The organism is Thermanaeromonas sp. DSM 22490 (genome assembly GCF_056378755.1).
In genome coordinates this window covers 57,672-115,342 of sequence record NZ_JBJHHE010000001.1, presented here as the reverse complement: position 1 = coordinate 115,342, position 57,671 = coordinate 57,672, and the positions used below count along the sequence as shown (strand labels likewise).

General features: G+C 50.2%; 50 protein-coding genes and 1 pseudogene (2 of these 51 cut by a window edge). 4 read left to right on the top strand and 47 right to left on the bottom strand.

All coding sequences use genetic code 11. The features are described from left to right. Together sigK and AC1BI1_RS00540 are read right to left on the bottom strand one after the other, a co-directional pair. Positions 1-441, bottom strand: partial view of an RNA polymerase sporulation sigma factor SigK gene (gene sigK / locus AC1BI1_RS00545; RefSeq protein WP_476715309.1) — the 5' portion only. 225 nt of this gene lie to the left of the window's left edge; only the first 441 of its 666 coding nucleotides appear in the window; it begins with the start codon at positions 439-441; its stop codon lies beyond the left edge, outside the window. Positions 442-524: 83 nt separating this feature from the next. After that, the gene (locus tag AC1BI1_RS00540; RefSeq protein WP_476715308.1) at positions 525-1,280 is read right to left on the bottom strand and encodes a protoglobin domain-containing protein; all 756 of its coding nucleotides are present in this window, start codon (positions 1,278-1,280) and stop codon (positions 525-527) included. A gap of 203 nt (positions 1,281-1,483) precedes the next feature. On the opposite strand from AC1BI1_RS00540, the gene AC1BI1_RS00535 reads away from it, so the two are divergent. Continuing rightward, positions 1,484-2,314, top strand: a complete 831-nt coding sequence (locus AC1BI1_RS00535; RefSeq protein WP_476715307.1) for a patatin-like phospholipase family protein — start codon at positions 1,484-1,486, stop codon at positions 2,312-2,314. Here the strand turns inward: AC1BI1_RS00535 and AC1BI1_RS00530 are convergent. The 45 genes and pseudogenes from AC1BI1_RS00530 to AC1BI1_RS00310 all read right to left on the bottom strand — a co-directional run bounded on the left by AC1BI1_RS00530 (position 2,303) and on the right by AC1BI1_RS00310 (position 55,275). Further along, positions 2,303-5,431, bottom strand: coding sequence for an S-layer homology domain-containing protein (locus tag AC1BI1_RS00530; RefSeq protein ID WP_476715306.1), 3,129 nt, complete (start codon positions 5,429-5,431; stop codon positions 2,303-2,305). The genes AC1BI1_RS00535 and AC1BI1_RS00530 overlap by 12 nt on opposite strands. A 223-nt stretch (positions 5,432-5,654) precedes the next feature. Continuing rightward, entirely contained in the window at positions 5,655-7,286 is a 1,632-nt protein-coding gene (gene clcA / locus AC1BI1_RS00525) for a H(+)/Cl(-) exchange transporter ClcA (protein ID WP_476715305.1), read from the bottom strand. A gap of 180 nt (positions 7,287-7,466) precedes the next feature. After that, positions 7,467-8,402 (bottom strand): NAD-dependent epimerase/dehydratase family protein, encoded by a 936-nt coding sequence (locus tag AC1BI1_RS00520; protein WP_476715304.1) that lies wholly within the window; start codon positions 8,400-8,402, stop codon positions 7,467-7,469. A gap of 79 nt (positions 8,403-8,481) precedes the next feature. Beyond that, entirely contained in the window at positions 8,482-9,771 is a 1,290-nt protein-coding gene (oxlT, locus tag AC1BI1_RS00515; RefSeq protein ID WP_476715303.1) for an oxalate/formate MFS antiporter, read from the bottom strand. Between the two features lie 397 nt (positions 9,772-10,168). Further along, positions 10,169-11,113 (bottom strand): oxalate oxidoreductase subunit beta, encoded by a 945-nt coding sequence (locus tag AC1BI1_RS00510; RefSeq protein ID WP_476715302.1) that lies wholly within the window; start codon positions 11,111-11,113, stop codon positions 10,169-10,171. 24 nt (positions 11,114-11,137) lie between these two features. Next, the gene (locus AC1BI1_RS00505; protein WP_476715301.1) at positions 11,138-12,325 is read right to left on the bottom strand and encodes an oxalate oxidoreductase subunit alpha; all 1,188 of its coding nucleotides are present in this window, start codon (positions 12,323-12,325) and stop codon (positions 11,138-11,140) included. Positions 12,326-12,346: 21 nt separating this feature from the next. After that, positions 12,347-13,297 (bottom strand): oxalate oxidoreductase subunit delta, encoded by a 951-nt coding sequence (locus AC1BI1_RS00500; RefSeq protein WP_476715300.1) that lies wholly within the window; start codon positions 13,295-13,297, stop codon positions 12,347-12,349. 77 nt (positions 13,298-13,374) lie between these two features. Beyond that, positions 13,375-15,576 carry a CDC48 family AAA ATPase gene (locus AC1BI1_RS00495; protein ID WP_476715299.1) on the bottom strand — a complete coding sequence of 734 codons (2,202 nt, stop codon included), beginning with the start codon at positions 15,574-15,576 and terminating at the stop codon, positions 13,375-13,377. A gap of 350 nt (positions 15,577-15,926) precedes the next feature. Further along, positions 15,927-16,619, bottom strand: coding sequence for a GntR family transcriptional regulator (locus AC1BI1_RS00490; protein ID WP_476715298.1), 693 nt, complete (start codon positions 16,617-16,619; stop codon positions 15,927-15,929). A gap of 150 nt (positions 16,620-16,769) precedes the next feature. Next, positions 16,770-17,789 carry a selenide, water dikinase SelD gene (selD, locus tag AC1BI1_RS00485; protein ID WP_476715494.1) on the bottom strand — a complete coding sequence of 340 codons (1,020 nt, stop codon included), beginning with the start codon at positions 17,787-17,789 and terminating at the stop codon, positions 16,770-16,772. 112 nt (positions 17,790-17,901) lie between these two features. Further along, positions 17,902-18,771 carry a helix-turn-helix domain-containing protein gene (locus tag AC1BI1_RS00480; protein ID WP_476715297.1) on the bottom strand — a complete coding sequence of 290 codons (870 nt, stop codon included), beginning with the start codon at positions 18,769-18,771 and terminating at the stop codon, positions 17,902-17,904. Between the two features lie 22 nt (positions 18,772-18,793). After that, positions 18,794-20,197 (bottom strand): cobyrinate a,c-diamide synthase, encoded by a 1,404-nt coding sequence (locus AC1BI1_RS00475; RefSeq protein WP_476715296.1) that lies wholly within the window; start codon positions 20,195-20,197, stop codon positions 18,794-18,796. Positions 20,198-20,319: 122 nt separating this feature from the next. Continuing rightward, positions 20,320-21,381, bottom strand: a complete 1,062-nt coding sequence (locus tag AC1BI1_RS00470; protein WP_476715295.1) for a hypothetical protein — start codon at positions 21,379-21,381, stop codon at positions 20,320-20,322. A 65-nt stretch (positions 21,382-21,446) separates the two neighbouring features. After that, positions 21,447-22,586 (bottom strand): hypothetical protein, encoded by a 1,140-nt coding sequence (locus tag AC1BI1_RS00465; protein WP_476715294.1) that lies wholly within the window; start codon positions 22,584-22,586, stop codon positions 21,447-21,449. 1 nt (position 22,587) lies between these two features. After that, complete coding sequence (locus AC1BI1_RS00460; protein WP_476715293.1) at positions 22,588-22,842, bottom strand: TusE/DsrC/DsvC family sulfur relay protein; 255 nt, start codon at positions 22,840-22,842, stop codon at positions 22,588-22,590. Between the two features lie 100 nt (positions 22,843-22,942). After that, on the bottom strand, positions 22,943-23,260 hold the full coding sequence (locus tag AC1BI1_RS00455) for a TusE/DsrC/DsvC family sulfur relay protein (RefSeq protein ID WP_476715292.1): 318 nt from the start codon (positions 23,258-23,260) through the stop codon (positions 22,943-22,945). 74 nt (positions 23,261-23,334) lie between these two features. Beyond that, complete coding sequence (locus AC1BI1_RS00450; RefSeq protein WP_476715291.1) at positions 23,335-24,711, bottom strand: (Fe-S)-binding protein; 1,377 nt, start codon at positions 24,709-24,711, stop codon at positions 23,335-23,337. After that, positions 24,708-25,367 carry a respiratory nitrate reductase subunit gamma gene (locus tag AC1BI1_RS00445; RefSeq protein WP_476715290.1) on the bottom strand — a complete coding sequence of 220 codons (660 nt, stop codon included), beginning with the start codon at positions 25,365-25,367 and terminating at the stop codon, positions 24,708-24,710. Before AC1BI1_RS00445 ends, AC1BI1_RS00450 begins: the two co-directional genes overlap by 4 nt. Before the next feature lie 58 nt (positions 25,368-25,425). Then, positions 25,426-26,484 carry a dissimilatory-type sulfite reductase subunit beta gene (gene dsrB, locus AC1BI1_RS00440; RefSeq protein WP_476715289.1) on the bottom strand — a complete coding sequence of 353 codons (1,059 nt, stop codon included), beginning with the start codon at positions 26,482-26,484 and terminating at the stop codon, positions 25,426-25,428. Further along, positions 26,477-27,670 carry a dissimilatory-type sulfite reductase subunit alpha gene (gene dsrA, locus AC1BI1_RS00435; RefSeq protein ID WP_476715288.1) on the bottom strand — a complete coding sequence of 398 codons (1,194 nt, stop codon included), beginning with the start codon at positions 27,668-27,670 and terminating at the stop codon, positions 26,477-26,479. Before dsrA ends, dsrB begins: the two co-directional genes overlap by 8 nt. 95 nt (positions 27,671-27,765) lie before the next feature. Continuing rightward, positions 27,766-27,954, bottom strand: a complete 189-nt coding sequence (locus AC1BI1_RS00430) for a 4Fe-4S binding protein (RefSeq protein ID WP_476715287.1) — start codon at positions 27,952-27,954, stop codon at positions 27,766-27,768. Between the two features lie 216 nt (positions 27,955-28,170). Beyond that, positions 28,171-28,311 carry a hypothetical protein gene (locus AC1BI1_RS00425; RefSeq protein WP_476715286.1) on the bottom strand — a complete coding sequence of 47 codons (141 nt, stop codon included), beginning with the start codon at positions 28,309-28,311 and terminating at the stop codon, positions 28,171-28,173. A 16-nt stretch (positions 28,312-28,327) separates the two neighbouring features. After that, positions 28,328-29,791, bottom strand: coding sequence for a putative sulfate exporter family transporter (locus tag AC1BI1_RS00420; RefSeq protein WP_476715285.1), 1,464 nt, complete (start codon positions 29,789-29,791; stop codon positions 28,328-28,330). 459 nt (positions 29,792-30,250) lie between these two features. Next, positions 30,251-31,306 carry an endolytic transglycosylase MltG gene (gene mltG / locus AC1BI1_RS00415; RefSeq protein ID WP_476715284.1) on the bottom strand — a complete coding sequence of 352 codons (1,056 nt, stop codon included), beginning with the start codon at positions 31,304-31,306 and terminating at the stop codon, positions 30,251-30,253. 30 nt (positions 31,307-31,336) lie between these two features. Further along, positions 31,337-32,668 (bottom strand): VanW family protein, encoded by a 1,332-nt coding sequence (locus AC1BI1_RS00410; RefSeq protein WP_476715283.1) that lies wholly within the window; start codon positions 32,666-32,668, stop codon positions 31,337-31,339. Positions 32,669-32,768: 100 nt separating this feature from the next. After that, positions 32,769-33,029 (bottom strand): DUF1292 domain-containing protein, encoded by a 261-nt coding sequence (locus tag AC1BI1_RS00405; RefSeq protein WP_476715282.1) that lies wholly within the window; start codon positions 33,027-33,029, stop codon positions 32,769-32,771. Positions 33,030-33,060: 31 nt separating this feature from the next. After that, positions 33,061-33,486 (bottom strand): Holliday junction resolvase RuvX, encoded by a 426-nt coding sequence (gene ruvX, locus AC1BI1_RS00400; RefSeq protein ID WP_476715281.1) that lies wholly within the window; start codon positions 33,484-33,486, stop codon positions 33,061-33,063. A 3-nt stretch (positions 33,487-33,489) separates the two neighbouring features. Then, positions 33,490-34,437 carry an aldo/keto reductase gene (locus AC1BI1_RS00395; protein WP_476715493.1) on the bottom strand — a complete coding sequence of 316 codons (948 nt, stop codon included), beginning with the start codon at positions 34,435-34,437 and terminating at the stop codon, positions 33,490-33,492. A 67-nt stretch (positions 34,438-34,504) separates the two neighbouring features. Further along, positions 34,505-34,816 (bottom strand): hypothetical protein, encoded by a 312-nt coding sequence (locus AC1BI1_RS00390; RefSeq protein ID WP_476715280.1) that lies wholly within the window; start codon positions 34,814-34,816, stop codon positions 34,505-34,507. Between the two features lie 4 nt (positions 34,817-34,820). Further along, positions 34,821-35,066, bottom strand: coding sequence for an IreB family regulatory phosphoprotein (locus AC1BI1_RS00385; RefSeq protein WP_476715279.1), 246 nt, complete (start codon positions 35,064-35,066; stop codon positions 34,821-34,823). A 1-nt stretch (position 35,067) separates the two neighbouring features. Continuing rightward, on the bottom strand, positions 35,068-37,779 hold the full coding sequence (alaS, locus tag AC1BI1_RS00380) for an alanine--tRNA ligase (protein WP_476715278.1): 2,712 nt from the start codon (positions 37,777-37,779) through the stop codon (positions 35,068-35,070). Between the two features lie 171 nt (positions 37,780-37,950). Beyond that, entirely contained in the window at positions 37,951-38,970 is a 1,020-nt protein-coding gene (gene ltaE / locus AC1BI1_RS00375) for a low-specificity L-threonine aldolase (RefSeq protein WP_476715492.1), read from the bottom strand. Positions 38,971-39,224: 254 nt separating this feature from the next. After that, on the bottom strand, positions 39,225-42,269 hold the full coding sequence (locus tag AC1BI1_RS00370) for a molybdopterin-dependent oxidoreductase (RefSeq protein WP_476715277.1): 3,045 nt from the start codon (positions 42,267-42,269) through the stop codon (positions 39,225-39,227). Beyond that, the gene (gene nrfD, locus AC1BI1_RS00365) at positions 42,250-43,401 is read right to left on the bottom strand and encodes an NrfD/PsrC family molybdoenzyme membrane anchor subunit (protein WP_476715276.1); all 1,152 of its coding nucleotides are present in this window, start codon (positions 43,399-43,401) and stop codon (positions 42,250-42,252) included. The genes AC1BI1_RS00370 and nrfD overlap by 20 nt, the downstream gene beginning before the upstream one ends. An 18-nt stretch (positions 43,402-43,419) precedes the next feature. Next, positions 43,420-44,049: pseudogene (locus AC1BI1_RS00360) on the bottom strand (4Fe-4S dicluster domain-containing protein); the annotation flags it as partial. 187 nt (positions 44,050-44,236) lie between these two features. Next, positions 44,237-45,574 carry a sigma-54-dependent transcriptional regulator gene (locus AC1BI1_RS00355; protein ID WP_476715275.1) on the bottom strand — a complete coding sequence of 446 codons (1,338 nt, stop codon included), beginning with the start codon at positions 45,572-45,574 and terminating at the stop codon, positions 44,237-44,239. Between the two features lie 37 nt (positions 45,575-45,611). Beyond that, entirely contained in the window at positions 45,612-47,345 is a 1,734-nt protein-coding gene (locus AC1BI1_RS00350) for a sensor histidine kinase (RefSeq protein WP_476715274.1), read from the bottom strand. Between the two features lie 52 nt (positions 47,346-47,397). Then, the gene (locus tag AC1BI1_RS00345; RefSeq protein WP_476715273.1) at positions 47,398-48,408 is read right to left on the bottom strand and encodes an ABC transporter substrate-binding protein; all 1,011 of its coding nucleotides are present in this window, start codon (positions 48,406-48,408) and stop codon (positions 47,398-47,400) included. 18 nt (positions 48,409-48,426) lie between these two features. Next, positions 48,427-49,656 (bottom strand): M48 family metallopeptidase, encoded by a 1,230-nt coding sequence (locus tag AC1BI1_RS00340; protein ID WP_476715272.1) that lies wholly within the window; start codon positions 49,654-49,656, stop codon positions 48,427-48,429. Between the two features lie 98 nt (positions 49,657-49,754). Further along, positions 49,755-50,747, bottom strand: coding sequence for a sulfate reduction electron transfer complex DsrMKJOP subunit DsrM (gene dsrM, locus AC1BI1_RS00335; protein WP_476715271.1), 993 nt, complete (start codon positions 50,745-50,747; stop codon positions 49,755-49,757). Positions 50,748-50,769: 22 nt separating this feature from the next. Next, on the bottom strand, positions 50,770-51,927 hold the full coding sequence (gene dsrP / locus AC1BI1_RS00330) for a sulfate reduction electron transfer complex DsrMKJOP subunit DsrP (RefSeq protein WP_476715270.1): 1,158 nt from the start codon (positions 51,925-51,927) through the stop codon (positions 50,770-50,772). A 30-nt stretch (positions 51,928-51,957) separates the two neighbouring features. Next, positions 51,958-52,746 (bottom strand): sulfate reduction electron transfer complex DsrMKJOP subunit DsrO, encoded by a 789-nt coding sequence (gene dsrO / locus AC1BI1_RS00325; protein WP_476715269.1) that lies wholly within the window; start codon positions 52,744-52,746, stop codon positions 51,958-51,960. Continuing rightward, positions 52,746-53,147 (bottom strand): sulfate reduction electron transfer complex DsrMKJOP subunit DsrJ, encoded by a 402-nt coding sequence (gene dsrJ / locus AC1BI1_RS00320; RefSeq protein ID WP_476715268.1) that lies wholly within the window; start codon positions 53,145-53,147, stop codon positions 52,746-52,748. Before dsrJ ends, dsrO begins: the two co-directional genes overlap by 1 nt. Further along, positions 53,134-54,750, bottom strand: coding sequence for a sulfate reduction electron transfer complex DsrMKJOP subunit DsrK (gene dsrK / locus AC1BI1_RS00315; protein ID WP_476715267.1), 1,617 nt, complete (start codon positions 54,748-54,750; stop codon positions 53,134-53,136). Before dsrK ends, dsrJ begins: the two co-directional genes overlap by 14 nt. A 15-nt stretch (positions 54,751-54,765) precedes the next feature. Then, a complete protein-coding gene (locus AC1BI1_RS00310; protein WP_476715266.1) occupies positions 54,766-55,275 on the bottom strand; it encodes an RsbRD N-terminal domain-containing protein in 510 nt (169 codons plus the stop codon). A gap of 237 nt (positions 55,276-55,512) precedes the next feature. Between AC1BI1_RS00310 and AC1BI1_RS00305 the strand changes: the two genes are divergently transcribed. The 3 genes from AC1BI1_RS00305 to AC1BI1_RS00295 form a co-directional block, all read left to right on the top strand. Next, positions 55,513-56,496, top strand: coding sequence for a cytochrome c biogenesis ResB family protein (locus AC1BI1_RS00305; protein WP_476715265.1), 984 nt, complete (start codon positions 55,513-55,515; stop codon positions 56,494-56,496). 18 nt (positions 56,497-56,514) lie between these two features. Continuing rightward, positions 56,515-57,318, top strand: a complete 804-nt coding sequence (ccsB, locus tag AC1BI1_RS00300) for a c-type cytochrome biogenesis protein CcsB (RefSeq protein WP_476715264.1) — start codon at positions 56,515-56,517, stop codon at positions 57,316-57,318. Positions 57,319-57,565: 247 nt separating this feature from the next. Beyond that, a protein-coding gene (locus AC1BI1_RS00295; RefSeq protein ID WP_476715263.1) for a Uma2 family endonuclease crosses the window boundary here: on the top strand, positions 57,566-57,671 show its 5' end (the start). It continues 458 nt past the right edge of the window; only the first 106 of its 564 coding nucleotides appear in the window; the start codon lies at positions 57,566-57,568; its stop codon lies beyond the right edge, outside the window.

The window sequence follows — 57,671 nt, the reverse complement described above, 5'->3', positions numbered from 1 at the left end:
AAGGGAAATTTCGTTCCCTTCTCTATCTACGCCAATGGGATCATACAAGGAAACTTCTCCCCTTGTTTTCTTTAAGGCCCGCAGGTGCATCAGGATTTCATTTTCAATACAGCGGGCCGCATAAGTAGCCAGCTTGGTCCCTTTATCTGCATTAAAGGTATTGATAGCTTTGATTAAGCCGATGGTACCAATGGAAATTAAATCATCCACGTCTTCCCCTGTGCCTTCAAATTTCTTGGTAATGTGAGCAACCAAGCGCAAATTGTGCTCAATCAAAATATTCCTGGCTTCCTGGTCGCCGTCCTTCATGCGCTCCAGATAGTACTGTTCCTCCTCTTCACTTAAAGGTTGGGGGAAAGCATTATTAGAAAGGTAGGAAAGGAGCAGGGCAAGGCCTTTGAGGAAAGACAACGCCAGTAGCGCCATAATAGTAGGTTCCATTAGGCCATACCTCCCGTAACTGACGTCACCTTCTATGTATATGGAAATACAAGGCCGGTGGTGCCTGTCCTGAAGCCTCATATTCACTCAGACTGACGCATTTTTTCCAGTATATTGAAATTCTCCTTTACCTTTTGCGTAATATCCTGGGCCGACTTAGACGTCCGGGCTGCCAGTTCCCGTACGGCCTGGGCTACTACCGCAAAGGTGCGCCCGTGCTCCCCTGCTCTGGCCGCTTCAATAGAAGCGTTAAGGGAGAGAATTTTGGTTTGATCCGCTATATCGCTGATAATAGAGGCTACCGCAGCTATTTCTTCGTGGAAGCGGGTAAGCTTATTTAACTGGTCGATAATGTAACTTTCAATGGCTAGCTGCATATCAAAAATAATTCTCTTAGAAAAAGCTTCCAATAGGCGCCAACATAGTTCAATATTTTCTCCGTTATATTGCCAAATAATGCGTTGAATTTCCCTCCAGTAGAGGCGATAAGCTCCCAGATACCACTTGGGATAGAGGCCGATTTCCTGATGTTTTTTGCCAATGGCCAAGCGCCAAGCAATATAGTTATCATCCATTTTGTCGTCGGTAAGACTGAGGAAATATTCTTTTTGAGTTTTAGACAACTTTTCTACCGTACTGTATTTCTTGATTAAAGCATTAAGATAAGGATAGCCCAGCAGATAATCATAAAATTCCTTTACTACCCGGTCGGCTTCTTTGATAAAATTCTCCCGCTGGCTATGCATTAAATTTAAGTCTTCGGAAGTTATCTGCAAAAAACCCAGTTGTTCCTTATAGCTGTTCAATAATGCCCTGTCTACCAGCCCACTTGAAGTCAAAGCCCATCCTCCCCTTTATATTACTAAATGGAACATATTTCGCCTTAAGGCTTCATTTTCCTCTTTTTGAAAAATAAATCTGCCGGGAAAATTATCATCATACGTTATGGCAGAACGCAGAGGCTGCCGGGGGTACATCGCTACGGAGGAGTGCATATTATACTTCAGCAAGGAATTCTTTGGAGAAAAGGAAGGTCTTAAACATGCGCTTCGCTCTCGCTCTGGGAGGTGGGGGGCTTAAGGGGGCAGCCCACCTCGGCGTCTTACAGGTGCTGGTGGACAACGGCCTGCACCCTAACTTGGTCGTGGGCACCAGCGCTGGCGCTATCGCCGCTGCCCTCTACGGTAGTAGCATGCTATCTGCAGCCAGCTTGATCTTCCAGCTCCCTTCTCCAGCTCTACTCAAACAAAACTTTCGGCGCCTGGGAGGTCTACCTCTGGGAATATTGGATGGCAAGATGATAGAAAACATGTTAAGACGGCTCTGGGGAGAAAAACGCTTTAGTGACTTAAAAATACCTATAGCTGTAGTGGCCTGCGACCTCTATAGCGGCCATACTGTTATTTATTCGGCCCTCCAGCCTGCTCGGCCTCTACCGCCGGGTATAATAATGGGAGGTGACGTCCCTGTATGGCAGGCTGTGCGGGCCAGCATCTCTCTTCCCGGCCTTTTCACTCCTTTTCCCATAGGAACCCACTTACTGGTGGATGGGGGCATTACAGCCAATGTCCCAGCAGACATTGCCCGGGTCCTAGGAGCTTCCATAGTAATTGCTGTAGAACTGGGCACCAGCGCTCCCCCGCCCTCCTTTGACCATGCCGGAGATGTTCTTTTGCAAAGCTTGGATATTGCGAGCAGGCGTTTAACCACCATCACTTCAACCCTTTACGCCGATCTTGTTTTATCTCCCCTGAAGGACCTATCGCCTTCCCCCAGTTTTTGGGAGGTAGGACGCCTAAAGGAACTGGTCACCGCAGGAGCCGAAACAACTACCCGCGCTCTGCCTAAAATTAAGCAAGTACTAGGGTTCTAATTGTATTAAGTGCAGAAAACGCTGGATAAGCACCGCGGCTTCAGCCCTGGTAAGGTAGTCTCCTGGCCGCAAAGTGCCGTCTGGATAACCGCGCATCAAACCTTCCTTTACAGCCCAAAGGACGCCTCTGCGCGCCCAGGGGGAGACTGAGCTGCTATCTTTGTACCTTGAGAGCAGAAGTTCACCTTCGCCCTGGGCGCTGGCTTTATTTTCTTCAATCCCCGCCACACCCGCTGCCCGCGATAAAATTACAGCTGTTTCTTCGCGGCTCACCGGCCTTTCCGGTCGAAAAGTACCGTCTGTATAACCCACCATAATCCCCGCCCCTGCTAAGTGGGCTACAGGGATAGCGTACCAGGCACTAAAGGGCACATCTATCCAATTTATGGGCGAAGCTTTAGGAACAGTTATTATGCTATCCACCAGAGCTGCTAGCTCCGCACGAGTTAGAGACTTGTCCGGATAAAATTTCCCCTGACCGTCCCCATATAGTAAGCCTTTAACAGCTAAATTAATTACGGCTGACCAGGCCCAATGCTCTGGTGGTACATCCGAGAATTCCACCACGCCCTCTCCCCTATTTTCGTCACCGTAATAGTCCTGCCTTTTTCTGTTTTCGCCTCCTGATGCATCTCCAGAGTTATCCGGGTTCCTCCCTTCGTCCTCCCCCGCTACAGTCTCCGTATTCTCCGGGTTTCGACTTCCGGTATTGTTATGACCCCGGTCAGGGACGCCACCATTCCCCTCCTCGCCCCCTACTTCGGGAATACCCTGGGCTGGGTTAAAAACAATAGCTGCTTGAGCCTGGCTTTCCCAACCTGCTCTATCGCGAAAACGCACCGTTATTCGGCGCAGGCCGGGCGGCCCCGGTAACAGCTCCCAACTCTTGGTCCTCCGGTAAGGCTCCCATTCTCCCGGTGGCCCGCCTTCGTTAAGCACCATTACTTCCGTTACACCATTGGCATCTTCAGCCGAAAGCGTTAGCTCTACCGTTAAACTAGAGGTTTCCGGAGCACCGCCGTTGATATGCACCTGCGGGTCGGTTGGAGGATGGCGATCCAAAACTATATAGCCTTCACTTTGGCCTTCATTGCCCTTGCCGTCTACTGCTACTACCAATAAGCGGTAAGGCCCGTCAGGTACAGTACGCGTTTCCCAGGTTATGTCGCTTGACCCAGACCACTCATCCCCCCACCAGATTTCTTCTGCTATCACTTCGTTCTCTCTTCCATAAATTGCCAGGATTACCCTGTCGAGCAATTCCTCTTCCGTCAGGGAAATTCCCAGCGGTAAAGGTTCAGGGGTCCGCCATATGTCACCCGCAAGGGTCAAACTTATGCTGGGAGGCACATTGTCTTCCCCATGGGCATAAGGGGCCCAGGGGACAAAGTTAAGGTCCCCGCGAATAACATCTCCATGCCCTTGGACATTCAAACTCTCATGGTAAGGTCCGCGGCTACTCCCCCAGTAGTTATCAGGAGCAGTCAGGGCTTTCCCTATCGGTGCCTGCAGAGCTATGACGTTACCGTAAATATCGTTCTTGATAAATGTTAGCTGCGCTTCGGCAATTGATAGTAGATCAACACCGGTGTTATTCCGAGTTATCAGGTTATTGTTTATATCCGCCTCAATTGTATCTGCCAGGAGCAGGCCGGTTTCGTTGTCCTTCCATGTGGAATAGTCCAAGAGTATCCCCGTGCTATTGCTAATGTAGGCTCCAAGTTTATTCCGGCTAAAGGTAGCATGGGTAACAGTTACTCCAGCACTGCTGCTAATAGAGGCTCCTGTCTGATTTTCGCTAAAGGTTGTTTGCGTAACATTTATCCCGGTACTCCCCATGATCAGAGAGCCTATTGACCAGCCTTGAATCAGGTTGTCCTTAAAAGTTAACTCCTGGCTAGACTGGATTAGCAACCCCGTATTTCCACTTAAAGAATGCGGATCTGCCCTTAATTCATTGCCTACTATGTAACCTCTTACAGCGCCTTTTATGGCAAGACCCACCCCGCGCCCAGTGACAACATTGTTAAGAGCGGTAACATTGCTGTCCAATACTTCTAGGCCATTCAAAAAACCATATATTTCATTTCCCTCTACGCTAGTTTTTCCCCCGGAAATCCTCATACCTAAAGTTCCAGGCCCTGCTAGCTGATTACCTGTAATTTCTGCCTCAGAAGGAGATATAATCATTACGGCTGGGCTATAGCTATTTTCCGAATACCCTTCTTGGGTTATAATTTCATTCCTTGCCAGCCAAATGTTAGCCCCCTCTAAGCTAAGGGCACATCCGGTACCACGATGAAAATAACTGTCCGCCACCATCACCGTGCCTGCTGCCCGTATACGAACCAGGTCCTTGCCACTTCCCCATGCTTCAAAGCTACTGCCACTCACTTTTACTTCCGTACTTCCTGCTTCCACCCATAGTGCCGGACCCGCCAACGAATTAGCCTTCTCGCCGAACTTACAGCCGTTCATTTCAAACCTGGTAACCGGATTGTTCCACTTAAGACCGCTAAAATAAATAGCCCCTTTAGAACTCCTTATAAAAGTTACACCCGTAAACACCGCCGAAAAGTCACTAACTGAGTATTCTACCAGCACCCCATATTCATTGCCCAGGGCTTGACCGCAAGACCATTCCAGCCGGCCATTGCGCCTAAGATATATAGATTTTCCGCCGTATATTTCCATATTCTCCAGCTTAAGCTCTAAGGAAGGTCCCCCATTTCCCGGAACCTCTATACAACTCTTTTGTGTATCGCTGGTTTTTAAGACACCGTTTTTAAGTACAAGCTGATAAACCCTTTCACCTACACTAATGGTACTTTGCCCCCAGGGCGAAGTAATAACGGCTCCGTTTAAATCAAGGGTCACTCCATTCACTCGCCAATTTAAGCTGCAGTTAAAACTTGCCCCACCTGTAACCACTCGTATCACATCACCCATTTGAGCTCCGTCCAGAGCTGCCTGCAGATCGTTGAAATACAAGCCCTGGCTTTCGTTGTAGACTGCATAGGTTACTGCGCCTACTGCTTCAGCACCAGACTTTCCCCATAACAAAAAGGCAACCCAGCAGAGTAAAAAGAGCATTACACCCAAGTTACGTCTTAACACCCTTTTCCTCACTCCAATGTTAAAACTTCCCTTGGGTTTTATTCGCGATTTTTCCCTATTTTTCCTGCCCAGGAACATTTTTCGACAGAAGATTTGCTTCAAGGAGGGGCTAAACTTCTCCCGTTCTGGTAGCGGAGAAAACCTTTTGCGGCGGGAGTTTCGTGCTTTGCGGGATAATTTCTCCATCAAGCGGGCTGGTGATCTCAAATTTACCCTTATGTAATTAAAGGCTGCGGCTAGAACTGTCGCTGTCTCTCAGGCGACACCGAGTTAGCCTGTTAAATTCTTCTATAATTTCCCCAGCTTTGCCCTCAGGAGCAATAACTTTTAAATGATCCCCTTCTAACAGCCTGGTAGAACCGCGGGGAATTATCTCCCTACTACCTCTATTAACAGACACTAAAAGGCAGTCGGCGGGAAGCTGCAAGTCTTTTACCCGGCACCCGCTCGCCGGAGAACCGCTTTCCACCACCAATTCTATCACTGCTGTTTTGTCTCCGTAAGACAGGGAATCCTCCATATCGCTCCTGGCTTTCATTAAGTCCCTTTCTAAAAGCATCTCATAGACAGGCAGGGTTCCTAAAGCCTCGGCCACTATATAGGCCACCACGCAGGCAAGTAGAAGAGGTAACATGTGCTGGTAGTGGCCAGTCATCTCGATTATTAATACAATTCCAGTAAGGGGAGAGCGTACAATAGCCACAAAGTAGGCTGCCATACCTATTACTGCAAAGCTGGGTGCCATACCCTGGAGGCTGGGAAAGAGATAAACGCTGACCTGGCCTATAAAAGAACCCACCAGAGATCCCAGTACCAAAAGAGGCAAAAAAATACCGCCCGGTACACCTGCGCTGTAACTCACAATTGTTAAGAGGAATTTAGCTATAAAGAGCAAGGGTACAACCTTTAAAGCAACCTTGTTCGCCAGCAAATTCTCTACTAAAAAGTGCCCGCCCCCTAGAACCTCCGGTAAAAAATAACCCACCACCCCAGCTAAAAAGGCTACTACAGAGGCCCGCAACCAGCGGGGCACTTTGGTTAAGCTATCTGCTATATCCAGGCCTACCTTTAGGGCCCGGTTGAAAGCTGCTCCTAAGACACCGGTGGCTACTCCTAAAACTACAAATAAAGGCAATGTACCCAGGGGCAAGGGGAATAGATTTTTTATCTGGAAGGTAGGGAGCGGCCCTAAGATTTTCTGAGATATGAGGTCGGCAGCAATGCTGGCCGTTAGAGCTCCTCCCAGGACATAGGGGGAAAAATTGCGCCGGAGCTCTTCCAGGACAAAGACTACACCAGCCAGAGGCGCATTAAAGGCAGCAGCCAACCCCGCTCCCGCTCCACAGGCTATCAACTGGAGCTCTTCTGCCTTAGTTCGCATTAGACTTTTGCTTACCGCCTGGCCTGCCGCAGCCCCCATTTGTACCGTGGGCCCTTCCCGGCCCAAGGATAATCCTGCCCCAATAGCCAGAGCCCCGGCTATAAACTTAACGGGAATTACCCGCCACCACACTAGTCTCCGCTGCCTGATCAAGACGGCTTCCACATGAGGAATACCGCTACCGGCAGTCTCCGGAGCAAAAGCGGTCAACCACCCGGCAAGTCCCCCGGCTAAGGCACCCAAGAGAGGCAATACCAGCCATCCCAAGTTAGGTATACCACGTGCCCACATTAAAATATGATTACGCGCAATTTCCGCCTCCGTCAATGCTAAGCGAAAGGCAACCCCCACGATGCCAGCAACAATTCCTGCTAGGGTTCCCTCCACCAAAAAACGGAGGAAAAAGTTATACCTGTTCACCCATGGGATAGCAGGACTAGAGGAGCCCTTAGATAAAATAGCTTCATTCTTCACCGCTTTCCCTGCTCCCGTATATCTTTTTTGTGTACTCACTTCCCAATTATAGCATTCCTTTCTTTTGTTGTTAAACCCCTTCCTATTTTCTGCCCGCCCATTGATAGCTTCGCCCGAGTACCCTAACGGTCCTTAGGGCGCCAGACTCCTTTCTGTGGTAAACGCCCGCGCAATCCGGCTTCAGCCCTCTTCCTCTTTCACCCGCTCAATGCAGTTCCTGAGGGCCTGGATAAACATAGCTCGCGTTTCCCCTGCTGTACGCTGGGGCCGGTAACCCAACTCTCTAGCAGCTTTATCCCAGCTCAAATCCCACACTTCATTTAAGAAAGCCGGCCCTTGCCATTGGTCACTGGCTATAAGATTTATAGGAGATTTGGAACCGGCCAGGTCAATGATCATGGCTCCTATCTCTTCCCAGGTTAAGAATAGGCTGCCTACGTTGTAGATTTGACCGGCTGCCTGGGGATTTCCTATGGCTAACCACATGGCTTTAGCCAGATCAGCCATAGTGACAAAAGTGCCGCCAGCTCCAGATACCATTTCCAGGGATTCGTTCTTCAAGGCTTTCCGTACTATGTCGCGCAAATGGCGGCCACCAATTTGCTCGCCAAAGGCCCACCAGAAACGAAAGATAGTAACGGGCAGATTTTGTTCCTTAGAGTACAATAAGCACAATTTTTCGGCCGCGTATTTACCTAAAGCATAAAGAGGCTTACGGGCCTCTTCCACCAAGCAGGGATGGCTTTCAGTCACCGGGTGACTTACCGCCCGGCCGTACACAGTAGCTGTACTGGTATAAAGGAAACAGCGGACCCCTAAAGCTTTCGCCTCCTCCAAAAGATTAATGTGGCCTTGGAGGTCCTCGCCAAAGATGATTCTGGCATCGTCGGCAAAACTCCAGGCCAGATTTATGACCACCTCTACCCCTTGAATAGCCTCTTTAATCAGGGCCCTATCGGTTAAACTCCCGCTAAAATAGGCTGAAAGAAACTTCTCGTTTCCCTCCGGCATTTCTTTTGCCCGGTCCAGCACTCGTACTTGATAACCTTGTTGGAAAAAATATTTAACCAAATATCTCCCCACATCCCCTGCACCGCCGGCTATCAAGATTTGCATCAGTTCTTCTTCCCTCCCCTACCCCTAAAGTCAGGGCGGACGACAGCCTTTTTCTGCCGTCCGCCCTAAATTGAACGTTTTAGGCTTGTTTAGAAATCTGGCTGGGGGCAGTACCGCTGATACCAGGCAGAACTGGCTTGGACATAGTACGCAGAACAACAGCTCCTAAAGCAGCCAAAAAGGCCATTACAGCGCCTGTATAAAATACTGGACCCCATCCTTTTAGCGTTGCCAGCCAAGCAGCCACAACACCGCCTAGAATACCACCAACACCCTTTGCACTATAAACTACACCGTAGTTACTCGCTGCGTAAGTGGTGCCAAAGCGGTCCGCAGTAGCAGCCGGGAACAGCGCGTAAATCTCGCCCCAAGTTAGCATAATCATAAAAGCCAGGAAGACGAAGCCCCAGGGATGTCTTCCAACTGTGGGCATTAAAGCCATGAAAATGGCGTTCAGCAGGAAAGCTACAAACATAGTATTTTCTCGACCCATTTTATCTGAAATCCAACCCCACATCACCCGGCTGAGGCCGTTGGAAATGCGGTCAAGAGCAACCGCTAAGATTACGAAATTAGTAGCAATCCCCACGTCCTTGGCGAAAGGCCGGGTTTGGGCGGTGACCAGTAAGCCACCGGTAGCCATGAACACAAACATGACATAGATTAACCAGAAGTGAGGCGTCCTGATCATTTCCCACGGCGCAAAACCGCGCTGCCCCGAGCCAGCCTGCGTTTTCGCGGCAGGAGTGTGATGCTTCATTTCCCAGGGCGGATACCGAAGTATCTGAGCCACAATCAAAATTATGATCCCCTGGACTACACCCGTATAGAGGAAGGCTGCCACATATCCCTGGCTCTTGAGGATGTTACCTATAATAGGAATAAACGGCGCCGAACCGGCACCAAAACCGGCAGCGATGAGGCCCGAGGCCAGCCCTCGCCTGTCTGGAAACCAACGCACAGCCACTGCAATACTACCGCCATAAACAAACCCTGCGCCCAGGCCTGCCATGGAATAGAAGAAATAAAGCGCAGGTAAAGATTTTACTAAACCTAGCGCAGTCCAGCCTATTCCAACCATTAATCCTGCTATCGTAAAGAAGATTTTGGGCCCAAAACGGTCCAGCAGATAACCTTCCAAGGGTTGGGGCCAGCTCTCAAAGGCAATAAATAAGGTGAAACCCAGTTGTACTGCTGCCAGTGACCAGCCAAAAGCTTCGCGTAAGGGTGGTACAAATAACGTCCAAGCGTATTGGAGATTGGCAATCATAATCATACCTACAATTGCAGCTACCAGTTGGAACCATCTGTTACCTAAAACTGGTCCATAAGCTTCCCTGGCTTCATTAAGTTGGGCTTGTAAGTCCACCTTTTAGTCCCCTCCTTAAAATTTTTGATGTTCTTAAAAAACCTGGTACACCCAGGCTTTTGCCCCTACCATCTTTCCGTCTCGCCTTCCTTGCTAGGCGGAAATTCGTGAAATTAATGACGAAATAAATCGATTTAAGGAGATAAAAAAATCCATCAATTCTGTAGATAACTTATAAATACTTAGGGGACGTTAGGGTGGAAGTATACTTCTTCATATGCTGCTGCTTAAAAATAGTCCGCCATAAGTTGGGCTGCTGTTACACCTTTCGAAGGTTAGCATTATTGAAATAAAAGATGTCTGCCATCGTTTTAAACACGTAGATACTAAAACACTGGGTTCAGGGTGAATTAGACATACCCCGAGCGCTTTACCAAGCGCTCGGGGTATATTACACTTAGGCCGAAGTTGCTACTGCCGGTACTGTAATACCTACTTCGGCGCAACGGGCATCCACAAAGGCCTGGAGCTTCTCTATATGTTCGGGCTGCAGGTGGGCAAAACGCTTTTGCATCTTTATATATTCGCTAACCGGCTTGCGGCTTTCCAGCTTCACCGAAAGTTTGTATTCGCCATTTTCGTATTCGTAAAGCTGGAACATACCCGACTGCACAGCCAGTTTGGCCATCTCAATAGTCTTGTTAGGCGGGAACTGCCAGCCCTTGGGACAAGGAGTTTGTATATGGATATAAGCAGGTCCTTCTACGTTAAGCCCTTTCCGCACTTTATTCATCAGGTCTACGGGCCAGCCGATGGAAGCCGTAGCCACATATTTCAATTCGGGATGGCCGTGGGCGATAATCTTGGGGTTATCCTTGGGGAAGAGCTTCTTGCCCTCAGGAACCACAGGACCAGCCGGTGTAAAGGTCGTCCAGGCCCCGTAAGGCGTAGTGGGCGAGGTCTGGATACCGGTGTTAGCATAAGATTCGTTATCGTAACAAATGAACAACACGTCGTGACCGCGATATAGCATACCGGACAATGCCTGCAGGCCAATATCCACGGCACCACCATCACCGGCGAACACGATGACATGGGGTATTTCTCCTTGATATTTCTTCTTTCGCGCCATAACCTTGAAAGCAGCTTCAATACCCGAGGCTACAGCGCCGCCGTTGGTGATCTGGGCATGGATCCAGGGCACGCGCCACGGACCACACCCGTAGCTGGTATTGGCCACATACATGCATCCTGTAGGACCGATAAAGATGGTGTTAGGCCCTGCGGCCTTAGCCGTCAGCCGGTAAGCCAAGGCTGGACCACAGCCTGCACAGGTACGATGGCCAGGCACATAGTATTCCTCATCAGGAGCTTTCTTTATAGACGGGATCCTCTCTAGCATTACATTCCCCTCCTTCCACATAACTTATAGTTCAAAGGGCAGCCAGTAGGCAGTCTTCTCCACCTTGCCGGTCTTGGCAATCTCCTTCAGCTTCTGGAACATGAGGTAGAATTCGTCCCGAGTAACTACTTCGCCACCCAGGCCGGCTACAAATCCTACCGTCTTAACTTTGTCGCCGAAATCGTATAGTGCAGCTCTGAGTTCGCTGAGCAACACGCCGCCGTTGCAGGAGATGCCGAAATTCACCGAGTTATCCAGGACACCGATGGCCTTGAACTTGGACATCCGCTGGCGGATCTCCTCGGTGGGGAAGGGCCGGAAAGTGCGCAGCCTTACCACACCGACTTTTTCGCCCAGGTTACGCAGCCGGGCTGCCACCGACTTGGCCGTGACCATATGGGCGCCCTGGCCGAAAATGACCACTTCGGCATCATCGGTGAGATATTCTTCCAAGAAGGGATCGTACCTGCGACCGAAGATGCGCGCAAATTCTTCATGGGCTTCCTTTAGTACCTGATAGGCAGCCTGAACAGCCTGATAGCGCTGGTACTGCAGGGGAGGTCCCATGGCCGGCTCAATCTGGGCTCCGATTATCATGGGGTTCTTGGGATCCAGGACGTGGTGGTTTTTATAAGGAGGCAGGAATTCCTTGACCTGGGCTGGGTCAGGAATATCTACTTCCCCGAGGATGTGGGTCACATAATAACCGTCCTGGCACACATACTGGGGCAGCAAGACTCGCGGGTCCTCACCTACGCGGTAATAAATGAGGTGCATATCCAGTACTTCCTGCTGGGTAGAGGCCCAGCCCTGTATCCAGCCCTGGTCGCGACAGCATTCAGCATCGGTATGTTCCGAGCCGAAGTCGCCAGGCGGGTCCAGGGTACGGTCACCAATGGCCATCTGTACCGGCAGGCGCTCACCGGAAATCGGGGAATACACTTCAAAGGCATAGGTGACACCTACACCGGAGCTTCCCGTAAAGGTCCGCGCTCCTGCGGCCGAAGCCCCATAGACTACACTCAGCTGAGCATGTTCGCCTTCCCCGTGGATGAATTCGGCATCCAGCTCCCCATCAGCCACCATACGGGCTAATTCGGACATGATACCCGTATAGGGACGAATAGGATACGAGCAAATAACATCCACGTCGGCCAACTTTACCGCATTAGCCGCCGCTACACAACCCGAAATGCGTCGAACTTGACCCATAATTGTCACCTCCCAGAATTATCAATCCTTAAAGTTGAGTTCGGGCACCTGACTTATAGCCCCGCTGGGGCAAACTTCCGCACAAATGCCGCAACCTTTGCAATACTTCAGGTTAAAGATTGGCCCTTCATCACTGCGGGTAATACAAGCATCGGGGCAATAGATCCAACAAGTATCACATGCCGTGCAGGCCTCAGGATCGAGAACCGGCCGCTGCATCCGCCAGTTGCCGGTAACCATCCCCTCATTCTCGGACACCGGCGAAGGCACCGTACCGGCAAAGGGCAACTGTTTCAGGCGCTCGCTGGCACTAACCGCCACTTCCTCAACAACGCCTTTGACCTCCAGCTTGGTTATCTTGGCCAATTCATAACCCCGCCGCATGGCCTCCGGGTTCTTAACTACGGCGGCCAAATTGTCCAGGCTTACGATATTGGTAGCCTTAACCACCGCACCTACCAGCGGAGCCGAAATACCTGCCCCGATACCCGTGGCATCGGTAGCGCCCTCGGCACCCGACAGGGTAGTAACCGCAGTGGATAAACTGGAAGCATCAACCGTTACCAGAGTCTCCAAATTACCGGTATCCCCCAGGAAACCTAGAATTTCTTCTGCCGAACGTCTGGTATTAACTACCAGTACGCCTCCTTTGCGCAAACCCTTTAGAACCGGCACACCCTTGACTAAGGTCTCTTCTATCAGGATCACAATATCCGGAGTTTCATTTTCATACACATACTTGCTTTCAATGGGATCGGTGCTTATGCGGGCATAGGCTCTAACTGGCACATATACGCGGTCGGGGAGATCAACATAGTTTTCCCATGCTTGGACGTATTTGCCCTCCCTGGCAGCCGCTTCGGCCAGGGCCACCACTATATCGCGCGCATCCTTATTCATGACTACGCCCCGGGCCCATACTGTAATCTGCTTCAGGCCGGGTTCAGCAAAAAGATTGCTTGGAGCAGACAAGTTAGGGGCCTCCTTTCTCTTGTAAATATTAATAGTCTGTATACTCAGTGCTGCGCTAGGCTTCGCCCTTCCACGCATCACCTCCCTATTTTGGTTACCTCGCGGCTACCTCCTTGCGTATGCCACACAGGACGGAGATTGCGATTCTCCGGCCTGACTTGTTCCGGGAATTTTTCTTCCAGTACCTCCCTCAGAGCTTGTTCCAAGTGCCGGGAACTGATGCGCCATCTCTCCTTATCTTCTGCTGCTATCTTGCCGCTCTCCACTACTTCGCTTAAAGCTAAAAGCGCAGCCCGTTTGCAGATGGCCTCCAGATCAGAGCCCACCAGGCCTTCGGTCATGTTGGCCAGAGCTTCCAAGTTTACATCCTCGCCTAAAGGCCGCCGTCGTAAATGAACTTTGAGAATAGCCATTCGCTCTTTAGGGCCAGGCGGCGGAAAATCTAAAATAATATCAAAGCGTCCCGGTCGTAAAATAGCAGGATCTACCAGATCAATACGGTTAGTGGCTGCCAGTACTATTACTTCCCTAAGCTCTTCTAAACCATCCAGTTCCAATAAAAACTGGCTCACCAGGCGACTTCCTATACTACCTTCGCTCTTGCGGGTAGGAACCAGAGCATCGATCTCGTCAAAGAACAGGATGCAGGGGGAAGCCTGACGAGCTTTACGAAAGATCTCATGCAAAGTTTTTTCTGCTTCCCCCCACCAGTGGGAAAAGAGGAGGGAACTATTTACCGAGATGAAATTCACCTGGCTTTCGCGGGCCAAGGCTTTAACTACGAGAGTTTTACCTGTACCCGGCGGGCCAGAAAGGAGAATGCCTTTCGGAGCCTGCAGATTAAAATGTTGAAAAAGCTCGGGATAGCGCAGGGGCCATTCCACCAAGGATCGCAGGCGAGCTTTTACAGAGTCGAGGCCTCCTACATCTTCCCAGGTAGCTGTCGGAATTTCCATGGCAAATTCCCTGGTAGCTGAGGGCTCAACTTCTGTCAAGGCATCCAGAAAATCGCGCATGGTTACCTGCAGTTGCAGGTTGACTAGGGCCTCGCTCCCCAGAGGGACTTCTTTCAGTCCTCGCCGCAGAGCGTACATTCCGGCTTCCCGGCAAAGGGCCGCCAGATCCGCTCCCACAAAGCCATGGGTCATGGCTGCCAGGCGAGATAGAGACACATCAGGGGCCAAGGACATACCCCGAGTATGTATCCTTAAAATTTCTTCCCGTCCCCGCTGGTCAGGAACATTAATGGCAATTTCCCGGTCAAAGCGACCCGGCCGCCGCAGGGCAGGATCCACCATATCAGGGATATTGGTGGCTCCGATAACAATAACATGTCCCCGCGACTCTAGGCCGTCCATGAGGGCGAGCAATTGGGCCACTACCCGCTTCTCCACGTCTCCGTGGACTTCGGCCCGGCGTGGAGCAATGGCATCTATTTCATCGAGGAAGATGATGCTGGGCGCTTTTTTGCGCGCCTCATCAAAAACCAGGCGCAGCCTAGCCTCGCTCTCGCCGTAGTACTTATGCATAATTTCCGGTCCATTGACGTGGATAAAGTGAGCCTCCGTCTCGCTCGCTACAGCCCGGGCAATCAAAGTTTTTCCGGTACCCGGGGGACCGTACAGCAGTATCCCTTTAGGCGCCTCCACCCCTAGACTTCTAAAAAGCTGGGGATACTTCAGGGGAAGCTCGATTATTTCCCGCACTCGCTGGACTTCTTTAGCCAATCCGCCGATATCCTCGTAGGTCACCCGTTGCCCTTTGCTTTCGCCAGCCTCTCCTCCTTTAAAGCGCAGGGCTGTATCCTTATTGATGACTACAGCTCCTCGGGGCGTAACCCCTTCTACCGTAAAGGCTTCTTCCCTGCCGCTAAATAGAGTAATGCTAACTTGGTCCCCGGGTACCACCGCCAGACCCAAAAGGCGCATCTTTATATGGGTTATCTCATGTTCCCCTTCTAAAGTCCAGCCGGGAAGCACAGGAGCCAAAACCACTACCTTCGCCCTTTGCCATTCCACAGGTTCCAGGGTTACCTCTTCCCCTATACTTACCTGAGCATTGTGGCGCAGGGTTCCGTCCATCTGGATGGCTCCCGGAGAACACCGATCAGGAAAGGCGGGTATTACCCGGGCCACTGTACTCCGCTTGCCGGTTATGGCTACCACGTCGCCCGTATTAAGACCCAGCTGTTCCATCACTTCGGCCAGCACACGCACAATACCCTTGCGGGCGTCTTCCACCATACCCTCTATTACCTTGAGGGTTACTTTTCCTTCCATTGCCGTCCTCCTGCTCCCTATAACCCCGCTTCTTCTTATTGCTACCACTTGTGGTATACGGTATACCTTTACTTAAATTTTTAAAAATTGAAATCCGATACTTATGGCCCCGAAGTGTGACTCCCCTTCAGGAATCTAATTAAGTAATTTTTTAATCTGCTTTGATTTTTTAAGCGCATTTAAAACCTTGTAAAGCTGCTCTTTTTGTGCTCCACTCCCCTTCGCCGGTGCAGGTAAATCCCGGTTTACCCTTAACTCTTCATGCCCGCCTTTTGGTATACCAGCTTTGACAATATAAATATTCGCCCTTTAACAAGAAAATCCTGCTAATCGTTAAAAAAATTTTTAGGCTATTTAGTTAGGTTTTCTTCTTCCAGGGCCAGTTGGGCAAAATAGGCCTGGCGGGAGTTTTCAATATGCTGACGAGCCAGGGTTTCGGCTCGCTCGGCATCGCGAGCTTTTAGAGCTTCCAAAAGTTCCCGGTGTTCTCGGGTGGCGGCATGGATCCGCCCCGGAACGGCGTAACCCACTTTGGTAAAGCCTACAATGTACTCCACGAGATTAACAATCATCTGGTGCAACCGGGGGCTTTCCGCTGCCTGGTAAATGAGCTCATTATATTCCATGTGTAGCCTCTGCAGTTCTTCAGTATCCTTTTTGGCCCGGGCTTCTTCCATACCTTTAACCAATTCCTCGAGGCGCTCGAGCTGTTTGGGAGTAATGTTTTCGGCCGCCAGTCGCGCGGCCAACCCCTCCAGGACTGCCCGGATGCTGTAAATCTCCCAGGCTTCCTTTTTGGAAATGCGGGCCACTACTACTCCTCGCCGCGGTATATGTTCCACCAAGCCTTCTAACTCTAGTTTGCGGATGGCCTCCCGAACCGGAGTCCGGCTCACACCTAATTGCCGCGCCAGGTTCCGCTCCACCATCCGTTCGCCCGGTTTTAATTTACCGGTTAAAATGGCCTCCCGCAGAGCATGGTATACCTCCCGCCGGACAGGTTGATAAGAATCCAGGTCCAGGGGTTTTAAAATGCTCTCCACCTTACCACTCCTCGCTATATTATATCTATTTGGAATCTGAAAAGGGCATTTTGGTATTTGGGATCCCTTAATATAAAATTTAACAGACTGGATTCTTATAGGCAAGTATTGTTTTACATAAATTAAATAAATAAAAATACAAAGCGGTGGCTAATAGACATAAATTTCCCCCTTACCGGGAATGACTTCGCCAATTATACGAGCAGCTTCGACTCCGCGCCGGTGTAGCTCTGCCAATAAAGGCGAGACTTTGTCCCCTGTCACTGCTATTAGCAACCCCCCCGAGGTCTGCGGGTCATAAAGTATATCCTGTAAAGGTTCGCTAATCTTGTCTACAAAATGCACTTTCCCTTCCGAATGTCTCCTGTTGGCATAAGCACCGGCCGGTACCAGGCCCATAGCCGCAAAATCCATAGCGCCGGCCAAAAGGGGTATTTCTTTGCTTTTTAGCACCACATCTACCCCGCTCCCCTGGGCCAGTTCCAAGCAATGGCCTAAAAGTCCGAAGCCAGTAATATCTGTGCAGGCGTGGACACCTACTTCTACCATGGCTTCAGCAGCTTCCCGGTTGAGTGTGGCCATCCAGCGACCTATCTCTTCCTCTACTTCCGGTCCGGCCAGCTCAGCCTTAAGGGCTGTAGCCAGAATACCGGTGCCCAAGGGTTTGCTGAGAATAAGCTTATCCCCTGGCCGGGCACCGCAATTGGTAATTACTTTGTCCGGGTGCACTATTCCTGTAACTGCCAGACCGTATTTAGGCTCCTCATCCTCAATGCTGTGACCACCCACCAGAACCGCTCCGGCTTCTAAAATTTTATCTGCTCCACCTCGGAGGATTTCTCCCAAAATGGCGATATCAACCTTGCGGCTGGGAAAACAAACCAGGTTCAGGGCCGTGAGGGGCCTGCCGCCCATGGCATAAACATCGCTTAAAGCATTGGCCGCCGCAATCTGGCCAAAAAGGTAAGGATCATTTACAATAGGCGTGAAGAAATCCAGAGTCTGGATCAAGGCTATGTCCTCTGTTAAGCGATAGACCCCGCCATCATCTATACTCTCTATCCCTACAATTAAATCGGGACTTTTTAAGACTTGGGCTGGTAGCATTTGTAACACTTGGCTAAGGGTCCCCGGACCCATTTTAGCCGCTCACCCAGCGCTGCAGGACATCTGGGTAAGCCTAATTTTGTCTTTGGTCACCAGAACCCACCTTTCTTTGAATCTGTTCGTTATCCCCATTTTACCACAAAAGTGGTTAAATTAATTATAACTATTAGTTATGCTATCTTTTTTTACTTAGGGCGCGCACTAAGTCCCGTAGCAGTTCCCTCTCCTGTGGCTGGCAATAGTCCAGAAAGGCAATAATTTCCTGCTTTTCGTCAGCATATCCCTGGTCGACCGGCCGGCGATAATTATTTATAACCCGGATAAACTCGGTCAAGCCTTCGATTTCTTCATCTTCCCAGGAATTAAGCAAACTCACCAGCTCTTGAATGCTGCTTCGCTGTAAGTTAGAAGGCAAAGAAGGTTCCTCGTCTTCCATTAAAAAGTAGCAGCTCGATACTCCCAGAGCTTCTGCCAGGCGGTTTAGAGTAGCTATAGAGGGCTGGATGCGGTCTGTCTCAATCTGGCCGATGAGGCTATGGGAAATACCCACCTGATCGGCCAATTCTTTTTGGGTTAAACCCATTTTCTCTCGTAATCGTCTTAATTTGCTACCCAGACTTTCGCCGCGTTTCACTTGCAAAAGGGAGCTGGTGCTTACCTCCAGGGCCGCCGCCAATTTCTCCAGGGTCTTTAACGAAGCAGTAGAACGACCCCTTTCGATCTCACTGATATGGGCTAGGGAAACCCCTGACCTGCGGCTCAATTCGTTTAGAGTAAGACCTTTTTGTTCTCGCAGCCGCCGCAATTTAGCGCCCAGCGTGGTACCGTCGGCCACGCCCGAGGAATCGCCATTTTCCTCCTGGAAATAGCTAATGTCCACTCCGAGGATGCTGGCCACTTCAGCCAGGGTAGCTTTTGATAAACGACGCGTACCCTCCTCCACTTCTTTCATACAATCGGGAGCAATATCCAGCATATCGGCCAGGGTTTCTAAAGCTATCCCGCGCTCTTCCCGCAACCGTTTTAGTTTAACCCCTACAGACATTCCCTTCTCACCCGCTTCTTCACTACTTTATTAGTCTTATCCTTTTCTCTTTACCGCCGGCCATCCTGGCCACGAAGTTCCAGGCCCATTCCGGATGAGCAGGAGCATAGAGGTGGTTATAGCTGGCCAGGATTTGGCGATACATAATGCCGTCATGATGCCCATCTACTCCCATGCCCCGGACCACACGGTAGGCGAAGCTCACCTTTTCCCTTTCCAGGTTTACCACCCGAGAATGGTGAAATTCATGCCCTCTAATTTTGGTGCCGGAAGCAAAGAAGGGGTTATCCGGGCGAGCCTCCAAAAAGGTATAACCATGGCCCTGGGGTTTTTCTTCCATCTGAACCTCCAGGGGTAAAGCTCCTACCATTTCATACCACCTGCCACCACAGTAGAGGCGACGGGCCAAGTACATCAATCCTCCGCATTCCGCATAAATAGGCAAGCCGCCTTCAGCCGCCCGGTAAAGGCCCCGCCTTAAAGAAAAGTTAGCCTCCAGCTCGGCAGCAAAAACTTCTGGAAAGCCGCCGCCAATATATAGTCCGTCTATAGGGGGTAAAGAGCTGTCCCTCAGGCTATCAATAAAAACCAGTTCAGCCCCCGCCTGGGCCAAAGCCTCCAGATTTTCAGGGTAATAGAAATGAAAAACCCGATCTTGGATAATGCCCAACCGAACTATGGTGTTTGAGGGTGCTTCAACCGGCGAAAATTCATAATCAAGGGGCGCTGCCTGCCGGGCTATCTCTAAAATGCGTTCTATATCCACTGTGGCCTCCACTGCAGTCCTGGTAGCCTCCAGGGCCCGGTATAGTTCTTCGTTTTCTCCCGCAGGTATCAAACCGAGATGGCGGTCGGGAATAACATAAGCCCTATCTTTAGGCAGAGCCCCTACCACAGGTAGGCCGGTATACCTTTCTATAGCCTGGCGCAGCATCTCTTCGTGCCGGGGCCGCGCCACCCGATTCAAGATAACACCCGCCAGCTTAAGCCGCGGATCAAATTGTTGAAAACCCTGCACCAAGGCGGCAGCGCTCCGCGTCATACGAGTGGTATCTAAAACTAAGAGTACTGGTGCCCGGAGGGCCAAGGCGATTTCCGCCGTACTACCACTGCCGTTCAGGTCCAGGCCGTCAAATAAGCCCATAGCGCCTTCCACTACTGCGAGATCTGCTGACCGACAACCATTAACGAAAGAACGCCTTAGTTCAGCCGGTTGGACAAAATATAAGTCCAGGTTACGACAGGGTCGCCCGGCTGCTAGAGTTAACCAGCTGGGGTCGATAAAATCAGGCCCCTTTTTGAAGGGCTGTACTTTTAGTCCCCTTTTAACAAAAGCTGCAATCAAACCCAAAGTCACCGTTGTCTTGCCTGAACGACCATGGGGTGCCGCCAGAACGATCCTGGGTAAGGTTTTATTTTGGGTCATTCCTACTCCCCTTCCGCGACCCACAGCTCGTATCCACTATCCAGCGCTCCGCAATAGGCCTAAAGCGAATTCCACCAACCGTGGGAATATGTCTACTGCTGGCAGGGGATACTTTAGAATTTTTACCGCAAGCTACGCTTTAGAGAATTTACGGGCGATGAGCCCTTCGAAGTTTCCACAAAATCCGTAACCCCCAGGGTGTTTAAGAAGGAACCCCAGCCTATGCGTTCAATAAAAGCGCCCAGCCGTTCACCCTGCCTAGCTCCTTCCAGCCACACATCCAAAATACGCGCTATTCTGGTATAGATCCCTTCATATTCCAGGGGTTTGGCCGGTACAAAGGGAAAAACAACCGACCCTAAGGAGGGTTTAATCCCTCCCCGGCCTCCTACCAGAATAGCCGCCCCTCGTTGACTACCCATTTTAATTCCATCGGGCGCCACTTGCATACAAGAAGTACAACGTACACACCGTTCACCGTCAATGACTACAGACATACCCTCCGGAGTCTGTTTGGGGCGAATAGCTCCTGTAGGGCACCAGGAAACGAGTAGCCCTATATCTTCATTAGCAGCGGTGAGAGCAGCATCATCTACCTCCGGAAAGTCTCGGTAAACACCTATAATACCAATATCAGCCTCCACGCTGCCCCCGCAACTGTTGGGGCAGCCGCTCACGGATATTTTTAGCCAGGCCGGTAATCTTTTTTTAGAAAAATATTCATATAGATAATCTCCCAGCATTTTGGCGATACTAGGAGCATCAATAGCCGCATTCTGACAGTGAACGAAAGAGGTGCAACATTTAATTTGGTGCAAGCCTTGACCCGTACCGCCCACCAAAAAACCGGCAGCCGCCAATTCTTCTAGTAAAGCCTCTAGTCTCGAAGGATCCACTCCCACCAATTCAAATCCCTGGCGGGATGTGCGCCGACCGGTCAAGGCATACCTTTTAATCCAGCCGGCGAGGCGGCGTAAAGAAGCAGCTGAAAGAAGACCGTTGGGGGGTAGGAGTATCCTAACGCTCCATAGTTCAGTGCCATCGTGAGCTACGTGTTTAATTACTCCCGGACGCACTACTTCATGCCCAACCCAGCTGCCTGCTTTCTCCTGCAGATAAGGCGGTAATTCCCGCCGGAAATCCGGCATAATGCCGGCCGGCAGTTCTCCTATTTCTTCTACCACAGGCTCCCCCTCCCTTGAGCAGATCATAGGGCTTCGCTTCGCAATATGCGAGGATTAGGCCCAGTCTAAAAAACAGCATGCCGCGAGTTTTCCAAGCTCTGGGGTTCAGCCGGCAAGCCCAACTCCTGTAAAATCCGCCTGGGACCGAACCGGGTCACAAAGTCACCTATCCTTTCCTTGCGCTTGCCGTGTTCTGTCCATAACTCTAGAAAAGCGCCGAAAAGGTCCCCCAGAGCGGAGTAATCTTCCGGGCCCTTTACAGGAATAAACGGGGCCAACACATACCCCACCATAGGACCCTGAGGCCCGCGGTGACCATACTTGCCGCCTACCACCCAGGCTACTCCTCGCTCTCGGCCCGGTCTTATAGCAGGACACAGGTTAATACATGCCATGCAATGACTACAAGCCCCATCATCCACTTCCAGTTGGACCCCGGTAGAGCCCTGTTTAACCTTTAAAGCTCGATCAGGGCAAGCCTCAAGAAGCTGGACCAAATTTCCCCCTTCTTGTACCCACTGCACAAAGCCCTGGTTATCTATAACCGGTGCATCCCGGTAAACTCCGATGAAGGAATGGTCCTTTTGCATCATGGCTCGGATGCAATCATTGGGGCATCCGGCCACAGCACTTTTGCACTTCTGAGGAAAGCCTGGATATTGCTGATCCTCCATAAAGCGCTCCCCTAAGTAGGTAGCGATAGCTGGTGCGTCCACCAGGGCCAGATCACAACGTGCCGGACCGCAACAGGCTGTAATGCAGCGCAAGTCATCCCCGGTAGAACCTACATCAAAGCCCAAGGCGTTAAGTTCCCGCACCAGGGCTACCATGTTTTCCTTAGGGGTATAGATCTCCATAGTGCCGCCTGCGGTAAAATGTACTAAACCGTTGCCATAACGTTCGGCTAAATCCGCCAGCCGCTCTAGTGTTTCAGCGCTCATCCAACCGCCAGCCGTACCTAAAATGCGAAGGAAAGGCGATTCATCCAACAATTCTGGATGGCGGCTGGCGCGAACCGAAGCGCCGGCCGGCAATTCGGGGATGCAGATGTATCCTCCATGTCCAAAAGCCGATTCGTTCTCTTTAAGTCCAGTTTCATACATTTCTGAAGGATAACGGGTAGCGGCTAGCTCTTTTACGTGGCTAGGATACTTTCCCCGGCTAAGCTGGGAACAAAAAGGCAATTTATCCAAATCCTGTGGCATATTAACACTCCTTAGGCATGGGCAAACCGGTTATCTTGCTTATCTCCCCGATGGGATTGCCTGGAAAAAGCTTGTAAATCTTTTTCTTTTCCCAGCCGCTAAGTTTTATCAGGGTTCGTAAAGTACAGATGGTCTGGTGTTGAATGTAATAGTTATAACTCAGCTCCAAAAGGTACCAGTGTTCTTCCCCCAGGTGGATACCCCGCTCTAATGCTCTGGCAGCAATGGCTTCCCTTTTAGCATTAGAAAGGCGCATCTCCATCCCCTCCTGGGTTTAATTTTAACACAAATAGTACAAAGATGGGGCTAGCCTTATTTTAAGCTAGCCCCATCTTTGTACTGTTCCTGAAACTAACTTACACGCAGCCGGTAGGTTTAGGTAAACCGGCGATCTTACAGGCACCCTTAGCCGGTCCGCTGGGGAAAAGATCATAAATCTGCTTCAAAGTAAACCCTGTCTCTTTGCACAGTTTACGGATCATAGGAGCAATACCAAACTGCTGATAATACTGGCGCAAATAATTAATTACTTTCCAATGATCTTCTGTCAGATCAGTAATACCCTCAGTTTCGGCGAGAGCTTTGGCCACTGCCTCGTTCCATTTGCTGGGATCCTGGATGAAACCGTCCTCGTCAACTTCAATTTCAATGCCGGCAAGTACCATTTTAGGCATAGCCATTACCTCCTCCATTCTAAGTTTAATTTTTTAATTTAAATTATGAGCGCTAAAAAGGGCACCCATAAAATTTACAAGACCAAGGCATTAGCTACCAGTTCACTTATTCCGGCAAAGCGCACAGGCAACTGGTAGTAATTGATAATGTCGCGGAATTGCCCTTTACAGTTAGAACAAGCCAGCGCAACTATCGCTGCTCCTGTTTCGCGGATCTGTTGGGCTTTTATCTTGCCATAGGTTTCCATGCGAAACTTTAAGAAGTCTCCCTTATTCATTATGGCAAAACCGCTACCGCCACCGCAACAGTAGCTCAGTTCCCGGTTGGGCTGCATCTCTCGGAAATCACGGCAACAAGCCTTTAAAATGCGCCGGGGCTCTTCATACAAGCCTCCCAACCGGCCTAATTTACAGGAGTCATGATAAGTTACAGGCTCAGGATTTTTGTCCGGATCTACTTTTATTCTTCCTTCCCTGATCCACTCGTCAATAAGCTCTAAAATACTTTTAACCTGGAAAGGCCTTTCTCCCGGCGGAACCAATCTTAAGATGAGGTACTTAAAGGCTTCAAAGGCGTGGCCGCACTCGCCAACTACCAGCGTTTTTATTCCTAATTCCACGCAGGTTTTAATTTGCGCCCGCAATACCTTCTCAAACTCCACATCGCTGAAAAAGACACCATAGTTCACAGCATCATTTATGCCTGTCGCGGGAGAATTGAGGGTCCAATCCACACCGGCAGCGTTAAAAATTTCCGCTGCGCCCATAACCGTTTCCGCAAAGGCCAAATAATCCCCCGCGTTGTGCATGACCAAGTATTGGGCACCTTTTTTGTCCACTGGGATCTTTATCTTATACCCTCGGAGATCTTCAATTTCTTCCTCTAAAAATTCCACGATATCCATGAAGGCGGCTGCCGGGGTACCCGTGGCGTTGCCCATTTGGAGCTGTTTCTGGGTACCCTTTTCCTTAAGTTCATCGGGGGCAATACCTATGGCATCAAAGATTTTCCTGGCTTCCCTGACTATTAACCCGTTGTCGATGGCCACCGGGCATACGTAAGCGCACCGCCGACATACAGTGCATCTGTATATGCTCTCCGCTAGAGCATCCAGTTTTTCTTCTGTCAAATCCTCCGCTCCCACCAGCTTGGGAAACAGTTTACCCCCCAGAGTGAAGTACCTCCGATAGATCTTCCTTATCATATCAGAGCGAACGGCCGGATGATATATCTCTCGGCGACCGCTGGCAATATAGACTGGGCAAACCTCGGCACAAGTACCACACTTCATACACACATCCAGAGAAAGCATATACGGAAGCCAGAAGGTCCAATTGGCCCGAGCATCTAAGGATTTTTTCATGGCTGTCAAAAACTCAGGCACACGTTTCTCCTGGGGCTTGAGTACTTCATCCGAAAGTACGCGGTAATCGTCAAGTACCTTTCTCAATCCAGCTCACCCCATTTTACCCGGTGATAAGTGAAGTACTTGGCCGCGAAGTGAATCATCCGCCCAAAGGGCAGGTACAGCAAAAATACTTCCCAGAACAAAATCTCCCAGAGGAGCGAAGACCTGGAGGGTAGACGCGGGTTTAGGCTTAATAGCCCGAGGAGATAATCTCTAACCGCCATTGCCTCGCTGAAGAAACCCGTAGTAAGGCCCATAAAAGAGACCAGAAAAACTAAGATCAAATTTAGATACTCCACAGGTGTAGATATAACTTTTAAATCGCCTGTTAAACGGGTAACAAGCAGCCAGGCCGAACCCAAAGCTGCCAGAAGCCCTCCTAGAAGGCCGAGGGCAGGAGAGGGAAACCCTATTAATAATAAAAATAGCCATATAATGGTCAAATAAATCCCCCAGTGCATCAGTAAAGAGGGCAACCATATTTTGCGATTATGGGAACTCAAGCTGCGTAAAGTGACCACCTCAGTGAACATCTCCTGCAATTGCCCGCTTAGGGTACGCGGATAGGGGAACATCTCCCAGTGCAGGTGTTGGGGTGCCCTGGCCCAAGCCAAGACTTTGTAGGCAAAACCCGCTAAGAAAACCAATAATGCCACATATGGTAATATAATTCCTATAAGGTACGCCAGCCATCCCATGATCCGGCCTCCCTCATTTCAATAGAGCCCGTCCTGGTCTCCCAGGACGGGCCGATTCTCACCAACGGAACTGTGTGGTTGTCCTGAAGGTAGTAACGCTAAAGATAAAGTCGTCAATATGCTTGTCTGTAAAGGGAATGCCCGCCAGCTTAAAGAACCTTTCCCAGCCTATGCGCTCGATCCACTCCCCCATTCTCTCGCCTTTCCGGGCGTGGGTAGCCCACACCTCGACCAAATTCTTCACGGCCTCCACCACTTCCGGCCAGCGCGGCGGGTTATTGGGGAGGTAAGGAATAGCCAAACGGGAGAACATGGGCGCCGAGCGGGCGTTAGAAACCTTGCCGCCTACCCAGATAGAAATCCCATCATTTTCCGGATCCATAATCTGCATGGCGGGTGACATGGTAAAACAGTTACCGCAGTACATGCACCTTTCTTCAACAACGTCCACACTCTTCAATTTGGGATTAGGCCTAATGGCTCCCGTGGGGCAACTGGCCACCACCGTGGGGATCTCGCTGACTTTAGCTAGCATTTCGTGGTCCACCCGCGGCGGCGTCCGGTGAACGCCCAGAATGGCAATGTCCGAACAATGGACCGCGCCGCACATGTTCAGGCAGCAGGCCAGGGAAATGCGCAACTTAGCAGGTAGCTTTTCTTCTTCGAAATAATCGTAGAGCTCATCCATTACTGCCTTTACAATGCCCGAGGCATCGGTCGCCGGGGTATGGCAGTGAATCCAGCCCTGGGTATGAACCATGTTGCTGAGACAATTACCCGTGCCTCCCACCGGCCATCCTTTAGCCTTAACTTCAGCGATTAGCGGTTCGATATTATCCTTGTTGGATACCAGGAACTCGATATTGTGGCGGCTGGTAAAGCGGACATAGCCATCGCAATATTTGTCGGCCAGATCGCAGATCTCCCGGATAGTGTCGGTACTCAAGAGCCTGGCAGAACCTACCCGCACGCTGTAAATCTCTTCGCCGTTCTCGGCTACATGTTTTAATACGCCGGGCTTAAGGATTTCATGATACTGCCATTTACCATAGTTTCTCTTAATAACCGGCGGCAACATTTCCATATAATGGGGAGGCCCAAAATCTGTCCTAGGCATTCTTCTTCACCTCCTCCGGCCACCAGAATACATACGGATTCGCCCGCGGCCGGAATACCATTTGGGGTACCGGTGGTAGACCTACTTCTCTCAGGAAGGTACGCATACCAACCCGGTAAATAAGCTCACCAATACGTTCCCTGTTCTTGCCGTTTTCATCCCACCAGTCAAAAACCTTCCTAAGCAAATCTTTGAGTTCGGTATAGGGTGGTTTCAGTTCCATAAACGGCACAATTACCCAACCCAGGAAAGCCGATTTCAAGATAGTAGCCTTGCCGCCGACTAAAAGAGTAGCACCCTTTTCCACCCCAGGCCGCAGCGCTTTGGGCATCTCGTTAATGCAGTGCATGCAGCGGACACAGTCGTCAGCGGAAAGCTTCAGCTCTTCGTTATTGCCATCCCACGATAGGGCCTTGGTGGGACACTTATCTATAACTTCCTCTTGGATATTAAACCCGCCTTTTACATATTCTACTACCGCAGCCTGATTAATTTGCAAGGGGCCCCTCCAGGTGCCAATGATGGCAAAGTCCGCCCTGGCAATAGAGGCCACACAATCATTACCACAACCGGAAACTTTGATCTTAAATTTGTAAGGCCATTGAGGCCGATGGAGGAAATCCTGGAACTCCAGGGTCAAGCTGTGGCAAACATCTAAAGTATCTATACAGGAATATTCACAGCGCGCCGGCCCCACACAGGCGCTGGGCGTGCGCAAACCACCGCCAGAACCGCCGAGGTCAAAGCCAGCATCGCTCAACTCATCAAAACAGGGCTGCAGATTTTCCGTGGTGGTGCCTAGTAAGATGATATCGCCGGTGGAGCCGTGGAAATTGGTCAAGCCGCTGCCGTATTTGTCCCAGATATCACAGAGCTCCCGTAAAGCCTTGGTAGTGTAAAACCAACCGCTCGGCTGATTAACCCTCATGGTATGAAACTCTTTTACATGGGGAAATTCTTCGGGTTTATCGGAATAACGGCCGATTACGCCCCCACCGTAACCCTTAACGCCAACAATACCACCATGTTTCCAGTGACCGACTTTTTCTTCATAGGATAAATCCAACTGCCTTAACAAGTCCCCCGCTGCTGGCTTTTTCTCCGCCGCTCTCTTTATTTCTTTAACAAAACTGGGCCAGCGGCCTTTTTCCAGCTCATCTACGCGGGGAGTTTGGGATTCGGCCATCTCTACCACCTCCGCTTGAGCTTATGCTATTGAAGTAAGGACCTTACCTTTTCCTTTCTCTAAGACCAACCACCTCCTGCCCTCTCTCGTTTATTTTAATATTCCTGTACAGTAACGGCGCCTGTAGGGCAAACGGTAGTACAGGATTCGCAGCCCAGGCAATCCGCAGGATCTCCTGTCACTTCCGCCTTGTCTCCTTCCATGGACAGGATCTGGGCCGGGCAAGCCGCTGCGCACTCCCCGCAGCCGCTGCACTTGTCCTGATCAACGCTTACAAGGTACATTTTGAGTCCTCCTCTTTTTCTTGCTTTCGTTATAGCAAGCACGTTTTCTTGTATCCTTAAAAGTTCCGCCTTTGACAACATAACTATTTCGACACCCGGGACAAAAATCCTGCTATGCATAAAATAAATTACGGTATAATTAAAGTGCCAATATATAGTTATACATAAGCCATAAAGGTCTAAGCCCTGGGAGCCCCAGGGCTTAGACCTAAAATTCTATACAAGAGTATGACTTACCCACACTAACACCACTAAAAGTATGATCCCTAATCCTAAGCTGTAGCCGATTAACTTTTTTTCCACCGGCATCAGATCAAACCATTCTTCTTCCTGTGGCAAGCGTTTTTCTTCTGCCATCTTGGAAACCTCCTTTTTACGCGGCTGGCGGCGGGGTTATACCGTGGAAGAAGAGCCAGGAAATAATCAAGCCGATCCAGATAATAAAGCCAAACAAGCAAATCAGATAGACCAAGGCCAGCCTGCCCATACCTTCTTCTTTAAGCTTTTTGAAGTTGGACATTAGACCAATGGTGAAGAAAGTCAGGGCGAAAAAGATACCCCGGAAAGTGTCTGCCTGCCCCACACCAGCATTCAGTAGCTTCAGTGTATCTTTGCTAGCACCCGCACCGATGAGAATTACCAGGATGAAGAGGGCAGCATAACCCAAAACGAACTTGGGGAACCGCAGCCAGATATCCCCGGCCGAAACCCTTTCCCCTTCTCTCTTTTCAATCTTCCAAGCCCAGATGATAGCCAATATGAAGGCCCAAATTGCGATAAAAATATCGATAAATACTTTTACGGTGGTGGTAGCCATCAACATCCAACCCTCTTGCCACTTGACTCCCAGGGCAGTGGCTGCTTTGGCCCGGATTAAAGCATCAACCATGGCACCGCTGGCTGCCGCAGCACCGTCGGTCTTCACGGCCAGACCCATCCAAGCACCGGCCACCATAGGCTCTTTATAGAGCCAAGCCTGGGCAATAAAGGGCAAGATCAAAAGCTCTACCACGGCAAAGATGATTACTAGAGAAGATACAATAACCGGTACGATAGGCCGAGCTTTAATAGCCCCACCTGTAGCAATGGCCGCTGAAACACCGCAAATGGAAATACCGGAAGCCAAGGGTGCAGCCCATTCCGGGGTGAATTTGAAATACTTGCGGGCAATGAAGTAGACAAGGGGCCAATAAATCAAATAAGCTTCTATAATAGCGCAAAAACCTCGGAAAACCACCTGAGCAGCGAGGCCGGTGGATTGGAGGGCGTAGAGGCCAACCTTAGCGCCTAGAATAACGATGGCTGTTTTTACAAACCACTCGGGCTTAGTGGCATCTTGAAGAAATTTTGTAAGACCCGGCCAGAAGTTACCAATGAGTAGACCGACGATAAGGGCTATAATAAATCCCGCTTCTCCTGTTAGCCTTAGCGACCAACCGATTTTAACTTTAGCATATTGATCCGGCGTTGCTGCAATAAAGGCGTAGTGACCAATTATCCAGCAGGCGTAGGTAATCCAAAAGATAATGGTAAATCCTGCAATGAAGCGCCCTACGTTACCGCCCATAGCCGCTATACCGATGCTCAATACCAGAGTCAAAAATATATAAGTGAGGATTAAAGAGACAACACCCGGCACACCCTTATAGACATCGGACACTGGAGATAGAGCTTTAGAAAGTTGAAGCCACATATTGGTTTTAACAACCCAGCCAATCACATCAGCGCCTGTCAGCTTCAGCAACCCGAGGATAAAAATAAATAGTCCTATCCATACAGCCCACCAGTCCTCGGTTTTTAAGAAAGGTGACCTCGCCCCTTTAGCTTCCTGAGCCATTTTTCTCCCTCCTCTTAATACTTTCCCTTTCTAACCGACTAGTTACTGCTTTTGAGTTTGTTTAAATTTCCATCTTCTCCTATAGCCCCACCCCCCTTCTGTTCTTGTGTCCACTTTCGCTACACTTTTTAATAATAAGCTCCCCTCGGCGCGCATCCATTGCGCGGCCGTGTGTTGTCTGTTTCTAGGTTCCTGCTCAGCCGGGCTCTTCGTTCACTATAGTTTTATTTGTTTTAGCTTCAGTTTGAAAAAAGAAAAATGAACATATTGGGCTCCCCGTCTGAAGTGTAAATCCTTTTTGTGGCTACAATCACAATAGTTTATAGTATATATTTACGACATTTATAACCAAATTCCTCCTATGCTTAAAAAGCTATCAATAAAAATTTGGGTCTCTATAAAAATAGTTAATAAAAAAGGGGCTAGATTATAACTAACCCCTCGAAGTATTTTATAAGATTACGGTCGCACTTGGTAGCGTCTGATAGCCGCATTGTGCTCCTCTAAACTGCGGCTGAACTCATGGGAGCCGTCAGGTCGGGCTACGAAATAAAGGTAATCGGTAGGCGCAGGATTTAAGGCGGCCAGGAGGGAAGGTTTCCCCGGGGAAGCAATAGGGCCTGGGGGCAATCCCGTTACTTTGTAGGTATTGTAAGGGGAGTCTATCTCTAAATCTTGATAGCTTAATACCGGCTTCGGAGTCTCCAGCAAATATTCCACCGTGGCACAGGATTCCAGCTTCATGCCTCGCCTCAGCCTGTTCAAAAATACTCCAGCAATAAGGGGGCGCTCCGCATCCAGCTTGGCTTCTTTCTCCACCAGGGAAGCCAGGGTAACAATCTGGAGAGTATTTAATTCCAGTTCCGGGGCCCGTTGCCCGCTAACTTCGTTATACACCTCTTGAAAGCGGTCCAACATCTGGCGAATGATAGTTTCAGGCGGAGCTCCGACAGGTATCCGGTATGTATCGGGAAAAAGGAAACCCTCCAAGTAATTGGGCCCCGGGGGTATACCCGCCAGAAAAGGGTAATCATAGGGCTTGGCAGCCGCCCGCCAAAATTCCTCTTGAGACACCAGACCTTTAGCTTCCAGCAGCCGGGCTATTTGTTTAAGGGTATAACCCTCCGGAATAGTGAATTCTGCTTCCATTACCCGCCCAGCTACCAGGTGCTTAAGAATTTCAGGGAGACTCTCACCAGGATTGAATAAATATACACCGGGTTTTAGCTGCCCGTCTACCTTTTGCCAGGAGGCATAAAAGCGAAAGGCCAGGGCATTCCTGATTACACCTTTGGCCTTTAACAGCTCGGCCACGTCTCGGGCCGTTGCGCCCGAAGGAATAGTCACCTTGACGGGCATGGACAACTGTTTCTCCGGCCGGGTAACCGCATACCACCAACCCGCGAAAATGATTAAAATGAGGGCTAAAAGTAGGGCAAAGCTTAATAAACTGATTTCGTACCTCGATAACTTCCACCCGGCTATTTCTTTGGTGCATTGCGGCGGCTGACTCATTTCCCTTTCCCCCCGTGCTTCCTTTCTCCATTATAGCAAGGGTGGAAAGGGCTTGTCACCCACCCCTTGGCGAATAACCTGGGGAACTGGTAAGTAATAATCTTGGGAAACTATCTCTTCCCTGAAGTTTTCTCCAAATGTCCACCGCCGCTTTACCTTAACCCGGTAGCCCCATTGACCTTGTTTCTCTATAAAGGTTTTACCTGCCGGCAGTGTGGGGTCTTCTTTAATTTCTTGCGGCGGCGGGACCTTCTCTACTATTTCCGAGACGACTTCCACCTGAGGTGCTTCTTGGGGACCATAAAAGGTGAAGGTGAGGCTATCCTGGCCCACTTCAGCCTTAAGCCAGTACCAGTAAGGCGTGTCGTTGCGCAATCTCAAATCAATAAGGCCGTAGGCTACAGTGGCATCCAGGCCGGGAGGTACATAACCCACTTTCAGGGCATGCGGTTGCCTCTCCACTATGGTAAATCCAGCCCGTAACGCGGCATTATACAGGGTAGTGGAAACCTGGCAAACGCCGCCACCCACGCCCGGGATAAATCCGAGGGATTCTATAACTAAGGCTTCTAGATACCCTCGCTCCACCGTCCTGGGGCCTACCAGTTCATTAAAGGAGATTTCCCCCCCAGGTTTAAGCCATTTTTCATCTAGAGCTTGAGCAGCCAAAAGGATATTGTGGCTGCGGTTTTTTTCAGCCGGATTAAAAAAAGTGGTATAGCTGCTCACCGCCTTAATAATACCCCGCTGAGCTATCTCTTCTGTAGTTACGGCGGGTATCAACCTTTCTACAGGAATCTCTATGGGCTTGTCTAAATCCCTTGACTGCAATTTCTCTAGCGCCGACCACAGCTCTTCTATGGCCACAGCCCAGCCTTCCCGCGCCGGAATCAGCCGTACTTGCCCCCGTCTGTCCACTTCCAGACGAGCGTCTTGTGGCTCCACCCTTAAGGGCCCAATTAAATGTTCTAGACCAGCCTGTGCCATATCTTTGTGATACTTGTATACCAACTCCACCTGATGTCTCTTACCGGGCCATAAAGCCCTAAGCCTTTGCCACCAGGGACCAGTACGGCCAACAGCCCAGGCTCTGGCCAGGGTACCTTCTACATCTATCATCAATCCCAAGGCGCCTGGCGTGGTGGTGAGTATCCTGCCTTCCCACAAAAGTTTAATAGGTCGCCCTGCTTCCTCTAAAGCCAATTCAGTAAGGGCCTGGCGTCCTTCATGGGGCAACAAACTTCCTATGTAAAGAGTACCCACATACACGCCAGGAAAAATTCGGTCTATAAAGAAATATTTTATGCCCAGCAAAATAATTAGGCTGCCGGTTAGGAGAAGGGCTACCGCTCCCTTTTTCAATCCTATCCCTTCCCTTGGAGGGTACTTCATTATCCATAATATGCCCCGCCGGCAGCATTAATAAAAAGGACCCGGCCATAACCAGGTCCCCTAACAATTTTTATTCCCCCTCTTCTGCCAACAAATCCTCCCAGGCTTCGGCTACACGTTCCCATTCCTCTTCATCTTCGATCTCGCATAAAATTTCTCTTCCCTCTTCGTCCTTACCTATTTTCAACACGATAGCCTCGCCACTTGTATCCACAACGGGCAACAAAATGGCATACTCTTCGTCATCAACCTCTAAAATATCTACCACTAAAAACTCATGTTCCTGGCCTTCTTCATCTCTCAACAGAATGGTATTTTCCTGGTAGGCCATGTCCTCACCTCATTCTTTAGAGTTGGACCTATCATACCCTATCAGGCCGGTGACAGTCAAGATAACTTTGCAATATTAAGGCTGCTGCCAGGCGATCCACGATGCGCTTTCGGCGCCGGCGAGAAAGATCAGCCTCCAATAAGATTCTTTCTGCTGCCGTGGTGGTCAGGCGTTCATCCCAAGGGACTACAGGTAAAGCAGAAAATTCTTCTAGGGCTTGGACAAAGTTAAGGATTTTTTGGGCTTGAGGTCCCAAGGTGCCGTTCATGTTGACCGGCAGGCCGACAACCACTTTACTAACGCCGTATTTTTGGATAAGACCGGCCAAAGCCTCCAGATCTTCTTCTAATCGATTGCTCCGCTTAAGGGTAGTTAGACTCTGCGCCGTCCAGCCCAGGGGATCGCTTAAAGCCACACCAATAGTTTTCTCCCCTACGTCTAGTCCCATAATCCTCAAGGCCTAAATCACCTTCAAACAAAAGTCGCGGCACACAAGAGCACAGTAACCGCACAAGATACATCGGGATTCTACCACCACGGCCCGGCCTTTTTCTATTTTCAGAGCCCCTTGGGGGCAACGCTCAACACATCTACCGCAGCCGCAGCACCATTCCTCTATATGAAGATGTCGCCTTTTTTGCCCTACCAGCTCTAAAACTTCCTGCGGCGGCTCTTGGCCGAGACACCAGGCCGTATTAACTATAACTTCCTCTTCCGATTGCATCCCTACGGCTACCGAATGGACAAAAGGCAATTGCCACACAAACTGTAGAGCTTCCCGCGCCCTCCCCACCAAGTGGCCGCCACCCAAAGCTTTCATGGCATATAGGCCCTTCCCTGCTTTACCGGCCTCGCGAATGGCTTCTACCATTTCTTCCCGAGTACCATCCAAAATGCCTATACCCTCCACGTTAATCAATGGGTGAATAACCTCGATCTCCGGCAATCTTGCCGCCGCCAGCACGGCAGCTACCGCATGGGTAGAGATACCTACTGCTCGAACCAGGCCTCTGGCTTTAGCTTCCAAAAGATAATCCAGAGCTTCCCTGTGTCCCTCCAGGGTTAAGGAGGACTCCTGTTCATGCAAAAGAAAAATTTCTATGACATCGCGCTGAAGCTCCCGCCGTGCCTTTTCCAGACTGGCGGCCATGGCTTTCTTAGTATATGCATAAGATTTTGTGGCAATTATTACCGGGCTTGGCCACCCGCGCAAAGCTTCCCGGATGTAAGGGTAAGTCTCGTAAGCTTCGGCGGTATCGATGAAGTTTATTCCTAGCTCCAGTGCCCTCTTTATGACTGCAGCACCAGCGTTGATCTCCAGCCCGGCGTGGAGAGGTCCTAGGGTTAAAGTACCAAAACAGAGACGAGAAACTCTAAGGCCAGTATTTCCCAGCTCCACGTACTGCAAGATATGATCCCTTTCCCGCCATCTTAACAATAAAAGCCTGACCTGCCGCCAGGCTTGCTAAAGCCTTTTACTTATCTTGCCTCCCAGTTAGCTCAGCCAGTTTCTTTTCCCAGTAGAGTAGGCGCCCTTCCGCATGAGAAAGTATCTTTTTATCCTCTCCAGTGAAATAACCTCCCTCGGCCTTGGCCCGGGCCTCCTCCAGGTGAGCCCGTAAAGTATCTAATCCTCGCCGGTAGAGCTCCAGCGCATAATTGGCCCGCTCACGCTCATGCCCCCATTGCGAATTCTGCCAGTCGCGGATGGCTGCCTTAAGGAGATCAAAAAACTTTTCCCCTTCGGTATACAGGTTTACTGTCAGCTCCAGGTCAGAGAGGCCCATAAGGCTACTCCTCCTTTAGATAACTGTTAAGCAATTCTTCCAAAATTTCATCTCGTTCTACCCGACGAATTAAGTTGCGGGCGCCTTTATGGCTGGTAATATAGGCTGGGTCGCCGGATAAGAGATAACCTACTAGCTGATTAATAGGGTTATATCCCCTCTCCATTAGGGCTGCTTTAACTTCCTGCAAGACATCTTTTACCCTTATTTTTTCCTCTTTTTCCATTTTAAACATCATGGTTTCTTGCATATTACCTGCTCCTTTCGGATCTGGCAGAGCCCAGCTGCTGGGCTACTACCTGAAGGCTGTACACCAGCGCTTGTTCCAGCTTGCTCGGGTCCTTCCCGCCCGCCTGGGCCATGTCCGGTCGACCACCTCCGCCTCCAGCTGCGATCCGGGCTACTTCCCTAAGCAAATTCCCGGCATGAACACCTTTGGCCACTACATCTTTGCTGGCCATGGCTACAAAATTGACCCGCCCATCGCTAGCCGACCCCAGAACCACAACTCCCGAACCTAACTTGGCCCTCACCAGATCTGCCATTTCGCGCAGAGCTTCTGCATCCGCCACTTGCACCCGGGCTGGTAACACACGGACCCCATTAACTTCTTTAACCTGGGACAGCAACTTATCTACTTCATAGGAAGCAAGCCTAATACGTAAGGAAGCTATTTCCTTTTCCATCTCTTTGAGCTGGGAAAGCAAAGCTTCTACCCGCCGAACCACACCTAAAGCAGGAACCTTAAGTAAGGTCGCCGCTTCCTCCAGCTCAGCCCGTTCCCGATATAATACTTCCAGCGCAGCCTCCCCAGTAACAGCTTCCACTCGCCTCAGCCCCGCTCCAATACCGCTCTCACCCGTGAAGCGGAAAATACCTATTTCGCTGGTCCTTCCCACATGGGTTCCGCCGCACAGCTCCAGGCTGTAATTGCCGATTTTGACTACCCGTACCTGCTCGCCGTATTTTTCACCGAACAGGGCCACGGCCCTCATGGCTTTGGCTTCCTGTAAAGAGGTCTCAAAAGTTTCCACCGCCAAATTGGCTAATATTTGCTCGTTTATCTTAGTCTCCACAGCCTTCAGCTCGTCAGCCGTTAGAGGGGCAAAGTGGGTAAAGTCAAAGCGCAAGCGATCAGGTGCGACTAAAGAACCAGCCTGGTTAACATGCTCTCCCAACACATCCTTTAAGGCGCGATGCAATAGGTGGGTGGCTGTATGGTTGCGGGCCGTAGCCTGCCGCTTTTTAGCCTCAACTACAATTTTCACTTTAGTTCCCACAGTTAAAGTCCCGGTCGTTACTTCAACTTCATGGAGGATTTTGCCGTCAGGCAAGCGGCGGGTATCCCGGACAATTCCCTGACCTCCGCTAAAGAAAAGTTGCCCCTGATCTCCCACCTGGCCGCCGCCTTCAGGATAGCATGGGGTGCGATTAAATAAAGCAAAACCTTTAACCCCCGTATCCAGGGTTTCCACCCTAGCGCCTTCTTGGAGCAAGGCCAGGACGACACCCTCATCTTCCAGACGGGTGTAACCCGTGAACAGGGTCTCTTCTAGCTCTCCCAGGCTGCCCGCCAGGGCGACGGCCAGCTCATAGGCTTTGCCCTCTTCCCGGGCCGCCCGCGCCCGCTCCCGCTGGGCTTCCATAGCGGCAGCAAAACCTTCGCGGTCAACCTTAAACCCTTTTTCCGCAGCCATCTCTTCCGTAAGATCCAAGGGAAAACCGTAAGTATCGTAAAGGATAAAAGCTTCCTGGCCGCTTATCTCCTTTCTGTCTTCTTGCTCTGCCCGCTCTAAGATTCCCCCCAGGACCCGTAGACCCTCGTGGAGGGTGGTATGGAAGCGCTCTTCTTCCTGCTTAATTATGCGCATAATATCCTCTTCCCGGGCTACCACCTCGGGATAAGCCTGTCCCATAATCTCCACTACCACCGGAACTAAGCGGTAAAGAAAAGGATTATCCAAGCCCAACGTCATCCCGAAGCGGGACGCCCGGCGCAGAATCCTGCGCAAAACGTAGCTGCGGCCTTCATTACCCGGCAGCACTCCATCGGCAATGATAAAGGTGCAAGAGCGGACATGATCGGCTATGACGCGGAAGGGAAAGCCTTCCTCCCCCCGGCTATAGCTACGGCCGCTAATTCTTTCTATCTCGCTGATAAGGGGACGGATGAGGTCGGTATCAAAGTTGCTGTCCACTCCCTGCATCACCGAAGCTATCCGTTCCAGGCCCATCCCAGTGTCAATACTCGGCCTGGGTAAAGGACTTAAGTTGCCCTCCGCATCCCGGTTATACTGCATAAAGACCAAATTCCAGATTTCCAACCAGCGATCACAATCACAAACACCCAAAGCGCAAACTTTTTGCCCGCAGGCATATTCAGGGCCGCGGTCATAAATTATTTCACTGCAAGGGCCACATGGGCCGGTATCCCCCATGGCCCAGAAATTATCCTTTTCTCCCATGCGCACAATACGCCCCGGCGGCAGCCCGGCTATTTCCTGCCAGAGCCGGATTGCCTCTTCATCATCCCGGTAAACCGTCACCCACAGGCGCTCTTCAGGGAGTTCCAAGACCTTGGTCAAGAACTCCCAGGCAAAACTGATGGCCTCCTTCTTAAAGTAATCGCCAAAGGAAAAATTACCGAGCATCTCAAAAAAAGTATGATGACGAGCTGTCCGCCCCACTGTATCCAGATCGTTGTGTTTTCCTCCGGCCCGCACGCATTTCTGAGCCGTAGTTGCCCGTGTATAGGGCCGACGGTCTAGACCCAGGAAAACATCCTTAAACTGTACCATCCCTGCATTGGTAAAAAGTAAGGTGGGATCGTTATAAGGTACCAGCGGAGAACTGGGAACAACGGTATGACCTTTGTTGGCAAAAAAGCTTAGGAAACTTTCCCGCAGCTCGTTCCCGGTCAAGACAGGCCTCAACTCCTCGTCAAAACTAAACCTCGTCGCCATCTGTCCAGGGTGACGAGGTTTTACCGGCTAAATTTTCCTACATTATAACCCGAAGCCCGCGCCCTTGTCAATTAAGGTGACTCGCTTTAGTACTACCCCGACAAATTTTGCTTTAAGCCATACTTAGTGGTAACTCCGGGCACAAAAGTGGCTTTGAAGCGGTGATTAAGCTTAACTTAAAACCTTGCGAAACGCCTCTATTGCCTCTTCAATATCCTCCCTGACCACATCCTTATGGGTGACCAGCCGGAGGGTGTCCGGTCCTGTAGCATGGCACTTAACTCCGTGACGGGCGAGTTCCTGTACAAGCTCAGCTGCCCCCAGTCGGCCAGTAACTCTGGCAATAACAATGTTGGTCTGGACGGTACCGAGATTTACAGCTAAGCCAGGAAGCTCCGCTAGCGCCTCTGCCAGCCTGCGGGCGTTAGCGTGGTCCTCCGCCAGCCGATTTATCCTCTTGAGAGCCACTAGCCCCGCTGCTGCCAATACACCTGCCTGCCGCATCCCGCCACCAAGAGCCTTGCGGTACCTGCGGGCCCGCGCGATAAAGTCTCGAGGTCCAGCCAGGAGCGAACCCACCGGAGCCCCAAGACCTTTGGAAAGGCTGAACATCACACTATCGCAGTAGCAAGTGAGCTCTTGCACATTGCACCCCAGCGCCACCGTCGCGTTAAAGATACGAGCACCATCCAGGTGGACCGCTAAACCCCGTTCTTTAGCCATTTCGAACATGTCCCGCATAATAGCAGGTGTCATCACCGTCCCACCGCCGCGGTTGAAGGTATTTTCCAAACAAAGGAGGGTGGTGGGCGGGAAGTGGATATTCGCCGGTCTTAAGGCCCGCTTAAGGGCGTCAGGGCCACGTTCAGACAATAACCCGGTCACCGGTTTAAGTTGCAGCCCCCCTATAAGTGCTGGCGCACCTACTTCGTAGTAGTATATATGGGAGTCTTCATCCACTATCACTTCTTCTCCCCGTCCGGTGTGGGCTAGTAAGGCTACCTGGTTTCCCATGGTACCGCTGGGAACGAAAAGAGCCGCCTCCTTGCCGACAATCTGAGCGGCCTGCTCCTGTAGTTCGTTTACAGTAGGGTCCTCCCCATACACATCATCACCAACCCGGGCCCTCGCCATGGCTTCCCGCATCTCTTCATCGGGCATCGTAACTGTATCGCTCCGCAGGTCAATGATTCGCACGGTAGTAGCTCCTTTCTTGAAGACAGCGAGCCCCTTATTTTGAAGGCTCTTAACACAGCAGTAGCTTGTATCTTTATAATTATAAAGTTAGCCAAACCTTCTCAAGAATCCTTTCTGCTTGTTAGAGGGATTTCCGTATTAGTATTATTTTCACAAGAAAAATCGGGCCCCGCCCGGTGTAATCAAAAAGCGAGGGAAAGCCTTTCCCCTCGCTTTTTGTTAGATGTTCCCCTAAACTGGCTGAGTACCTATAGCTTGACCACCTCCACCCTAGCATCGAGCTGGGCTGAGGAACCCCCTATGGGATCCGATATATTATCTATAAGGTGATTTACCGCAAAACCGGTATCACGCCCCCGGGCATAGCCGCTTCTAGGCACCCCTGCTAGCCGTGGATTATGGCCATAATCCCGGACTACAGGGGTAGGCTTACCATCTATTTCTACCGACTTGGATCCATAAGCGAAGTGCCCGTAATTGTAGTCGCACCCTACCACCCCTTGACGTATGCGGCTGGTCACCAGTACTGTCCCCACTGCTTCGTACTTGGCTGACCTGATCTTAACTTTATCTCCCGTTTTTATCCCTCTGAGCGCCGCATCTTCTGGATTCATCCAGATAAGGTTTTCCGCCTCGATCTCTCGCAACCATGCATCACCAATATTCCGGTGAGTACCGATATGCCGCGCTTTCCAGTTAATAAGAGCCAGGGGTAGATCTTGGTATGAATTTACTTCGCTATAAAGGGGTAACCCATCAAAGTATTTCCCATCGTAACTGCTCTTGCCCTTGGCCACCCCTTCATCATAGAAGTTGGCCTGGCCGGCAAATTTATATTTCAAGTAATTTCCTTCATATTCATTGCCCTTGACCTCAAACCGCCCACCGCGATTTAACACGTAAACCACCTTGGGCCATTCCTCTGGCTTTACTGCCGACTGCCAGGCCTCTAAATTAAAAAACTTGCCGAGGGCTTTTTGTCGCGCCTCCACAAATAGCTTTAATTCTTCGGCGCTGGCATCGGGGACGGGTTGACCATCAAAAGCAATATTGGCCACCAACTTTAAATAAAAATCTTCGGCCCGGTTCAAAGGGCTTCCATCCGGGAATGCCCTCTCCCCCACTCCGGGTAAGCCAAGGCGCTTGAACAACTCGATAAAAACGTCCTCCACGGGACGCGGCTCAGGAAAAACCCTGGTCACCGGCTGCATAATATGGCTTAACTTAAGGTGAGTGTTAGGATAGATGGTCTCAAATCCCCACCTCTCCAAATACGTAACATCGGGCAACACATAATCAGCATACATAGCTGTTTCGCTCATTACCACATCACACACTACAAGAAGCGGGATAACCTTGGTATCCTGTAAAATCTTGGCCTGTTCCTGTCCGCCGGGGATGGAAAGAATCGGAGAAATACGGTGGATAAATAGGGCCTTAATGGGATAAGGATAGCCTTCAGCTGCGCTAGGGAGTACCTCCTGGATCACGTGATTAGAAAACGGAAACCACGGCCGCTTGGCAGGATAACCATCTCGCTCAAAAAGGCTCGTTTTTTCGTAGGGTACTTTTACCCTAGCCAGCGGTATACCCCAGGCCTTATGCCCCCCGGGAACCTCCATCAGACGGTATCGCCCTTCGAATTCCTTGAACCTGGCCCCGGTGGTCATGCTTCCCCCCCGCCAGTCGTAGTTGCCGATTAAGTGATTAAGGCAATTTATAGCCCGTATGTTATAGTAACCGTTAGCGTGTTTAGCTGGCCCGCGGTAGGAAGTAATGGCTGCTTTTTTACCGTGGGAAGTGAATTCCCGGGCCAGTTCAATAATCTGCTCAGGCTTTATACGGCAAATGGCGGCGTACTCTTCGATGGTGCGCTCCATAACGCGCTCCTTGAAAAGGGTGAAAACAGACTTAACCCGGATGCCATTAATGGTGGTATTGACCTCCAGCTCTCCTTCCTGGGCCTGGTCGTGGGGCACCGGCTTTCCATTTTCGATTACTACAAATTGTTCCCGGTTGCCTATGCCCAGATCAGCAGCCCTGAGCTTGGGGCGTTCGGGATGGTCCACATTGACCAGGTGAGTCGCGTCTGTCCAGGTAGGTTCCCCATCGGCCTCTGCCGCCTTTTTATTGGGGTTGGTAAGATACTTTTTGTCATACCGCTCATTTTCGATTATCCACCTGGCCATGCCCAAAGCCAGCGCGGCATCGGTTCCCGGATAAATGGGTACCCATATATCGGCTTTCTCCGCCACCTTGCTCATTCTGGGATCTACTACTGCCAATTTCATTCCACGCCTAAGGGCATTAATATACTTGGGCGCTAGCCAGGTAGGACCTTTATTGGCCACCAAAGGGTCTGTTCCCCAGACGATTACGAATTCGGCCCCATCCACATCAGCATACATCCGCTTCTTAACTTTAGAACCGCTGAAGGAGCGCACGTTCCCCTGAACACCGCTTATCCCGCAAATACCCGCGTGGTCATAGGCATTGATGCTGCCAAGGCATTGATTCCATAGGCGGTTGTGAATAAAATCCCGGCGGTCGCCTCCCAAGCTTACGATTTGGTTGGCCTTAGGTCCCATATCCGGGTGGCGGGTATCAATAAGCAGGTCCCGGTATTTTCGATCAAATTCTTCCCAGCTCGTTTCACCCTTTTTAACCCGTTCCCAGTCGGACATCACCTGCTTCTCAGGCACATAGGCCCACAGGTCCTTAAGCCCCGGCGTTCCTAAATCAGGGCTGCCATTTATAATTTCTTCCAGGGCTTGTTCCCAGGAAATGGTTATCCACTTGCCACTGCCGCGGGGGCCCACTCTCTTTAGAGGTTGGCGAAGTCTCAAAGCATCAAAGGCAGTCTGGATCCCGGCCTGACCTTTAAGACAGGTACGGCCACCCCGGAAGCTCCTACCTTCCGAACCCAAATCACCGTAACCCCTGGCAGCCGCTGCAACTGGTGTGTTATAGGAAATCTGACCAAATGGCTCCGTATTCAAGGGACTGTAGGGATTTCCAGCAATTTTCCGTACTAAGGAAGTATAAGGTCCACCGTTGCTTTCAGCTATCACAGCTTTGATGGAACAATGGGTGTTACACTGTTCACATACTGTGTATAGGACATCGGAAGCTACGTAATCTTCGGACGCCCTTCCAGTACCATGCTCTTTATCCATCCAAAGACCTTCGGCTGCTGGAGATAACCTCGTTCCCAGAGCGATGGAAGCCAGCCCCAAACCTAAGCCCGAGGCCAGTCCCCCCTTCAAAAAGGTTCTACGAGAAAACTTTTTCATGTCTCTCGCTCCCTTCTTCCAATCTGTAAATGGGCAATCTGTCTGATATCAAACTGTAGAGAATTACTCCCATGGCTATTATACCGGCGCTGGTCAGCCACTCCACCCACGTGGGCAGGTAGAAGCCCTGGGGCAAACCTTCGACTACCGGCACCAGTAGAGACGGTAGAACTATGTTAAAGCGCACACCCAGAATTCCTATGAGCACTAAAACAGCCGCCCAGGTTGAAGCTCGCGAGGAATGGACTAATGGGGTATAAAAGGCTAGGAACAAAGGGATCACCGTTCCCATCAGTACCTGGACTACCCAAAACACCCAAGCGAAATCCCCCGTTACCATAACTGCTAGTACCGACCATTCTTGCGGTTCCAGGTTGTATGCGGCCACCAAAAGTTCGAAAAACTGCAGGCCTACGTCGGCCAATAGGAAACCCGCCATAAGCCTCGTCAGGGATCTGACAAGTTCTGGATTGGGCCTCCGTCCCCGAACTTTGCCTTCCAATACGTATAGGAGTAAAATGAGAGCTGTACCCGAAACAAGGGCGGAGATTACAAATACAATGGGGAGTATCGCCGTATTCCAGTAAGGCCGCGCTTTGATTACAGCAAAGAGGGCTCCGGTGCCGCCGTGAACACCGAAAATAGCTATAGGTATCCCCATAGCACCTAAAATTCGGAGCCACTTCTCATCAGAAGAAAAATATTTACCCTTCAAATCGCAGCGCATAGAAAGATATAACTCTATTATTAAAAGGACAACATAAATAACATAGAAGCGGATCTCCCACCCTAAAACACTGGTAAGGTTCCAAAATCTCAAGGCATGCCAGAACCTCTCCCAGCGCCCGAGATCTAGTAGAATGAATAACATGGCCACACCCATACTTAAAATGGCCAGAAGCAGGGCTTGCCGCCCTATCTCTTCGAACTGTTTCATACGAAAGACATAGATCAGCGTCGACAACAGGAAAGCTCCAGCGCTGTTTCCTACAAAGAAAATATAAAACGCTACCCACGTCCCCCAGGGAACAGTGCTGGAAAGACCGGTGCTGGCCAGGCCCTGTTGCCAGCGAAAAGCCAGGGCCAAAGCACCTCCGGCCATAACTATCAATAGCGGAATATAACGTTTCACAGCTATAAACCTCCCTGGTTATTTAAGATATATAACCCTCGGTTCCGTGCCCAACTCGCTTTTTAGCCTAAAGGCCCGAGGACTGGCCGCCAGGCGCGAAACTATACTGTTAGGGTCATTCAAATCACCGAAATATCGCGCATCACCCAGGCATGTTTCCACACAAGCCGGTTCTTCGCCGCGCTGGAGCCGGTGATAACAAAAGTGACATTTCCGCACCACGCCCGCCGGCGGTTTCTTACTTGACCTTTTACCTCGTTTAACCCCATATTCCGGCGCCTGGAGATCTTCGTATCCCACCATCTCTTGCCCATAGCTTTCGCCAAAATCAAAATAACGCGCCCCATAGGGACAACTGACCATACAGTAGCGGCAACCGATGCACCGGTCATAGTCAATGGCTGTAATGCCGTTGTCCATCTTATAGGTAGCCCTTACAGGGCAAACCTGGGCACATGGCGGTTTATCGCACTGCATGCAAGGTCTGGGAGTAGCTACCACAGCCACCTGGGGAAACTCCCCATACTCTTCCTCCAGGACGACGTTGTAGGTCACCCCTGGAGGCGTGCGATTTTCCGCCTTGCAGGATACCGTACAAGTATCGCAGCCAATGCATTTCTGAAGGTCAATAACCATAGCCCATTTAGGTCTGGTCTTTCCGGTAACCATAGGTCCCTCTCCTTTTCTAGCCCATGTTCATGCCACGGTTTTCACATTTGCTGTTTTTATCTCTTGCAATTCCCATGCCAATCTTTAAAAATAAAGAGCACCGGCTTTTCCACCGGTGCTAGCGATCAAATTAACCTGACATTTTGTCAGTCCCTCTGTCAATTTGTCATATTTTAATACCGTATTCGGCAACCTTACGGTATAGGTTTCGCACACTAATGCCTAAAATCTGGGCCGCTTTCGTCTTGTTACCACTAGTCGCCTTTAAGACCCGCAAGATATGCTCCCGTTCTACTTCGGCCAGGCTACACAGGCTTTGTTCCCCCACATGGGTTTTATCCCTGGCACAGAACAAGTGTTCGGGCTGAATGGGACCCTCCCCGGCCAGAAGTATACCCCTTTCAATTAAATTGGCCAGCTCGCGCACATTTCCCGGATAATCGTATACTAGTAAAGCCCTCATGGCCTCATCGCTAACCTCAGGGGGCACCCGGTTGGGGCAAAATTTTTGCAAAAAATGTTGTGCCAGAAGGGGAATATCTTCCTTCCGCTCGCGCAAGGGAGGAACTTCGATAGTGATTACATTAAGCCTGTAATAAAGGTCTTCGCGGAAGCGCCCAGCACTGACTTCTTCTTCGATACAGCGATTGGTAGCCGCGACCACCCGTACATCCACATAGCGCAAACGATTATCGCCTACGCGCCTGAACTCGCCGGTTTCCAAAAACCGGAGCAGTTTTACCTGGAGGGTGGGATCCATTTCTCCAATTTCGTCGAGAAATAGCGTTCCTCCATCCGCAGCCTCCACCAGGCCGGGTTTGTCTGTCAGGGCTCCAGTAAAAGCCCCTTTGACGTGGCCGAAAAGCTCGCTCTCCAATAGTTCGCTGGGAAGAGCCCCAGAATTGACCACGATAAAGGGCTGGCTGCTGCGGCGGCTCCAGGCGTGCAAATTCCTGGCCACCAGTTCCTTCCCCGTCCCTGTCTCTCCCTGAATTAAGACCGGCGCATCGCTATCGGCGACCTTCTGGATCAGCTCCACCACCCGCCGGATGGCCGGACTGTGGCCCACAATAATTGCTTCTTGGCCTTCCGGCCGTAAGGCTCTTATCAATCCTGCGTTGCGGGTAACTATTGTTTTCTTCTCTAAGGCTTTCTCCAGTACTGCCTCCAGTTCTTTTAGATTACAAGGCTTAGTAAGGTAATCATAGGCACCCAGCTTCATAGCTTCTACTGCTGTTTCTATAGTGCCGAATCCTGTTAGGATGAGCACTTGGAGGTCCGGTTGAAGTTCGCGGGCCTTTTTTAAAAGTTCAAGACCATCCACATCCGGCATTTTTAGATCAAAAATTCCTACATCAAAAGTTCGAAGGGCAAGCTGCTTCAGCGCTTCCCCGCCGCCAGCTACTCCCACAGCTCGGTAACCCCGACGGGTTAGCCGCTGGACCAGGAAATCGCAAAACTCCTTCTCGTCATCTGCTACCAAAATCATTCCCCGGCTTTTCACTCCAGAGCCTCCCCGTTGACTTCTGGAAATTTGGATACTAAACGTCATAGGCTGGCAGAAGAACTTTAACGGTAGTTCCCTTCCCCGGGGAACTTTCTACCATCATTTTTCCTCCCAGTTCTTGCACAATACCGTAACAAATAGCTAGGCCCAGACCTGTTCCCTTCCCAACCGGCTTGGTGGTAAAGAAAGGTTCAAAAACTTTCTCCAGGTTCTCCGGCGGAATTCCGCACCCCGTATCCGCTACTGAAATTTCTACCTCCCGCCCCTTCCTGCGAGTACTAACGTATATCCTGCCTTCTTTCTCTATGGCTTCTGCCGCGTTATTGAGGAGGTTGAAAAGCACCTGCTGCAATTGGAACCGATCCGCGTAAACCCCCGGGTTATTTTCTAGCTCGAGTTCGAGATTAATACCTTTTCTCTTAAGGGTATAGTGCATCAAAGAAGCAACCTCTTCAATCACTTCATTTAGTTTAATATACTCCTTAACCCCGGAAGCGGGCCGAGCAAAGTCTAAAAGCTTCCGGATAATGTTTTTGCAACGATCGGTCTGTTTTATTACCGTCTCTAGACAGATTCTTAGTTCCGCGCTTTGAGCTAACCGCTCCGGCCCTTCCTCCTCCAGGCGGTCTAAAAGGTCTTCGGCATAGGCAGAAGCTATAGCCAGGGGATTATTTATCTCATGAGCAACGCCAGCGGCCAGACGCCCTACAGCAGCCAGCTTGTCAGCTTGGCGAAACAGGCTTTCCATTTTAGCCTTTTCTCTAAGTTCCCTGATCATGTAGTTGAAGGCATCTTGCAGACTGGCTAGCTCGCCCACAGCCCCCGTAAAACTAACCTGGACAAAATTGCCCTTGGCCACCTCTAGAGCTGCTGCCACTAAGCCCTCGATGGGCCTGCTAAAATGGAAAGCAAGATAGACATTCAAAAGCAGGACCAGTACAGCTACTACGGAAAGCAAGGCAACTAGGTGCCAGGCCGCCACCCTTACCGGCCTCATGGCTTGGCTTACGGGGTACTCGATTATGATTCCCCACCCCAGTTCGTTAAGGGGCACGGCTATTCCCACTACTTCTTGGCCATTGTAGGAGGTATAGCGTATAGGTACCTCTTCTCCCCAGAGGAACCTCTGAACCGCCAAGCTACTGCGCACATCAGGCTGGCGCAACACAAGGCTAAAATCCTGGTGTCCAATAAGCTTACCGCTGGTGTCCACCAGGTAAATGGTACCGCCTTGCTGGACATGGAGAGCAGTTATTCTGTCCATAACGCTCTTGAGACTTACTTTTCCTCCCAGCCCTCCTATTGACCTTCCGCTAGAGGTATCCCAAAGGGGAACTGCCACGGTAAATAACGGTCGGCCATCTTCTTCTATATCTACAGAACCATAATACACCTGGCCCTGAATTACTCTCTCAACTAGCTTTTTATCTGGGAGCACTCTGTATTCCCCGGGAACGACCAAGTGTCGCCGCGAACTTCTGGCCAGTTCTCGCCCGTAGGCGTCGAATAAGCTAACTTCCTCTAAGTAGGGGGAAAGCCGGAACAGACTATAAAGGACGCGTTCAGCCTCTACCGGGGCCATATGCATGAAATCCTTCCCGTACACCAGGGAAATGGTCTGCAAAAGCCTTTCTTGCTGCCTGGTTAAATTTTTAATTTCATTAGCCACCGCCTCAGCAGCTAAAATATTTTTCTGTATAACAGCCAACTCTTGCCAGCCACGCACCCTGTAAAGATGGTAAACCCCCAGCAGTAGTAGGGGGAACACAGAAATAAAAAACCCTGCCAGGAGCAGACGAAACCGTAGCTGTTTCCACCAATTAATTTTCTCGGGTCGCAAATCCCTCACCTTGTTTACCAATTATTCGATCAGCATATTTTAAGTTGTCGGGACTTATCTCTAGCCCTAAAGATTGGACCACCTCTAAATTTACCACCAGTTCCAACCGGTCAGGAGTTTCTACTGGGATAGTGGCAGGGTCCTGTCCCTGGAGAATCTTGCCTACTAATCGCGCGGCCTGCCTTCCCTGGGCTTTAAAGGGGCACCCGTAGGCAGCCAGCAGGCCCGCCTCAGCATCAGCCACATTAACCCCCATAACAGGTAAGCGCAAACTTTTAGACACCCGGGCAATCCACCCTATTGCTCCACCCTCTTCGAAAAAAAGGCTTGAAGTTAAAAGCATCCCCTCGGCGCTTCCCGGTTTTAAACTTAACAGCAACTTCCCTAGCTCATCAAGTGAGCTAACGGTTGCCACCTCCAGCTGTAACTTAAGCTTGTACGCCGCCTGCTGCAGCACTGATAGGCTCTCGGGCCCCGGGACAACCCTGGGATCCACCAGGACCAGCACGCGGCGTATATGGGGTAAAAGTCGAACTAAAAATTCCAGCCGCTTGGCTGCTAGCTCAGTGTGGAAATTGTCAACTCCGGTAACATGACTGGGCACAATGTTACCTTTAATGGAAGCCGCCCCCATAAATACTACCGGTATGGGTTGCCCTTTAGTTGCTTCCATGAGCGCCTGGGCTTCCAGCCTGCCACCTGCCACCAGCACTTCGGGTTTTTCGGTGTAAAGCTGCTGCGCTAAAGTATAAACCTGTTCAAAACTACCATCAGCATTTTTAACTATATAAACCAAGTCCTTTCCTTCCGCATAGCCCAACTCTGCCAGGCCGGCCTTGAGCCCTTCCAGCTTACTCACCCTGGAAGTATTGGCGAGCAACACCCCAACTCGTCTGGATGCTGGCCGCTGCGGGCGCTCTCGATAGCCCCCTATAATGGCCGCCAGGACTATTAACAATAATATACCAGTTAGCCACCTGGTCCTTCGCATCTCTATTCCTTTCCCTTCTCATTTTACCCTGAGGGCTGCCTCAATCCGTCTCCAAGGAGCAGGGTGGGAGTAAGTCAACCACTCAACAAAAGCCGCAGGAGCCACGTCCTGCAAATTGCGCCGCGTAAGATTAACTTGTAGTTGCACCATGGCCGGGGTATTGCCAGTGAGCTCCAGGGCTACACGGTCCGCCTCAACTTCAAAGCTGCGGGAAATAGCGTTCTGAGCCGGCAAGCTCAAAAAGGAAACTAGTTGCCAGAAAAGCAATATAATAACCAGAAGATGGGGCGGATATGGTCTACCTGGCATTAATTCTCCTGGCGCAGTTATTTGCAACACTATATACAGCAATAAAAAGAAAACAAAACTGGCGCCCATACCAAAGACGAGGCTCCGCATAATATGCCCCCGCTGCCAGTGGGCCATTTCGTGGGCCAACACAGCCTCTACTTCCTCCAAGGGATAATCTCGCAATAAATTATCATAAAGGACTATCCGCTTTGTCCGGCCTAAACCGGCAAAATAGGCATTGGCCTTGGTAGTGCGGCGACTGGCATCCATGACCCAGACCTCGCCTACCTCAAGCCCTGCTCGTCTGGCCAGGTGGACCACCATGGTCTTTACAGGCCCCTCATTTAAGGGCTCAAAGCGGTTAAAAAGGGGCGCTAAAACTATAGGCCACAAAAACGTCTCTATCACCAGCCAGGCCGACATAAAAAGGCTGGCTGCTGCCCACCAACCGAGAGGCCACCGTCCTGTAGACCAGAAAAAGAGCAGGGTTCCTACTCCCGATAGCAGCAAGTCCAGACCAGAGCTTTTCAAATAATCAACCCACCAGGAAAATAAACTCTGGGTGGAAAATCCCCACTGGTGCTGGACAACAAAACTGCTATAAAAAGCAAAGGGCAAGTTAACAACCTTTAACAAAAGCCAGAGGATAATAAAGAACAATAAAACTGCCAGATAATAGCGGTTACCGGACCAGCGCAAAATATGCCAGGACATGCCTTTAGCTGTGCCGCTCCACCAAAGCCAGATCAATATAGCAGTCTTAGTTACAAAAGCACCTATACCGATTAAACCTAATACCTGCTGGTAGCGCCTGGCCCGCTCTATTTCTATCGGGCTGAAGTACTGCCAGACTATAGAGGGCACCGGGGCTGGCAATATAAGAAATAGAAGGTACAAAAGTATGAACAGCAGGACCGAGCCCAGCAGAAGACCCCATACAACGTTAGCTTTGACCAACCCTTGTTCACTTCCCCCATGTTTTTTAAGTAATTTTATTCCCCGGTACGATCAATTATCCTGCCTTACCAAATTAAAAACCGGCCATTTTAGGCCGGTTATTCGTTTTCCACCGGAATGCCCGCCATTTTCATCTTTTCCCGGAATTCTTCTTCATATTCTTCATAGGTGTGCACCTTAACAGGATAATTCCAGGGGTTGATGTGTCGTTGGGCGCGGCTATTGTTAGGCAGGTTTCTCGTGGGGCTTAAGAAAACTCCTCCCATATGCACCAGCTTACTAAAGGGGAAATAAGCTGCCAGAGCGCACACGAGCCCCCAATGAATATAGAACAGAACGCCAATCCCTTCCGGAACCCGGGGATGGAAGGTAAGCACCCCCATGGCCAGCTCCTTCACAGCGATAACATCTACTTTGAAGAAGTACCGCATCAATACGCCGGAAATCCCTATCCCCAGGATTAAAAATAGGGGCACATAGTCCGCGGGGAGGGAAATATACCGCACTTGGGGAATAACAAATCTTCTAATTAAGAGGTAGCTTACCGCCACTAAAAAAGTTATGTCAGTTAGATAGAGAGCCTGCAGGCCCACCCGCAGGAACCCATCCAGGCTTTCCAGCCAGGACACAAAAGAGAGCACCGGTTCGGTGAAAAACCGCAAGTGCCTAAAGAAAATGAGGACAAAGGACCAGTGGAATACTAGCGCTCCCAGCCAAAGCCACTTCTCCCAGTGATAAGCGAGCTTCGGACCCTCCCTCAGCTCCGCCTTGGTATTCCGGAAGAGGGAACGGAACAAAAGAATCTCCAGCGCCATCCTGCCTATAACTCCAGCGGTGGTGAAGGGATTATCCAATCTGCTAGGCTTGATCCAGGGTAAAGATTTTTGCTGCCCGCCGGTGGTAGGTATGCGGAAAGGTACCGGTGACCTGGCCCACCTGAGAATGCGATAAGCCATCCCGCCCAGAAAGATAGCTATAGCTATATATGGTATAACCACTCCAAAGAAGAAGTGCAGGCCTAATACCTCGACACCCAGGACAACAACTAAAATGAGGGCTATAACTAAAAACAAAGAAAATGTAATACCCATTTCAGCTTACCCCTCGTTTCTCCTAAGCTGTCTCTTCTTTAACGGAGATGACTACTTTGTAAAGAACAGTTAAGATTAACAAGCCGGTTGCCCATACACCTAAGGCGATTAAAGCTTCCGGCACCGTAGGGGCATATTCAGTTACCCTTTCAAAAGGATTGGGAATAAACCCGGCTATTACCAAACCCAGTCCTTTTTCAATCCATAAAGAAAGGAACACTGCTGCACAAGCCGCCAGTAACGTGCTATCCTTGGTGCGCGTGTGGGGATTAAGCAGGAGGATGAGGCCAAGCACAACCAGGATTATAAAAATCCACATAAAGGGTACCAGCTTCCCATGGCCCTCCAGGCCGACAAAGAGGTACATGAGGCTATGCATACCATGGGCGGGCACCTGGCTGTAGAAGGCAGTGAATAACTCTAAGCCTATAAAGAATACGGTAACAATCATAGCATAGGTGACAATAGCCGCTAACTTTTGGATGGCCTGGCTGCCTGGATCAAATTTACTGAACTTCTTAAGAATAAAACACAACAGGATAAGGAAGGCCGGGCCAGAAGCAAAAGCCGAAGCCAGGAAGCGAGCCGCCATAAGGGCTGTTAGCCAGTAATGCCTGCCCGGAAGGCCGGCATAAAGAAAAGCCGTTACCGTGTGGATGCTCACCGCCCAAGGTATGGAAATATAAATTAAGGGCTTTAACCACTTGGGAGGCGGTACTGCTTTATATTCTGCTTCCAACACGTTCCAGCCGATGATTATGTTCAGCAAAAGATATCCATTTAAAACAATCATATCCCAGAAGAGGATGGAATTGGGTGTGGGGTAGAGTATCATATTCAAGAGCCGCATGGGTTTACCGAGGTCCACAATAATAAATAGTAAACACATAATTATGGCAGCAACGGCTAAAAACTCTCCCAAAACGGTGATCCTGCCGAATTCCTTAACGTTATGCAAGTAATAGGGTAAAACCAGCATGACCGCTGAGGCCGCCACACCTACTAGGAAGGTAAATTGACCGATATAAAGACCCCAGGAGACATCCCTGCTCATGCCGGTAAGGGTAAGGCCCCTATTCAGCTGCCAGAGGTAGCAGGCAAAACCTACCCCTATGATAGCGAGTAAAAGGATTATCCATCCCCAGTACCTTTTGCTACCAGTTAAAGCTTTGGCCAGCATAGCTCATCTTCCTCCGCCGTTCACTTATACTCAAGGCGCTATAACATAATACAGCTTGGGCCGGGTGCCCAGTTCAGGTTTACGCTGTATAGTATAATGGGAACGCAATATTTTTCTCACTTCCGAATTGGGATCCTCCAGGTCGCCAAAAACAAGGGCCCCCGCCCGGCAAGCCTCTACACAGGCGGGCAATAAACCTGCGTCCAGCCTCTCGGCACAGAAATTACACTTTTCCACAACCCCTTTTTCTCTGGTAGGAAAGGCCGGGTTCTCTTTCTTAATATAAGGCCGGGGATCTCTGAAGTTAAAGCTTCTGGCGCCGTAGGGGCAGGCTGCCATGCAATACCGGCAGCCCAGACACCGGTGATAGTCCATCATTACAATACCATCTTGGCGCTTAAAGGTCGCCTTGGTAGGGCATACCCTGACACAGGGGGGATTGTCACAATGATTGCATAAGACAATAAAGGGCTTATCCTTAAAGCTTTCTGGAAGGTATTCATGTTCCTGACCCGGGAAGGCATGTGCAAAGGTTTCGGTCCATATCCATTTAATCTCTTCTTTTTTCTCATTGCCTATGTCCGGAAGGTTATGGGCAGCCTTGCAGGCCAGGATACAGTCTTGACATCCTCCCGGGCTCTTCTCCCAGCACTTTTTCATATCGATAACCATAGCCCACTTTTTAGCCGTTAGGGCCTTAGCCTCAGGAGTGCTGCTGGATCCTTGGTTGGCAGCCAAACCCCTAACCGCCGGCAGGAAGACTAACCCTAAGGCGCAAGCCCCGCCGATCTTCAAAAAGCTTCTTCTGCTCGTCTTCATCATCTATTCCCCTTCAACTCGATATGACAAGTCCAGCAGTCAGGCTTTACCCCCAGGTAATTATGACACTGGTCGCAGAATTCAGCTGGGTTGGAATGGCATTCCAGACAGGTGTTTTGTAAACTCATATAATACTTTTTCCCGTCGCTGGCTACATAGATCCTTTGGCCCTCGCGGACTACCTGATTGCGCCACTCCTCCAGCAGCTTCATGTGGTTGGCCCTCATATAAGCAGTGGACTCTACACACTGCTTTTGGGCCAGTTGCTGGATTGCTGGAGTATCCAGCTCGGGCTGCGGCGCGGAAGCAGCCTTCCCCACGTTGTACCAGAAGGGAAAGGTCATTAAAACTAGGAATATGACCAGGCCGGTAATGACATAACGGAGATCAGGTATTTTCATCTTTCACCCTTCCCTCTAAGGGTTCACCCCGCAGAGTTGTAGTTCTTTCTGTTTCTCCTCTCATCACTAAAGCATTTCCTAACAGCTCATGAACGCCGGCCACGGCCACTCCCGGAACCCAATAATCCATCAGGGCCGGGAGCACCGCCCGGTCGACGGCACATATACAGGCCAGCGTGTTCACCCCGTATTTTTCGTGGACGTATTTAACGGCGTTGGCCCGCGGGAAGCCCCCGCGCAGGCGCATCTCCATATTCTCGTCAGCATTCAGACCGCTACCGCTGCCGCAGCAGAAGGTCTGCTCTCTAATGGTGTTTTCGGGCATCTCGTAAAAGTTAGGACAGACATTTTTAATAATGTACCGCGGCTCCTCAAAAAGCCCCATAGCCCGGGCTGGGTTACACGAATCGTGGAAGGTAACCTTGAGGTGTGTGTTGCGGCTCGGATCCAGTTTTATTTTGTTATGCCGGATGAGATCTGCCGTAAACTCGCAGATATGAACCATTTTGGTTGCCTTGGCGTTCTCAAACTTAGTGCCCGTTATAGGGGAAACAGGTTCCTCCAGAAAATCGGCCGGTCCGTTCATGGTATCCATATATTGATGGATGACCCGCCACATATGGCCGCACTCTCCACCCAGGATCCATTTCACCCCTAATCTCTTGGCTTCAGCATACATCTTAGCGTTAAGCCTCTTCATCACTTCGTGGGAGGTGAAAAGACCAAAATTCCCGCCTTCTGAGGCATAGGTGCTCAAGGTATAATCCAAACCGATTTCATGGAATAGCATCAGGTAACCCATGAAGGTGTAAATACCCGGATCGGCGAAGACATCGCCTGAAGGGGCTATGAAAAGGATCTCGGCGCCCTTCCGGTTGAAGGTAGGCTCTACTCTAATGCCCGTTACGTTTTCGATCTCATCCACACAAAACTCCACCATATCCCGGAAAGCATGGGGCTCTATCCCCACGTGATTCCCTATCCGGTAACAGTTGGCCACCGAGGCAATGATCCAGTCGGGATAGCAGCCTAAAAGGCCCAGTAGCTCCCGCCCCATCATAGTAATCTCCGCCGTATCGATACCGAAAGGACAATATAGCGAGCAGCGGCGGCACTCGGTACACTGGTAAAAATAGTAGAACCACTCTTTTATTACGTCTTCTGTAAGGTCCCGGGCCCCCACTAACTTGCCCAGGACTTTACCGCTTAAGGTAAAATCCTTGCGGTATATACTTCTCAGGAGCTCTGCCCTGAGCACAGGCATGTTTTTAGGGTCTCCGGTACCTATAAAGAAATGGCACTTGTCGGCACAGGCACCGCACCGCGTGCAGATATCCATAAATACCTTAAAGGACCGGAATTTCTCCAATCTTTCCTTAAATCCTTCATGGATAATCTCTTTCCAGTTCTCGGGCAGCTTCCAATCCTCGTCTTCCGGCGACCATTCCCTGGGGTTAGGCAGGCCTAAGACTTCCATACTTTTGGGCTTGGCCGCATAAAGCCAGGTACCCTTGCGGAACTCTACCGGAAGATCCATCCACCGCTTTCGGGGCGGCTTATAATCAATTTTGACCAGCTCTTGTGGTTTGGGGACAGAGGCCATACTCACACCCTTTCACTAGAAGTAGTGATTGAGGTTCGCTCTTTGCAGCAGGCGAGAGACCCGGTTTTTTATTTCCTTAACCCTGATTTCATAAAGTTGCTCGCGGCATCGCATATATACCTCAAAAGCGAGGGCGGCCAGGTCGTCTATTTGAGATTCGAACTGCAGGAGTTCCTTCCAGGATAGAACCCCACCCTGGAGTTCATCCATTACTTCCTCCCGTATCACTTTCTTCAAAAGGAAAATGAAGGCCGTGGCCTGGGAAGGGGAAAAATCCTGTACCGCTCGGATTCTGAGAATTTTATCTAGAAAAGGACCCACCCTTTCAGCCTCAAACCCTTTAAGAAGTTCTCCGTATAAACCCTCTATTCCCTCATAAATCGTATAGCCCACCGGATTGGCAAACTGATCCTTTTCTTCTTGCAAAAACTTAGTAGTTTCAGGGGGATAAGTCTCCAGGACGGCTTGATACCACTTAGTTAAAATAACTGTTTTCTTTTGGGCTAAAACGTCTATAAGTTTCATCTGTTGCCCAACCCTTTTATTTTCGCTTCCTTTCACAAAAGCGGCGCGACCTTTTCGTTCCCGATAGAACTACTTCTGCTATTTGTAAAATCTATTCGCTATTACCCTTAGAATTCCTGCTGCTAACCCCTAATTTTTTGGTACTATTAAAAAACCCCTATTTTAAATAATTTGACCGGAAAACCTTAAAAGGATATACTCAGTCTTGGTTAAACAATTCTTAACGGGTGATCAACTTTGCGTTTCCTGTCCTCCATGAAATTAGCCCTTTTCCTCCTGCTTCTATTGGGAGCCCTAGCCTCCCTGGGCACCCTCCTTCCCCAAGGTCAACCCGCAGGATTTTATAAGGTTTATTATGGCGAAGGTCTGGGAAGTTTGATCCTTATCCTATCCCTGGACCACTTATACCGCAGCTGGTGGTTTCTGACCCTGGCCGCTCTTTTAGCGGTCAATCTCCTGGCCTGTTCCGTCCGCCGAATCAAGAAATCGGCCGGCTGGAAAAAGTGGGGTTCCATTGTCCTTCACCTGAGCCTCCTGGTGATTTTAGCTGGAGCAGTAATATCCGGGTCCATGGGCCGAAGCGCTTATGTAGAGGTCGGTGTGGGCGACACTGTGGATTTGGCTTCACATGGATTCCCAGGCCAGGTTTTAACCGTAAGGGATTTCAAGATCGAATATTACGACAACCTGGAGCCCAAGCAATATATTAGTGACATCTTGCTAAAGGCCTATGATGGTAAGGAGATACATCAAGAAATCAAGGTAAATTATCCTTTAAGATTTAAAGGGTTAAAAATCTATCAAAAAAGTTATGGCTGGTTGGTGAAGGGACAAGTTATTGCTGGCGGAAAAGCGCTGCCCTTTGAGCTGGCCAGTGGGCAAAAACTGCTGATTGATGAAAACCATAGCTTGATGTTTTTCTTTATACCCGATTACGACGCTCAAAGCAGTAAATTGCGATCGCTGTCTCCTTTTCCCCGAAATCCTAAATTAGCTTGCGCCCTTGTCCAAGATCACAACATAGTAGATATGCAAATAATAGGAGAGAAGGAAACAAAGGTCATCAAAAACTACCCCGTTACCTTTTCAGGTTACCGTTATTACACCGGGCTAGAAATAAAAAAAGACCCGGGTATAAGTACAGTTTATTTCGGCTTCGGTCTGCTCTTGTTAGGCTTTGTCCTCAGGTACCTGGTGCCGGATAAAACCAAAGCTGAATGAGGTGAAGCATTTAATACTATGGAAGCAAAATATATCCTTATTGCCTACCTTTTGTTGCTAGTTTCTGTGATTTTAAGCTTAGTATCCTTATGGAAACCTAATAAGCACATTAGCAAAATATCTCTGGTTACTCTAGTCTTAGCCTTTGTGTTCCTCTCCCTGGCCCTCGGGCAGCGGAGCTTATCTATGCGGAGGCTGCCCTTTGCCACCCTATATGAATTTACCCTCCTTTTTGCCTGGGGCATACTTTTGTTTTTCTTCCTGGTCTACCGATACTTTAAGCTAGATCTACTGATGTCCCTGGTTGCGCTGCTGGGGGTAATTATACTTTCATATAGCAATACCTTGCCTTCCGAGAGCCGGCCACTGATGCCCGCCCTACAGAGCATGTGGCTGCAGTTTCATGTCCTCACTGCCATCATAGCCTACGGAGCCTTCGGCCTTTCCTTCTGTCTGGGAATCATCTATTTGCTCAAAGAAAAATTACAAGACAACGGAATTGCTCAGTCTATACCCCCCCTGGCTAAGCTCGACAACTGGATGCACTGGTCGGTGGCAGTTGGTTTCCCCTTTATGACCCTAGTTTTAATTACCGGAGCCGTTTGGGCCGAAGAGGTCTGGGGCAGATGGTGGGGCTGGGACCCGAAAGAAACCTGGGCCTTAATCACTTGGCTGATCTATGCCGGCTACCTCCATGCCCGCAAGACCTACGGTTGGCGAGGGAAAAAGGCGGCTATAATGGCCATTGTAGGCTTTATGGCGGTGCTCTTTACCCTGTTCGGAGTATCTGTACTGCTCCCCGGTGCACACAGCTATGTGTGATATTTGGTGAAGTCCGTACTTTTTTCGCTTAATCTATTTCGCTATGTACTGAAGACCCTCTCCGCTTCCACTCCGCTTCCACTCCCCTTTGGCTCAAGTCGTAGCGAAGAATGCTTTCGTAAATATTATAAACTGTGCGAATGACACCAGGGGATCATTATCTTGCTCAACCGGTAACCCCCAGGTTAAAATAAGGAAAAAGCTGCCGGGTACAAAATGAAGGCCCAAAGAATGGAGGTGCAGAAAAGTGAGCGCTATCCCGGCTGAGCTTGCAGCAAGCCGAAACGGCTACACTTATGAAGATTATTGCCGCCTTCCGGAAGGGGCACCCTACCAACTCATTAGGGGTGAAC

Coding starts and splice junctions, on each gene's coding strand:
- AC1BI1_RS00535 (WP_476715307.1), top strand. CDS start 1,484: ATGCGCTTCGCTCTCGCTCTGGGAGGTGGGGGGCTTAAGGGGGCAGCC.
- AC1BI1_RS00520 (WP_476715304.1), bottom strand. CDS start 8,402: ATGCAAATCTTGATAGCCGGCGGTGCAGGGGATGTGGGGAGATATTTG.
- AC1BI1_RS00510 (WP_476715302.1), bottom strand. CDS start 11,113: ATGCTAGAGAGGATCCCGTCTATAAAGAAAGCTCCTGATGAGGAATAC.
- AC1BI1_RS00505 (WP_476715301.1), bottom strand. CDS start 12,325: ATGGGTCAAGTTCGACGCATTTCGGGTTGTGTAGCGGCGGCTAATGCG.
- AC1BI1_RS00495 (WP_476715299.1), bottom strand. CDS start 15,576: ATGGAAGGAAAAGTAACCCTCAAGGTAATAGAGGGTATGGTGGAAGAC.
- AC1BI1_RS00480 (WP_476715297.1), bottom strand. CDS start 18,771: ATGTCTGTAGGGGTTAAACTAAAACGGTTGCGGGAAGAGCGCGGGATA.
- AC1BI1_RS00475 (WP_476715296.1), bottom strand. CDS start 20,197: ATGACCCAAAATAAAACCTTACCCAGGATCGTTCTGGCGGCACCCCAT.
- AC1BI1_RS00465 (WP_476715294.1), bottom strand. CDS start 22,586: ATGCCACAGGATTTGGATAAATTGCCTTTTTGTTCCCAGCTTAGCCGG.
- AC1BI1_RS00460 (WP_476715293.1), bottom strand. CDS start 22,842: ATGCGCCTTTCTAATGCTAAAAGGGAAGCCATTGCTGCCAGAGCATTA.
- AC1BI1_RS00455 (WP_476715292.1), bottom strand. CDS start 23,260: ATGCCTAAAATGGTACTTGCCGGCATTGAAATTGAAGTTGACGAGGAC.
- AC1BI1_RS00445 (WP_476715290.1), bottom strand. CDS start 25,367: ATGGGATGGCTGGCGTACCTTATAGGAATTATATTACCATATGTGGCA.
- dsrB (WP_476715289.1), bottom strand. CDS start 26,484: ATGCCTAGGACAGATTTTGGGCCTCCCCATTATATGGAAATGTTGCCG.
- dsrA (WP_476715288.1), bottom strand. CDS start 27,670: ATGGCCGAATCCCAAACTCCCCGCGTAGATGAGCTGGAAAAAGGCCGC.
- AC1BI1_RS00430 (WP_476715287.1), bottom strand. CDS start 27,954: ATGTACCTTGTAAGCGTTGATCAGGACAAGTGCAGCGGCTGCGGGGAG.
- AC1BI1_RS00425 (WP_476715286.1), bottom strand. CDS start 28,311: ATGGCAGAAGAAAAACGCTTGCCACAGGAAGAAGAATGGTTTGATCTG.
- AC1BI1_RS00420 (WP_476715285.1), bottom strand. CDS start 29,791: ATGGCTCAGGAAGCTAAAGGGGCGAGGTCACCTTTCTTAAAAACCGAG.
- mltG (WP_476715284.1), bottom strand. CDS start 31,306: ATGAGTCAGCCGCCGCAATGCACCAAAGAAATAGCCGGGTGGAAGTTA.
- AC1BI1_RS00405 (WP_476715282.1), bottom strand. CDS start 33,029: ATGGCCTACCAGGAAAATACCATTCTGTTGAGAGATGAAGAAGGCCAG.
- AC1BI1_RS00390 (WP_476715280.1), bottom strand. CDS start 34,816: ATGGGCCTCTCTGACCTGGAGCTGACAGTAAACCTGTATACCGAAGGG.
- AC1BI1_RS00385 (WP_476715279.1), bottom strand. CDS start 35,066: ATGCAAGAAACCATGATGTTTAAAATGGAAAAAGAGGAAAAAATAAGG.
- alaS (WP_476715278.1), bottom strand. CDS start 37,779: ATGGCGACGAGGTTTAGTTTTGACGAGGAGTTGAGGCCTGTCTTGACC.
- AC1BI1_RS00370 (WP_476715277.1), bottom strand. CDS start 42,269: ATGAAAAAGTTTTCTCGTAGAACCTTTTTGAAGGGGGGACTGGCCTCG.
- AC1BI1_RS00345 (WP_476715273.1), bottom strand. CDS start 48,408: ATGCGAAGGACCAGGTGGCTAACTGGTATATTATTGTTAATAGTCCTG.
- dsrM (WP_476715271.1), bottom strand. CDS start 50,747: ATGGGTATTACATTTTCTTTGTTTTTAGTTATAGCCCTCATTTTAGTT.
- dsrP (WP_476715270.1), bottom strand. CDS start 51,927: ATGCTGGCCAAAGCTTTAACTGGTAGCAAAAGGTACTGGGGATGGATA.
- dsrO (WP_476715269.1), bottom strand. CDS start 52,746: ATGAAGACGAGCAGAAGAAGCTTTTTGAAGATCGGCGGGGCTTGCGCC.
- dsrJ (WP_476715268.1), bottom strand. CDS start 53,147: ATGAAAATACCTGATCTCCGTTATGTCATTACCGGCCTGGTCATATTC.
- dsrK (WP_476715267.1), bottom strand. CDS start 54,750: ATGGCCTCTGTCCCCAAACCACAAGAGCTGGTCAAAATTGATTATAAG.
- AC1BI1_RS00310 (WP_476715266.1), bottom strand. CDS start 55,275: ATGAAACTTATAGACGTTTTAGCCCAAAAGAAAACAGTTATTTTAACT.
- ccsB (WP_476715264.1), top strand. CDS start 56,515: ATGGAAGCAAAATATATCCTTATTGCCTACCTTTTGTTGCTAGTTTCT.